Source organism: Bradyrhizobium sp. LTSPM299 (genome assembly GCF_000938235.1).
Lineage (GTDB): Bacteria > Pseudomonadota > Alphaproteobacteria > Rhizobiales > Xanthobacteraceae > Bradyrhizobium.
This window is the reverse complement of record NZ_JYMU01000013.1, coordinates 455593-506952: the sequence shown is the minus strand read 5'-3', so window position 1 is coordinate 506952 and position 51360 is coordinate 455593. Positions and strand designations below refer to the sequence as shown.

Genomic DNA, 51360 nt, shown 5'->3' with positions numbered 1-51360 from the left:
GAGCCAGATCGTGCGCGCGAAGCGTTTGATAGTCATTTGGCCCGCGCCAAATGGATGACCGAACATGGATATCACCAGCTGTTACGTGGCGGCGCCCTAAGCTAGGGCCGCAACGATCACGTACGGCTCCCGGCATTGATAATTGGGTGGATCGGTGATCGTCTCGCGTTTATGAGCCCGATCCATCGTTGGGTAGTCCGTGTATCCCTCGGCACCAAGACCAGCGGCGCTTTGAATATTTCCGGAAACCAAGGGCGGCGAGGAAATTTTTCGCGAATGCGCCAGCCACGGTGAGGCATCGCGCCGGGGCTACTCTGCTAATGTCGGCAGCAAATTCCTCAAGCGTTCGCCGCTGTTCACCAGCGTCTTTTTCAAGCATTATTCAACGAACACGGCTGATGGCTACCTAAGTGCCTGAGTTTGCTGGCGCTCCCTAGGGGAATCGAACCCCTGTTTCAGCCTTGAGAGGGCCAGGTCGATCCGCTCGATGATCATCCTGAAAGAGTTCGGCGATCGAGACCTATAGATGTCAATCCCAACTCGTCTGCACTGGCAGGCGTGACCGCACCAGTTTCGCACCAGAAACGACCCAACCGAACCGCAACGAACGCGATCGGATTGAGACAAAAAGACAGCGACATCAACGAAGCCGATCGTTATCCCGCCGCTCATAACGGTCTAGTTCGAGGATGGCTCTCACAGAGGCAGAAACAGCCTAACCGCAAAAGTTTCCGCCCTCGGCTCCGTGTCTAAGAACGAGCATCGCTGTGGCAGTGGCTCAGTCAGCAACGTCCCAGCCGCTTCGCCGACCGCTAAATCACGCTCCAAGCTAGCCGAATGCCGCACCCGGCCTTTGGGCTCATTTCCGCACTCGCTCTTTTCTGCTTACCTTCAATTCCGCTTCAACCAACATGTAGATGCACGGAGACATTCATGACGCAGCGTTGCCTAGTAAACTCAACAGTAGCGAAACTGGATAACTACATTCTGATTGACGCTTGAGCGGTCCAAGGAAGTGCCATGTCGCCACGTTCGCCCCTTCCCGCCCGCTATCCTCCGACTGCCGCCTGGCCTGCGGTTATGAGCGCTGACTTAGCTGCTGCATACCTTGATTATCGCGACACAAATGAGTTAGCGCGCGGCGTGAACCGAGGTGAAGCGCCCCCACCAGTGGGCTATCACGGCATTGGACGCACGAGAGAGCCAATCTGGTTGAAGGCAGCCATTGACAACTTCCTCGAGCCGGATTCGGCTGGTCCAGCGAAACAAGATTTGGCGTCCCTCGTATGAAACCGCCTTGCACCGCATTGAAGCTCCCGCGCTATTGCCGGCGAAAGCCGCTGAAGAATGGTCGATGGGCATACTTCTTTGAGCCGCCGACCTGGGCGCGCGCGCAGGGTTGCCAAATTGAAGCTGAAGCGTTGGGGCAAGATTATGCCGCAGCCGTCGATCGGTTGGAGAACGTCCTCTTGCCGGCCTTCGATAGCTGGCGGTCTCGCGGCCTAACCGACATGGTCCCGGCAGCTGTACAGCCAGGTTCGTTTGACTGGCTAGCGGGCGTGTTCAAGGCGCATCACAAATGGAGAGAGATCGACCACAAGACACAGCGTCTTTATGAGCAAGGCTTGTCCCTGTTCGCCAACCACAGGCTCAAGGATGGCATGCGAGCTGGCTCGAAGCAGATCTCGGATTTCACGAAAGTTTTCGTGGACGCGATCTATGCGAAGTTGCTGGTCGTCGAGGAAAGGGACGCAGACGGCAACATCGTAAGGCGAGAGCGCCGCCGCTTCGCGAACGCCGCGATGGTCGCTTGCCGGCGGGCGTGGTTCGTCGGTCAGCGTGCGGAAGAGAAGAAGGTGCCAGCTATCAATCCGTTCTCGCGCATGGGGCTTATGGCACGGGCGCCTGGTCAAGCTGTGCGCGACACGCCGACGGCGACCTGGGAAGAACTCGTCGCTTTCCGTGCGGCTGCGAAAGACCTTGGATATCAATCGGTCGCGACTGCCGCTCTTGTGACGTGGGAATGGCTGCAACGAGAAGAGCACGTCTTCGGCGCTTTCGAAATCACTCACTATCGACCGAAGGAGCGCCCGAACAGCGTCAGGATCGTGCACCCCAAGAACGGCGAGGAAGCTTGGTGGCCGCTGTTTGATGAGGCCGGTGAAGCGCTTTTCCCTGAGCTGATGGCCGAACTCGACGAAATCAAGAAGATGGCGGTCTCAGGCCTCGTTTTCCGGCGGGATCATGCGCACCGCAGATCTCGCACGCCGCTGCCCTGGATCACCGAAAAGAAGGATCTCCGCTATCTCCGCGGCGTGGTGAAGGAAATCATCCGGGCCGCCGGTCTCCGAGAAGAGCTGTCGTTCACCTCATTTCGCCACGGTGGCTTCACAGAGGGAGCCGACAGCGATCTCACGGATGCTGAATTGCGCGCAGCCGGGCGGCACCGATCCTCGAGGCAAATCCCGACATATGCGAAGCGCACGCGTAAACAGCTCATTTCAGGCACAAAGAAGCGTCGCGAAGAACGAACAAAGGCAGCCGGTTTGTCGGAATAGCCGCTGACCGCTTGTCGGAATGGCTCTCTCGAGGGGTCGTCAAGCCTTTGAAAAGCTTGGTGGGCGCACCAGGGCTCGAACCTGGGACCCGCTGATTAAGAGTCAGCTGCTCTACCAACTGAGCTATGCGCCCGGAACTGGTCCGGAAGTCACCCTCGCGAGAGGGCGTCGTTTAGCAAAGCGATCCCGGGATGTCCAGCAAACCGGAGCAAGTTTTCCCGTCTTTCGGCAGCGTCGCCGATAAATCAAAAGCCGCCGGATTCCGGCGGCTTTTCCGAGGCTTAGCGAGGGCACGATAACCGGCTCTCAGAGCCGGCCCGATCGCTCCTGATCCGGCCCGCGATCGCGGTCGAAACGATCGCGTCCACGGCCGCCGTCACGATCCCCGTCGCGCTCGCCGCGGTGGTGCTGCCAGCCTTCACCACCGAAACGGTGCTCCATATGGGTCAGCATGGTCAGCCGCCGCTTCTGGTTGTCGTCGAGCGTCTTGTAGAGCGGATCGGCGGCATCGGCGATCTTCTTCAGCGCGGCCGCGGTCGCGCCCATGTTGTCGGCACGCTCGCGCAAGCGCGCGACCGGATCATCCGCCTTCTGCGGCTTGTCCGCATCGGCCTTCTCTGCGGCCATCCGCGCATTGGCGCGGTCGAGGCGCATCTTGGCGAAGTCGCGCACCGCGGCTTCGATCGGCGGCCACAGCTTCTCCTGATCCGCCGTTAGCTTCAGCCCGGCGTGGACGGCGGCGATCCGCGCGTCGAGGAAGGCGGCCCTGTCCTCCGGGTTCATCCGGACGTGATCATGCGACCACTGACGATGCTGGGCATAGACCGCGGTCGAACCGGCGATGGCGAGCGCCGCAACGCCGGCGAGTAGAACTTTCTTCATACGAACCTCCTTTGAAGGTTGCTTGAAGATGAGGCCGCCGCCCCGCGGCTTCAACTTACGGATTGGACAGAGAGACCTCTCTTACAAAGATGTAATCCCGCTTCGTTGCCCGTCAGAAATGTTCCGGAACTCACTGAACCATTCCCAACAATCGCGGCAGCCACAGCGAGATTTCCGGCACGTAGGTGATCAGGCCGAGGAACACCAGCATCGCACACAGCCACGGCAGCACCGCGATCGTGATCTCGCTGATGCCCATCTTGGCGATACTGCTCGCGATGTACAGATTGAGCCCGACCGGCGGATGGCACAATCCGACCTCGGTGTTGACGATCATCAGGATGCCAAGATGCACCGGATGAATGCCAAGCTTGGTCGCTAGCGGAAACAGGATCGGCGCCATGATCAGCAGGATCGAGGACGGATCCATCACGTTGCCGGCGAGCAGCAGGATGACGTTGACGACCAGAAGGAACATCCACACCGAGAAGTTCTTGTCGACGATCCAGGCCGCCATCTCCTGCGGGATCTGCTCGTGCGTCATCAGGAACGAGAACAGCACCGCGTTGGTAATGATGTAGAGCAGCATCGAACTCATGGACGCCGCCTGCAACAGCACCCGCGGCACCTCGGAGAGCTTGAGCTCCTTGTAGACGAACACGGTGATGAAGAAGGCATAGGTCGCGGCGACCGCGGCCGCTTCGGTCGGCGTGAAGATGCCGCCATAGATGCCGCCGAGCACGATGACGATCAGCGACAGTCCCCAGATGCTCTCGCGGAACGCCTTGAACTGCTGGCCGATCGTCGCCCGCTTCATCTTGGGATAGCCGTTGCGCTGTGCGACGAAGAAGGTCACCGCGGCCAGCATCAGCGCGAGCAGCACGCCGGGCACGATCCCGGCCATGAACAGCGCGCCGATCGAGGTGTTGGTGGAGACGCCGTAGAGCACCAGGATGATCGAGGGCGGCACCAGAATGCCGAGTGCGCCCGAGGTCGAGATCACGCCGACGCCGAAACGCTTCGGATAGCCGTGCTCGACCATCGCCGGCATCATGATCGAGCCGATCGCCACGACAGTGGCGACGCTCGAGCCGGAGATCGCCGCGAACATCGCGCAGGCCGCGACGCCGGCAAGCCCGAGTCCTCCTGGCAGATGGCCGACCAGCGAGGTCGTGAAATCGATCATCCGCCGCGCAACACCGCCGCGAGTCAGGAAGGTGCCGGCCAGGATGAAGAACGGAATCGCCATGATGCCGAAATTGTCCAGGCCTGAGAACAATTTCAGGCCGACGCTCTCGATCGGCACCTCCGTCATGGTGAACAGGAAGGTGAGCACCGACAGGCCAAGCGAAATCGAGATCGGCATGCCCGTCAGCATCAGGGCAAACAGCAGTCCGAAAATAAGGGCGGCGCTCATCACGCTTCTCCAAGCGCGATCGGCGCAGTCTTGCTGGTCTCGACGCCGTCAACATGGGAGGCGTCGTGGTGCGGCAGCTCGTTCGTCCACCAGTAGTTCCAGCACACCTGCAGGAAACGGAAGCACATCAGATAGGAGCCGAGCGGAATGCAGCCATAGACAATCCAGCTCGGGATCTCGAGATCCGGCGAGACCTGGTCGGTGTGCATCAGCTCGAAGACGAACTTGGCGCCCATGGTGCCGACGATCGCGGTGAACGTCGCGCCGCCGAGCAGGCCGAACATGACGACGATCTTGCGCCAGCGATCGTTGAGGCGGTTGATCAGGACGTCGACCCCGACATGAATGCCGGTGCGCACGCCATAGGCGGCGCCAAACTTCGCCATCCAGATGAACATGTAGATGCAGAGTTCCTGCGACCAGGCGAGGTTGATGCCGAACAGATACGGATAGAGCACGGGAACATCGACCAGGAAGCGGTGCACCACGGTGATGAAGGTCAGCAGCGTCGCCGCGCCCATCAGGCTCGCGATGATGATTTCCTCAAGCCGGTCCAGAATCTTCAGCAGCATTCATTCCCCCGTCATGGCCGCCCCTCCGGCCAGAGCAATTTCTGCCTTTCCCCGTGCTTACGGGGAGAGGCACAGGCGGCCGTCGGCCGCCGCCCTTAAGGACGCCGATGCGAAGCATCGGCTATGGTGAAGGGCTCCATCCGCGCGCACGGTGACAGTTGCGCTCGCGGAGACTCCCCCTCACCCAAAATTCAAGCTGTGCTTGAATTTCGACCTCTCCCCGCACGCGGGGCGAGGTGACTCCCAACCCTAGTTCATCGGGCCGCGGCCGGTTTCCTTGAGGAAGTCGTCGATCAAGGGCTGACCGACGCGTGAGGCGACGTCCTTGTAGACCGGCATCATTGCCTTGCGCATCGCCTCGTCCTGCTCCGGCGTCAGCGTGACGATCTCGGTCTTGCCGGCCTTCTGAATCGCGGCCAGCGCGTCCTCGTTGTCCTTGGCCGACTGGCCGTTGCCGAACTCGGTCGCTTCCTTCATGGCCTTGGTCAGTTCGTCGCGAATATCGCCCGGCAGACCGTCCCAGAACTTCTTGTTCACGATCACGACGTAGCCGATATAGCCGTGATTGGTCACGGTGGCGTATTTCTGCACCTCATTCATTTTCTGGGTGTAGATGTTCGACCAGGTGTTCTCCTGGCCGTCCACGACGCCGGTCTGCAGCGCCTGGTAAACGTCCGAGAACGCCATCACCTGTGGGATCGAGCCGAGCGCGCGGAACTGGGCTTCCAGCACCTTCGACGACTGGATGCGGAATTTGAGGCCCTTGTAGTCAGAGGGCGCGAGGAGCTTCTTGTTCGCGCTCATCTGCTTGAAGCCGTTGTCCCAGTAGGCGAGACCGGTCATGCCCTTGGAGTCCAGCAGCTTGAGCAACTTGGCGCCGAGCGGGCCGTCGGTGACCTTGCGCAGCGACTTCAGGTCGGGGAGGATGTAGGGCAGATCGAAGACCTCGAATTCCCTGATGCCGATCGGGCCGAACTTCGAGTTCGACGGCGCCAGCATTTGCACCGCGCCGAGTTGCAACGCCTCGAGCTCTTCCTTGTCCTTGTAGAGCGTCGAGTTCGGATAGATCTCAACCTTCACCTTGCCGGCGGTGTACTTCTCGGCGAGCTCCTTGAACTTGTCGGCCGCCTTACCCTTCGGGGTATCCGCGGCCACGACGTGGCTGAACTTGAGGACGATCGGCGATTGCGCCGACGCCGGCCCGACAAAAGCCGCTCCGGCAAGAGTCAGCGCCGCGATCGACGCCGCGGCCAAAATGAACTTACGCATGTTTCCTCCCGCGTAATTGCGGAGCACGAACCACCGGCCCCGGGACATCCGGTCGCACCAATACAGAGAAGCGGCTGCGAACGCCATTGCCCCTTTAGCAGGGTCCGTTTGCGTGATTGCTGCACTGCAAAAAGCGTGCGGCGATACCTTGCAGGGCCACATCGTCGGTGTCATCGCCTGGCATGTGCGCAATTGCGCACAGGCCGGGCGATGACAATTGTGAATGGGAACGTAGGTCCGCATTCTCGCGACATGAATCGCCCGAGCTTTGCATTTCGTTTGCCCTCTTCTTAAGCAAGGGCGCAGGGAATGCCGGGTGCACGCTGCACCCGCGGTCTCGTGTGCAAGAGTAGAAAAGATAACGCACACGAGCATACAGGTTCAGCGGAGGCACTCCGGCATTCCCTGCGCGATGGCTTTACGGCTTATACTTGCTCTCCCCGGCGAGACCGGGCTTGTTTGTCACCGTCGTCCGCAAGACGCGCATGCGCCTTACGAACTTTTGCCTGCCACTGGGGCGTCGGGACCACACGATTTCACCGTCCGCCTTAGGCGTGCTCGTCAGTTACACGCCCGGCGTCCACCGTATCCCACCGCGCGTTCGTGACGTGCGCTCGCCCCTCATCGGGTGAGACGGGATATCTATACACTGAGTTGCCCTTCCGACAAACCGAAATATTTTTGCGCGAGGGGCTTGCCACGTCGGGCAACTCAGTGCTTGGCGCGTGAAGGACGCACCGGCGGAAGGGTTCCCCCCTAGTGGGGTAGGGCTATCGCATATGGAAAAAGGCCGCTCGAACTCACGCCGGCTCTGATAGCTTGGCAGGATTTGTCTTTATCTCCTTGGGCCCTGCCGAGCTTACGAAATGACGAAGTCGGTCCTTCAGGTCAAAAAGCTCGTCCAAAGGGATATTCAGAAAGCAGTAGAACTCGCCCAACATCTGTTCAGTTCGCTTTCGAAGCGACACGCCCTTCGGCGTCAGATCGACAAGTACGCGACGTTCGTCTGTTGCCTGCCGTTGTCGTGTCACCAATTCCTTGCCCTCGAGGCGCTTTAGCATCGGCGAAAGCGTGCCCAGGTCCATTTGCAGCGCCGAGGCAAGATCTCCGACGCCCTGCGGCCCGCGCTCCCAAAGCACGACCAGAACCAGATACTGGGGATAGGTCACGCCCAGCTTGTGGAGAAAGGGCACGAACAGGCGCGTCATGTGATTGCTGGCAGCGTAGAGCGCAAAGCACAGATGATTGTCGAGCCCGGGCATCTCGACTGGCGCGACAGGGCTCCGGCCGTTTCGATTCCTTCTATCGCGTCGCATGTTCATTGTTCGTGTCTTCATTCTCGTTAGGCCGCCGCTGGCAAAGACGCACCGTTCATCGAACCAAATCGTATCGTTAGCCGTCGCACCAGCCAAACCGACCGGCCCGACTTGCCATTGTTACATTATATCAGATCATATCAATATGGTATCGCATATGATTGACTCCAATTATATCGTGTGCAAACTATATGCACCTCAGATAATAGCCAATAGCGGTCTGAGGGGCCTGGGCGGCGCGCGCTAGCGGCTGACTTGCAAATGAAAATGAACAGAGAGGGGAGGAATTGCCATGTCGGAAATGGATCGCCGTGCTTTTGTGGGAGCTGCCGCCGTTGGTTGCGTGGCGGCCACGGTTCTCGTTGCTTCTTCGGCCGAGGCCACGGGACAGAGCGGCTACTTCGTGATCGCGGAAATCGTGTCAACGAAGGACAAGGCGGATGAGCTGCGCGCGCTGCTCGTTCCCTTCGCGGAAACGTCCGCCAAGGAGCCCGGGTGTCTGGTCTACACGCTGATGGAAGTCATCGGCGAGCCGGGCCGCTTCCTGACCTTCGAACGGTGGAAGGACAAAGCTGCGCTCGATGCCCACATGGTCACCCCAGATATCAAGGCGATCGTGCCGAAGCTGGAGCCCGTGCTGGCAAAGCCGTTCACGCAGCTTTTCCTGGATGCGCGCACCGGAGGTTAGACCGGAGTCCGCCGCGGCCTATCGGCGGATCGCTATTTGATAGCGGCCAGGTGCAGCTTTCGATTCGCGACCAAAACCAGAAGAGACCAACAGGGAGGTAAGGGATGCGTACTCTCATTTGTGCGACGGCGTCGCTCATGGCGATTGCCGCGACTGCTCCGGCATGCGCCGGCGAAGTCTACGTCATCGAGAACGGTCAGGGAAAAAAACCGGTCGCCGTGAAGACGGAAACCTCTCAGCTCGCCGCTGTACCGGCCATGCCCAACGGCGAGCGGAACCAGGGATTCAACTATGGAGCACTCTACGAATTGCCTGGTTCGGGTACCCACGTGATGCGCGGACATGTCGACCCCAAAGGGTCGATCGCAATTCACGAGGGAGCGCTGCCGTACATTCTCTACGTCGTCAGCGGAACCGGGAAGCTGTCCTTGAACGACAAGGGCGGCGAGCAGATTGATGTGATCAACTACAAGCCGGACGACGTGATCGTTTTTCAGCCAAATACGCCGCATGGTTGGACGAATGGCGACACGGCATTCGAGTTTCTCGGTGTGGAGCTGCCCGCGTCGCAAAAGTGAAGCTGTGCCGCTCGTTTCAACGTGTCCGAACGAATTCGCAACGAGCGAGCGGCCCGCAAAGGGCTCAACGAAGCCTGATTGCTTCCGCAACATAGGGAAAGAAATGCATGTCACAGGTCATTCTGCATCACTACCAGCTTTCGCCATACTCGGAAAAGATACGCCTGGCGCTGGGCCTCAAGGCCTTGAATTGGCACTCGGTCGAGATCCCGGTATGGACGCCGCGTCCCAAGCTGACGCCGATGACGGGAGGCTACCGGCGGACTCCTATTCTCCAAGTCGGAGCAGAGTTCTATTGCGACACCCTGCTCATTCTTCACGTCATCGACAAATGGGGTGCTTCAGGCGCGCTTTATCCAAAAGGTCAGGAAGGCCTCGCCAAGGCTTTCGGCTGGTGGATCGAGAAGGGCTCGTTCATGAACGCCGTGTGCCTCACGATCGGCAACATGGGCGGAAAAATCCCTCAGGAACTTGTCGACGAACGCCGTCCCCTGTTCCGAGTCAATCTGGATCCCGAAGCATTGCTTCCCAAGCGGGCGATGTACCTGCAAAGACTCAATGCACATCTCGCCTGGCTCGCTGAAGTTCTCGCCGATGATCGCAAGTTCATCCTCGGCAAGGACCTTTCTGCGGCCGATCTGTCAGCATATCACCCGATCTGGTTTGCACGGCAGAATGGCGGCCCGGAGATCGCCGAGCTCATGTCGTTCCCATCAGTCGTTGACCCCTGGTATCAGCGGGTCGCAGCGCTTGGGCACGGCGATCACGATGACATGACGCCCGAACAAGCGATCGAGGTCGCCAGGGTCAATCAACCGAATGAACCTGACGGTTGGTCGCCGGAAGCACATGATGTGGGACTTCAGCGCGGCGACTGGGTCAGCGTGACTCCCGACGATTATGGCAATCCCGTGCATGGCACCATCCTCGCCTGGACGGCCGATGAAATTGTCATCCGGCATGAAGATCCCTCGGTCGGCAAAGTGAACCTGCACTTTCCGCGGGTCGGCTTTGACGTGGCTCCTGCGCAGAGATAGGCCGCCTGAGAACAAACCGCTTCTATGAGCACATGCTTGCTCGTAGGGGTGGCCAAAGGCGCGCGCGCCACGCCCACCATCCCGCACTCTGCTCGCGATGGCGGGAACGCGCAGCCTGTCATCGGGGGGCGCGTTCCCGCCGCCATTGGCACTATGGGAAATCGTTCCGTGCCTGGTTCACCAGGATCGGAATGTCGTTGCCGCCGCCGGCCAGGTTGGTCGACGAGTTCTGGGCGCTTTGCACGCCGGTCACACGCGGCCAGGGCTCGCCGGACCACCAGCCGAAGAACGGACCGCCGGACTGCCCGGGCCAGACGTCGGCCTGTTGCAGCAGGCTCTCGTCGGTCGGGTCGTCGCTGCCGGCCGTGCTGTTGATCGGGATGTTGCCCTGGAACGTCGGACGCGCGGCGCCGGTGAGATCGCCGGGGTAGCCGATGTGGCTCCAGGCCGTCTGTCCATTCCATGAATCGGAGTAGCCGCGCGTTCCCATCCAGCCGCAGGTGTCGCCGAGACGGTTGTTCAGCACCAGCACCACATAATCCTGCTGGCAGTCGTCGCCGCTCAGGATCGGACCCACCACCTTGCGGAAGGCATACCAGTGGATGATGCCGGAGTTTCCGAACGGCGCGTTGCCGTCGAAATAGGAGGGCGTGAACGTCACTTGATTGACGGTGTTGTCCGCGTTCCAGGTCATCATGTGCGAGGCGCACAACAAATGGCGCGGACCGACCAGGGCGCCGCTTCCGGTGCCGCCTGTGACATCGACCCGCCCCACCGTGCACCAGGGAAACGAGGTGTCGGAGAACACCCGGCGCTGATCCGGCGGAAAGATCGTCGTCGCCATGAACTGCCCCTTCTTCAGCGCCGCCGCGGGATCGAAGAACGCCTTGCGCTGAAATCGCTCCTCGAGCGCGGGCGTGTGCGGGTTGAAGGCCAGATGATCGGGCACGAAGCCCTCGAGCTTCTTGTCGAGGTCGGCGGCAACGGCACTGGATTTGGCGGGGCGATCCACAAGCGTGCCCTTGATCGGATCCGGAAACAACCGGACGCCAGGCTTCGGCGACACGAGCTGCCGTTCAAAGGTGATCTTGACGTCGGCCGGTTTCAAGGCCGGGCGCGGCTTGAGCGCGGACCTGATCTGCTGCGAGCTGAGAGGATTTTCCATGACGCATTCTCCCGTGAAAGGACACTCGCCGGCGGCGAGCATCAGGGCTGAAAATGACTCGATGCAAAAGTGGTTGCGCCTCTCATCAACCTGAGATTATTTCATAACGTTGCACAACCGCTACTGCTTATAGTCTCCACGCGCCGGGACCGGTGTGAACAGGCTCACATCACACAGCGAGGTCACACGCGGTGCGGATCACATGCGCGAGACTGGCGGAGGATGGTTGCGGTTTCGGTCGATTGAGGTGATTTGCGATGAGTGTTGCAGCGTGTGTTTTGAGCAGGCTATCAACCACCTCGTCATTCCGGGGCACGCGTAGCGAGAGCCCGGAATCCATTTCACCTCAGCGCTAGCGGCCCGATGGATTCCGGGCTCGATGCTTCGCATCGCCCCGGAATGACGAAGGTTGTGTGCCAAATCCGCCCGACAAACAAAAAACGCGGCGCCGAGGCGCCGCGTTTCTGAGTGCATCGATCAAAACAATCGGTCAGCCCGCGGCCTTGGCCGGAGCGGCGTCGCGCTGGTGTTTCATCACGATCTTGTTGAGTGCGCCGAGATAGGCCTTTGCCGACGCCACCAGCGTGTCCGGATCTGACGCCTTTGACGTCATCGAGCGGCCCTCATGGGCGAGCCGCACCGAGACTTCGGCCTGCGCGTCGGTACCCTCGGTGACGGCGTGGACCTGATAGAGTTCCAGCTTGGCCTCGTGCGGCACCAGCGCCTTGATGCAGTTGAAGACGGCATCGACCGGGCCGTTGCCCTCGGCTTCCTCGATCCTGATTTGTCCCTCCACGTCGAGCTTCATGGTGGCGCGCTGCGGGCCATGGGTGCCGGCGATCACGGTCAGTGAGGTCAGCTTGATGCGGTCATGCGAGGCCGCGATCTCCTGGTCAACCAGCGCCTCGATGTCCTCGTCGTAGATGTCCTTCTTGCGGTCGGCCAGCGCCTTCATCCGCACGAACGCGTCTTCCAGCTGGTTGGCGCCGAGCTTGTAGCCCATCTCCTCCAGCTTGTGCACGAAGGCATGGCGGCCGGAATGCTTGCCGAGCACCAGCGACGATTTCTTCAGGCCGATCATTTCGGGCCGCATGATCTCGTAGGTCGAGGCGTCCTTCAGCACGCCGTCCTGATGGATGCCGCTCTCATGCGCAAACGCATTACGGCCGACGATCGCCTTGTTGTACTGCACCGGGAACGAGGTCGCGCCAGACACCATCTTCGAGGCGTGCGTCAGCTGTGTGGTGTCGATCTTGTTCCACCACGGAAACACATCGTTGCGGACGTTCATCGCCATCACGACTTCCTCGAGCGCCGCGTTGCCTGCCCGCTCGCCGATGCCGTTGACGGTGCACTCGATCTGCCGCGCACCGCCGGCGATGCCGGCCAGCGAATTCGCCACGGCCATGCCGAGGTCGTTATGACAATGAACGGAGAACACCGCCTTGTCGGAATTCGGCACCCGCTCGATGATGGTGCGCATGAAGCGGGTATATTCGTCGGGCGTGGTGTATCCGACGGTGTCGGGGAGATTGACCGTGGTGGCGCCGGCCTTGATCACGGCCTCGACGATGCGGCAGAGATAATCCATCTCGCTGCGGGTGGCGTCTTCGGCCGACCATTCGACGTCGTCGACCTGGTTGCGCGCGCGGGTGACGTTGGCGACCGAGAGCTCGATCACCTGCTCCGGCGTCATGTTCAACTTGACGCGCATGTGCAGCGGCGAGGTCGCGATCACGGTGTGGACGCGGCCGCGTTTTGCGAACTTCACCGCTTCGGCGCAACGGTCGATGTCCTTTGGATTGGCGCGCGACAGACCCGCGATCACCGAATTCTTCGAGCGGCGGGCGATCTCGCTGACGGCCTGGAAGTCGCCTTCCGAGGTGATCGGAAAACCGGCCTCGATGACGTCGACGCCCATGTCGTCGAGCATCTCGGCGATCTCGATCTTTTCCTCGAACGTCATGGTGGCGCCGGGGCACTGCTCGCCGTCGCGCAGCGTGGTGTCGAATATGATGACGCGGTCCTTATCGGACTTGTTAGCGGTGGTCATTTCAGGAATTCCTTTGAGCTTTTGCGCCCGTCATATGGTCAGGGCGATATCAGGGTCCGGTGATCTCCAACAACCCCCTGAGTGCCCAGGCGCAAACGCCCAGCCGGCCCTCAGGGGCAGATAAGGAGAAGGCCGCCAATAAGCAGGGTGGGCAGCGCGGCCGGGATCGCGGCGGCGGCCAAGGCCACCTCCCTCGAAATCCCATCAATTTGGCCGCGAATCAGCATTGCCAGACCCTTTTGAGCGCAAATCCTGGGGCAAAACCGTTGACGGATGGTTGCCGGAGGCGCGCGCTGGGGTGTTTCTAGACGAATATGGCGGCCGGCTGCAATGGGGAAAGATGGTCAGGAGGATTGACCTAACGCGGCTGACGTCGTGCGATTTGACCCGGGCGACCCAGTATCGGAAACCCGGCTCTGGTGCCAAAACGGGCAGATGCTGGCCTTGCCGCATCGGGTCAATCCAGATTACCATCGGTCACTTACAATTTTTAGTTGTTTTAATTCTAAGAGGTGCCAAGCGCGGCTTCGGCATCACAATATTTATTGGGGCGTAAGCATGAAAGCCCACACAGAAGACAAGGCATCAACAGAATCGCCCGAACCATCGAAGGTGCTGGAAGCATTCTCATTTGTGCTGTTGGCTGCTGTCGGTGTTGCGTTAGTTGCATTTTTTGGCATCAAGATCGGCGACATTGGCGTGTTGGCCTCCAAACTTGCTTTGGTCGTGGCTTTCGCGGCCGCCTGGATAGCAAAGGCGGTGCGAATTACGCTGACACGCATCCTCTTGCCCTTCAGCATGCTGTTTGTCGTCGTTCGAGACGATAAGATTGTCGGAGTGCAGTTCTGGGCAGTCGGCGCGCTCATCGCTGTCTTTGCGGCGCTATTCGTGTTGGAGTAGAACGGCAGGGCTGTCGAAGCGTAGCGCACTCCACCATTTTCGTTCGGTATTCAGCGCCTATGGTAGTCACGCGCAAGAGCGGCCTTGCCCATCTACTCCGCTTTCTTCCCCGCCACCGCCTTCGCCGCCTCGCCCTTCTCCGCCTCCAGCGCCTCGCGGATGAGCTTGAATTTGTCGAGCTCTGCCTTGTCGACTTCGGGGAATTTCAGGTCGAGCTTGTCCAGCGCGCTCACGATTGCAGATCCGATCACGACGCGGGCGAACCATTTGTGGTCGGCGGGCACAATGTGCCACGGCGCTTCCTTCGTTGAGGTGTGGTGGATCAAGTCCTGGTAGGCGGCCTGGTATTTCGGCCAGAGTGCGCGCTCGGAGATGTCGGCCATCGAGAACTTCCAGTTCTTGGCGGGTTCGTCGAGGCGATTGAGGAAGCGCTGGCGCTGCTCGTCCCTGGAGACGTTGAGGAAGAACTTCAGGATCACGGTGCCGTTGCGCGAAAGATAGCGCTCGATCGCGGCGATATCCTCGAAGCGCTCGTGCCAGATGTTTTTCGTCACCAGGCGTTTCGGCATCCGCTGTTTCTCGAGCACCTCCGGGTGCACGCGCACGATCAGGCATTCCTCGTAATAGGAGCGGTTGAAGATGCCGATGCGGCCGCGCTCCGGCAGCGCGGTCATGGCGCGCCACATGTAATCGTGATCGAGTTCTTTGGTCGACGGCTGCTTGAAGGAGGCGACCTCGCAGCCCTGTGGATTGATGCCATCGAACACACTCTTGATCGCAGAATCCTTGCCGGCGGCGTCCATGCCCTGGAAAATCAGCAGCAGCGACCAGCGGTCCTGGGCGTAGAGCTTCTCCTGGAAATCGGACAGCCGCTTGCGGTTGGCCTCGATGACCTTCGTCCCGGCGTCCTTGTCGATGCCGCCCTTCTCTGCGGTCGGGTAGGACTTCAGGCGGAATTCACTGGAGCCGTCGAAGCGGAACGGCGCGACGAAGGGGTTCAGCTCATAGGCGAGCGATTGGGACGGTTTCTTGCTCATGATTTCTCGGCGGCTTGTCTGCGGGTGTCTTATCTATAGGTGTCTTGCGGGGCGATGTGATCCGGTCGATTACGCTACCAAGAATGCCCTTCGGCAGGAAGATGATGAAGAGCACCAGCAGCACGCCATAGACCAGATTGTCCCAGCCGACCGCGCTGGTCCCAAAGCCGATGCGCAAGCTCTCCGCCAGTACGATGGTGATGATGGCGCCGACAGTCGGTCCCAGCGCGACATAGACGCCGCCGACGATGGCGGCGAACACCATCTGCAGGGAGACGGCGATGCCGCTGACCGTGTCGGGCGAGATGAACATCTGGTACTGGCAATAAAGCGCGCCTGCGAGTGCGGTCATCATTGCGCTGATCAGGGTGACCTTGAGCTTTTCGGCCGTGACGTTGACGCCGACGGCAGCGGCCGCGTCCTCGTCCTCCGAGATCGCCTCCATGGCTTGGCTGATCATGCCGCGGTCGATCCAGCGCCAGATCACGAGGCCCGCCAGCCAAACTGCGAGCGCGATCATGTACCAGGTCGTCTTGTCGTCGAATTGCAGCGCTGCGATGCTGCTGCCGCCGGCGCGACGCGGCGTGTAGCCGAGCGAGCCGCCGGTATAGTCGCGGGTTGCGGTGATGACCTGCAGCACGATGCCCGAAAGCGCCAAGGTCACCAGCACGAAATAATGCCCGGTGATGCGGAAGCGGAAGCAGGGATAGGCGACGATCAACGCCAGCACACCCGCGGTCACCATGCTCAGGGGAATGCCGATCCAGGGCGAGACGCCGAGGTGATTCCACAGCAGCGCGGTGACATAGGCGCCGATGCCCATGAAGCCGCCATGACCGAGCGAGACCAGCCCGAAGCGGCCCATGATCGACCACGACGTGTAGGCGAACGACCAGATCAGGATCAGCACCAGCAAATGCAGATGATAGGGATCGCGGTGCACGAACGGCAGCGCGACGAGTGCGATCAGCGCAATGATCCAGCCGGCGAGCTTGCTGGTCACGAGCGTCGCCTCGCGAGCAGGCCCGCGGGCCGGATGAACATCATCACGATGAAGAAGGCGAAGGCCAGCACGTAGCCCCATTCCAGATCCGAGAACAGGCCGCCGAGCGAGATGATCTCGGCGAACAGGAACGCGGCGATGAAGCCGCCGATGAAATTGCCGAGCCCGCCGAGCACGCAGATCAGGAAGGTGATCGGCCCGAACGACAGGCCGACATAGGGATGCACGTCGTATTGCAGCACCAGCAGGCATGCGGCGAGGCCGGCGAGACCACCGCCGATCGCCGAGGTGATGAGATAGAGGCGTTTCGCATCGACGCCCATCAGCGGCATGATCTGACGGTCCTGCGCGATGGCGCGGATCGCGGTGCCGGTGAAGGTGCGGGTCAGGAACAGATAGACGCCGACCATGCCGATCAGCGCGGCGGCAAACGAAAGCAGCCGGGCGTAGCTGAAGTTCATCTCGCCGAGCGCCAGCACCGGCAGGCGGATGCCGAGATTCTTGAAGTCGATGCCGAAGGCGACGGTGGCGAAGCTCTGCAGGATGAACAGCACGCCGCCGGTGGCGAGTAGCTGGTTGATCGGCGGCGCAGTCAACAGGGGCGCGATGACGAGGAAATGTAGCGCAGCCCCGAGCAGCGCGACCAGCAGGATGACGAGCGGCGCCGCGGCCCAGTACGGCAGATGGAACACCTGCACCAGATAGTACATCCCGTACATACCGATCATGACGAGCTCGGCATAGCAGATCCAGGTGACGTCGATGACGCCGAAGATCAGGTTCAGCCCGAGCGCAAGCAACGCAAGCACGCCGCCAAGCAGGATGCCGTTGATGACGGCCTCCAGCAGGTAGATATCGAAGATGTCGAGGAAGGATTGCATGCTCACACCCCGAGATACGCTTGCTTGATGGTGTCGCTGGCCGCAAGCTCCGCCGAAGTGCCGGCGGCGCGGATGGTGCCGGCTTCCAGCAGATAGGCGCGGTCGACCACCTTCAGCACCTGCTGCACATTCTGCTCGACAATCAACACCGTGAGCCCGCTGGCGCGGATGCGCTTGACGAGCTCGAACACCTGCTGCACCACGACCGGCGCGAGCCCGGCCGAGGGCTCGTCGAGCAGTAGCAATTTCGGGTTCGACATCAGCGCGCGGCCGATCGCGCACATCTGCTGCTCGCCGCCCGACATCGTTCCGGCCATCTGGTGACGGCGCTCCTTCATCCGCGGGAACAGATCGAACACGAATTCGAGCCGTTCGGAATAGTGAGCGCGTGCACCCGGCATGAAAGCGCCCATCTTCAGATTGTCGTCGACGGTGAGCCGCGGAAACAGTCGCCGGTTCTCCGGCACATGCGCAATGCCAAGGCTGACGATGCGGTGCGCCGGCGTCGCCACGACGTCGGTGCCCTCCATCGCGATGGTCCCGCGGATGGGCCGGATCAGGCCGGAGATCACGCGCATCAAGGTGGTCTTGCCCGCGCCGTTCGGCCCGATCACGCCGACCGCCTCGCCCGCTTTGACGTCGAGGCTGACATCGAACAGCGCCTGGAAGCTGCCATAGCCCGCATCGATCGACCTGAGCTCGAGCATGCCGGTCACGCCCCGATCCGGCGGCGCGCCTGCTCGGCGACGGCGGCAGCCAGGCTCGCATCGGCATCGGTGCCGAGATAGACCTCGATCACCTTGGCGTCGCCGGCGACATCGGCCGCCAGGCCTTCGGCGATTTTCTCGCCGTGATCGAGCACCATCACGCGATCGACCACGCGCATCAACACGCCCATGATGTGCTCGACCCAGATGATGGTGATGCCGAGCTCGTCGCGGATCCGGCGCAGCATGTCGGCGGCCTGGTCCATCTCGGTCTCGTCGAGTCCGCCCAGGCTTTCGTCGGCGAGCAGAAGTTTGGGCCCGGTGGCGAGCGCCTTGGCGAGCTCGAGCTTCTTCAGGCCGGCGGCACCCAAGCCTTCGACGCTGGCGTGGCGATCGGTCGGCAACCCGACCATCGCCAGCGCGCGTTCGGCCGCCTCCTCGGCTTTGGCGCGGCTGTGGCGGCCCTGGCCGTAGAAGCCGGCGAGCGTCACATTCTCGAAAATGCTGAGGCGATGGAAGGGACGCGGGATCTGGAAGGTGCGACCGATGCCGCTGACGATGATCCGGTGCGGCGCGAGCCCTGCGATCTCGCGGCCGTCGAACAGGATCGAGCCTGAGGTGGGCGGCAGCGTGCCGGAGAGCATGTTGAAGATCGTGCTCTTGCCGGAGCCGTTCGGGCCGATCAAGCCGAGGATCTCGCCCTGCTCGACGCGGAACGACAAATTGTTGACGGCGCGAAAGCCGCCAAACCGCTTGGTCAGGCCTTCGACAGCGAGCACGGCGGTCCCCTACGCTCACGCCCCAAATCCGCGGCCGATACGGCTGCAGGCCGACGCGCAGCCTTCGTGACCGGCATACATCCCTCCCCGGAGATTGTGCACTGCGTTTTTGTTTTCTTGGTGCCTATCACAGGGGGAGCGGCCAATGATGTCAAGCGCCATGGCTGCGTCGGCGCGGCGCAGGCCTGCTCAAAGCTTCCGCATGGCCGCAAGGACGCGGTTACAGCTGCGTTTCGATAAACGCCGTGACGAAGCGCGGCATCGCGGCGTTGAGATCGGCCCGGCTGCGCACCAGATGGATCGCGGCGAGCTCGGGATCGTCCTGCCGCGCGAGATTGGCCTCGAGCCGCGCCCGCAGCGCCTCGCCCGGCATATCGACGTGCAGGATCTGCATCATAGCAAGCGCAGGCCCGGTATAGACGCAATGCCAGTCCGCATCCGCGCGGCAATCGGCCGGCTTAAGGCCAGTCTCCTCCTCCAGCTCGCGCAGCACGCTGCCGACGATATCGACGGTGTCGCCCCTGATGTCGTCGAGATCGGGTGTGCCTGACGGAAAGTAGATCCGTCCGGGATTGGAGGTGTGCTGGCCCATCTCGCCGAGCACGAAGGCGCCGTCGCTGGTCAGCAGCGCGCCCATGCCGAAGCCGTTGAAGATCTCCTTGTCGGGAAAGCCCCAGTCGCGCCAGGCGAGGAAGCTTGCGAAATCGGTCTCGAAATAATTGGCGCTCAATCGTTCGCCCGCGAACACCGGATCGCGCCCGAGCAGCACGCGGCCATTCCACAGGCTCGGCTTCGCCTGCTGCTGGGCGGCGAAATGCGCGTCGATGTCCGCACGCCGCTCGTCCGCAAACGGCCAGGGCCGCTTTTGCAACGCCAAGTCAAGCGCGGTGACGCGATGAATAACCGGAGATTGCATGCTCTGCTTACTTGGCATTCCCCGTCGTCTTCTTGACCTGCTCGACATATTTGTTGGTGTAGGTCTTGGTCACGTCGATGTTGGCTTTCGCCACTTCCGGCGAACCTTCGCTGAACACCGCGAGCACCGCGTCGGCGCCCTTCGGGTCCATCTTGCCGGTTTCCGAAAACATCGGAATCGTGTTCTTCAGCGCGGCGAGGTAGAGGTCCTTGTTCTTGCCGACGATCTCGTCCGGCATCTTCGCCATGATCTCCTCGGCCGAATGCGAATGGATCCAGGACAGCGTCGCCATGATCGCATTGGTCAGTGCCTGCACCTCTTTTTCGTGCCCGTTGACCCAGGCCGTGGTCGAATAGAGCGCGCCGCCCGGATATTCGCCGCTGAACACCGCGAGCGTATCGTGCTGGGTGCGGGTGTCGCTCAGGATCTTGAGGTCGGCGTAGCTGCCTTGCAGCACCGTAACGGAGGGATCGAGCATCACGGCGGCATCGATCTGGCCCTGCTCCATCGCGGCGACCGCGGTCGCGCCGAGCCCGACACCGATCACCGAGGTGCCCATCGGATCGAGGCCGTTCTTCTTCAACATGTATTTCAGGAAGAAATCGGTCGACGAGCCGGGCGCGCTGACGCCGACCTTCTTGCCTGCGAGGTCCTTGACCGAGTTGATCTCGCCGGTGTGTTTCGGCGAAACCACCAGCACAAGGCCGGGATAGCGGTCATAGACCACGAAGGCCTGCAGCTCCTGTTTCTTGGCCGCGAGATTGACGCAATGGTCGAAATAGCCGGAGACGACGTCGGCGCTGCCGCCGAGCACGGCCCTCAGCGCGTCCGAGCCGCCCTTGAGGTCGACCAGCTCGACCGCGAGCCCGGCCTTGTCGTATTCGCCGAGCTGCTTGGCCAGCACTGTCGGCAGATAGCACAGGCAGGCGCCGCCACCGACCGCGACGGTGATCTTGGTTTGCGCCGCGGCGAGGCCCGTGCCCATCACGAGCGCCAACAATGCACCCGCCACCTTGCCAAACATCGTCCTCATGACGTCCTCCACTTCCAGATTTGGCGGCACGATAGTGCAGCGCGACAGGCTTGAGAAGGCGACTTTCGCGGCATAGCATCCACCCCACAAGAAACGCCAGAGAAACACCAAGGGACTCCCCTCATGAATCGCATTGCCACGACGTTGTCGCTTGTCGCAGCCTTCGCTGCCGGCTGCGGCGTCACTCATTTGCTGCGCCCGGCGCTTGCCGCCGATGCTATCGCCGCGCAGGTAATCCACACCGGCGAGATCGAGGGCGACAAGCTCGGCGCCGCCAATGCCGGCGGCCTCCGCTCAAAGACGTTCGTCTCTGCCGATGGCGCGACCGTCTCGATTCAGGACGGCAATGTGCCCAAGCACATGCATCCCAACACCAACGAGATGCAATACATCTTGGAAGGCACCGGCACGGTCTGGCTCGGCGACAAGGAGATCACGGTGAAACCGGGCGATCTCATTGTAATCCCGAAGGGCACCCCGCATGGCGGCACCAAGCCGAACGGCCGCCCGCTGAAAGCAATCGCGATCAAGACCCCGCCGCAGGCGCCTGACGATACGAAGCTGCTGGATTGAGCTAGCCCTCTCAGCCGTCATTGCGAGCCATCGGGGCGCGCGAACGCGCGCCCGATGACAGGCTCCGCGAAGCAATCCACCTCTCCGCGTGTACAGCACGATGGATTGCTTCGTCGCTTCGCTTCTCGCAATGACGGCGGTACTGACCGATTAGCGCTATATTATTTCATATATATCGTGCACGACAAGTTGCACGGGAGACTCAACAAAGTGGCAGCTACGACAGTGCTCGCGCGACCGCGTAGGGTGGGCAAAGGCGCGCAGCGCCGTGCCCACCATTCACGTCGAGTTCGCGATGGTGGGCACGCTTACGCTTTGCCCACCCTACGACAACATCATCGCGAGGATCGCTTCGTTCCTCGCAATGACGGTCAATTGCTACTGCGCAAAATAAGCGGGATGATCGATATCGGCGATCAGCCCAGGCTGTTGCGGCTGCCAGTCGAGCCGCGACCTGGTGCGCGCGCTGGAGGTTGGGACATCGAAGCTCACGAACCTGCCGAAGAAGCCGAAATGTTCCATCGCTTCGTCAGGCGATTTCGACACCAGGGGAATGTTGAGGCGGCGGGCAATCACCTCGGCGATTGCCTTGAACGGCACGCCCTCGTCGGCCACGGCATGGAACGGACCTCCTTCGACGCCGCGCTCAAGCGCAAGGCGATAGACGCGCGCCGCATCGAGGCGATGCACCCCGGGCCAGCGGTTGAGCCCCTCGCCGATATAGACCGAGACGCCCTTCTCGCGCGCGAAGCTGACGAGACGTGGCACGAAACCATGGTCGCCATGACCATGTACCGACGGCGGAAGCCGGACCACGGCGGCGCGCACGCCGCGCACCGCGACCGCGCTCGTCGTCGCTTCGGATGCGCGCGGATAGGCGGACGAGACCGGAATCGGCGGATCGTCTTCGGTCGCGACGCGGCCCAGCGCCACCCGCGCGACGCCTGACGTGGTGATCAGCGGGCGCTTCGAGCCTTCGAGCACAGCACCGAGCGCCTCGATGGCGCGGCGGTCATCCTCGCAGTTCTGCGCGAACCTGGAAAAGTCGTGATTGAAGGCGCAATGAATCACCGCGTCCGACTTCGCCGCACCGCTTCGCAAGCTATCCAGATCTTCCAGCGTTCCGTAGTGGACCTCGGCGCCATCGGCGGCCAGCGCCTCCGCCCCCTTGTCCGAGCGGGTCATGCCGAGCACCTGATGGCCGGCAGCGATCAGATCCCTGGTGACGGCCGAGCCGACCCAGCCGTTGGCTCCAGTGACAAATATGCGCATGAGCAAGTCTCCAAGTTTCGTTGGAGACACATCTCGGCTGCTAGGCTATTCTGGTAAAGTAGTGACCTTATCATGGTATAATAGCTAACCGGATGAACGAATACGTCGCTGAAAACCTGCTCGGGACCTATCTGAAGGGCCGCCGCGCCAAGCTTGATCCGGCTGCGCTTGGCTTTCCCGCCAGCCGCCGGCGCACGCCCGGCCTGCGCCGCGAGGAAGTGGCGCAGCGCGCCAACATCAGCCCGACCTGGTACACATGGCTCGAACAGGGCCGCGGCGGCGCACCGTCAGCCGACGTGCTCGACAGGATTGCGCGCGCGCTGATGCTGACGGATGTCGAGCGTGAGCATCTGTTCCTGCTCGGCCTCGGCCGCTCACCCGAGGTGCGCTACCAGAAGAACGAAGGTGTCACGCCGCGGCTGCAACGCGTGCTCGACGCATTGCTGCCGAGCCCAGCCATCATTAGGACCGCGACATGGGACATCGTGGCCTGGAACAGGGCCGCGACCATCATGCTGACCGACTATGGCGCGTTGCCGCCGCACCAGCGCAACGTGCTGCGCTTCATCTTTCTCGATCCGCGCGTCCGCGCCGCGCAAGCTGACTGGGAGAGCGTGGCGCGCTTCGTGGTGGGTGCGTTCAGGGTCGATGCCGCGCGCGCCGGCGCCGCGGCGGAGGTGCAACCACTCGTCGACGAGCTGTGCCGGCTGAGCCCCGAATTTGCAGCGATGTGGCGCGACAACGACGTTCGCAGCCATGGCGAGGGCATCAAGCACCTCAGGCATCCCGTCCTCGGTCCGGTCGCCTTCGAATATTCCGCGTTCGCGATCGATGGCCGGCCGGATCTCAGCATGATCGTCTACAATCCGACGGATCCTGATGTGATGGACAAGATTCGCGGGCTGATGGACTCGACGCCCGCGGTTGAACCCGCGTGATCGTCGCGCTCGGCGAGATGCCTTGACGCGCCGTATCCCACGCCGCGGTCACGGCACCGGCTATCGCAGCGCCATCAACCGGGTGCGCGCTCCACGGCGTGGCGCAGCCAGACCATGCCGCCTTCGAGCGTCTCGCAGTGGGTCAGCCGCAGCGCCTGCCCGGCGCCTGGACGATCATCGTCCGGGCCGTGATAGTCGACGATGCTTTGCGTCCCAGCCACGCCGTCGACGGCCGGATGGATCAACGTGCTGAATTCGTCGATCAGCCTGTGCTTGAGGAACGCGCCATTGATCCCGCCGCCGCCTTCAAGAAGCATCTTCTTGACGCCGAACACCGAGCCAAGCTGCTCCATGGCGCGGGGCAGATCATCGCCCTTTGGACCAGCAAAGATATACGACACGCCGTCCTCGCGCAGTTCCGCGAGATAGACGTCGGAGACGTGCTCGCCCAGCACCGCAACGGCGTGGTCGCCGCCGACATTGTCCTTGCCATAATGGACGCGGCCCGAAGGGTCGATACCGACCGCGAGCTTGCGGCCGTGGCGCCTGGCGACGTGGGTCTCGCGTGGAACCCTTAGCGCATTGGCGATGTGTCGCTCGGTTCCTTTGGCCATTTCGCTCATGGTTTTGCGGCCGATGATCCATCCATCCGCGTCGAAGCCGTCGTGGATCCTCTCATAATGCCCGCGCAGGACACTGGCAGAGATGCCCGCCGCCACCGCGGTAAAGCGGCTGGGATGAAGGCGGCCGTCGATCGACGTGCCCATGTGGCAGATGATGTGAGGGCGCATAAGCGAGTACTCTTCGGGTTGAATGGTGCGATGATAGGAACCGCTGTGGTGGTCGAGTCGGGCACAGCTTCATCTATGTCGCCGCACGTGGAGATCAACTCGCGGCGGGCCCGTCCTAATCGCGCGGCGCCACCGTCGGCCGCCAGACAAGCAGCCGCTTCTCCACCACAGTTACGGCCATGTCGATCAGGATGACGAACGCCGACAGCACGAACATGCCGGCGAACACGCCGCCGACGTCGAACGTTCCTTCGGCCTGCTGGATCAGATAGCCGAGGCCGGCGGCGGCGCCGAGATATTCGCCGACGACGGCGCCGACCACCGCGAAGCCGACCGAGGTGTGCAGCGAGGAGAACATCCATGACAATGCCGACGGCCAGTAGACGTGGCGCATCAACTGCCGCTCGCTCATGCCGAGCATGCGGCCGTTGTCGAGCACCGTGGTCGGGACTTCCTTGACGCCCTGGTAGACGTTGAAGAACACGATGAAGAATACCAGCGTGACGCCGAGCGCGACCTTGGACCAGACGCCGAGCCCGAACCACAGCGCGAAGATCGGCGCCAGCACCACCCGCGGCAGCGCGTTGGCCATCTTCACATAGGGATCGAACACCGCGGCGACGCGCGGCTGCCGCGCGAACCAGAAGCCGACCAGAATGCCGGCAGCCGAGCCGATCACGAAGGCAAGGATCGATTCCCACAGCGTGATCGCGAGATGCTTCCAGATCACGCCGGTGTAGAACCAGTTGACGATCTGGCTGAACACGTCGACCGGATTGGAGAAGAAGAACGGCGGCAGCAGTATCTTGCCGAACACCGGCACCGACGTGAGGAATTGCCACAGCGCGAGCGCTATCACGGCGACCAGGATTTGCAGCGACAACAGCGTCACGCGTGACATCAGGCCGCTCCCGCCTGCGAGGACTGGACGTAACCTTTCATCACTTCATCCTTCAGCACGCTCCAGATCTCCCGATGCAGGGCGTGGAAGTCCTTCTCCATGCGGATCTCGGAAATATCGCGCGGCCGCGGCAGCGCGATGCGCCAATCGCCGATGATGCGGGCGCCGGGGCCGGCCGACATGATCACGACGCGGTCGGCGAGCGCGATCGCCTCCTCGAGGTCATGGGTGACGAACAGCACCGCCTTGCGGTCGGCGGTCCACAATTCCAGCAGCAGATTGCCCATGATCTGCCGGGTCTGCGCGTCGAGCGGACCGAACGGCTCGTCCATCAGCAGGATTTTCGGATCGCGGATCAACACTTGCGCGAGGGCGACGCGCTTGCGCTGGCCGCCCGACAGCATGTGCGGATAGCGGTTGGCGAAGGCGCCGAGCCCGACCGAAGCGAGCCATTTCTGCGCACTCGCCAGCGCCTCGGCACGCGGCGTACCCCTGATCTCGAGCCCGATTGCGACATTGTCGATCGCGGTCTTCCACGGGAACAGGGCGTCGGCCTGAAACAAATAGCCGGCATCGCGATTCAGGCCCGTGAGCTGCTTGTCGAAGATCCGCGCCGTCCCCGCCGCCGGCTTCAAGAGCCCGGCCGCGACGTTCAGCAGCGTCGATTTTCCGCAACCGGTCGGCCCGACAATGGCGACGAACTCGCCATGCGCGACGACCAGATTTGCCTGCTCGACCGCGGTATAGACGCGCCCATCCGCCAACCGAAACGCCACCGTCGCGTTGTCAAGCGCGACCGCCGTCGGCCCTGTCATCTCCACCGCGTTTGCCTCCCGAGCTTTCGGGGATGGCTTAGCGAGTCGGGCGGGCAAGTTCAACGCAGGAAGTTGGCGCAGGCGCCCTCTGCGGGATAGCGGGTTGAGAATTGGCCCGACATCGTTAAGGCTGCCGCCATCAATGCGACAAAGCGCCCGGCCCCCGAGCCGGAGCCAGGAGACAGATCATGCGGATTGCAGTCGTTGGCGCCGGAGGCGTAGGGGGTGGTTTTGGTGCCGCGCTGGCGTATGCCGGAGCCGACGTCACGTTCATCGCGCGTGGCGCCCATCTGGCGGCGATGCGGAACGAAGGGCTCAGGATTCAGGGCGGCCGCGGCGACACGCATCTGGTGCCGACCCAGGCGACCGACGATCCGGCAAGCGTCGGCCCGGTCGATGTCGTGCTGTTCTGCGTCAAGCTGTGGGACGTCGAGAGCGCCGGGGCGCACATCAAGCCGATGGTCGGGCCCGACACCGCCGTGATCCCGCTGCAGAACGGGATCGACGCGCCCGAACGGCTGATCCCGATCCTCGGACCAAACGCGGTGATGGGCGGCGTCGCACAGATCAGCGCGTCGATCGTCAAGCCCGGCGTGATCAACCAGGTCGGCACCTTCATGCGCATGATCTTCGGCGAGCTCGACGGCCGCATCACGCCGCGCGGCAAGGCGCTGCTCGAACTCTGCCTGAAGGCCGGCTTCGATGCGACGCTGAGCGAGGCGATCATCACCGATCTCTGGATGAAGTTCGTCGGGCTCGCCACCAACGCCGGCATGACCGCCGTGACCCGGCAACCGATGGGCAGACTGCGCGACGATCCTGACCTGCGCCCGTTCTTTATCTCGGCCTGCGAGGAAACCATCGCCGTCGCCCACGCCAGCGGCATCAAGCTGCCGCCGGATGCACTGGCAAAAGTGCTGGATTTCATCGGACACGCGCCGCCTGCCATGAAGGCCTCGATGGCGCTCGATCTCGAGCGCGGCAACCGGCTCGAACTGCCGTGGCTCAGCGGCAAGGTGGTCGAGCTCGGCCGCAAGCTCGGCGTCGCGACGCCGACGCACAGCATGCTCTACGCGGTGCTGAAGCCCTATGTGATGGGCGCCCCGGCGTAGAGCGCGTACGCAAGCGACACCAGGCCTCCGTTTTGAGGCTGGAGCCGATCTGTGCCGGGACGCGCTGGAACTGCGCGACCGGGAGCGATCGCCGACGCCTCGCCGGCCACAATCGCTACACAAAGTTGCGTGTTGCAATCCGGATGCAATCTGAGGCAAACTCACTCATAAATTGCGCGGCCTGACCACGCGGCAGCCAATGGGCCCAACGTTGAACAACTACGCATTCGCTAGCGCCATAGGACTTTTCCTCGGGATTGCGATGGTTTGGTGGGTTCGGCCCGACACCAGCGCCGGAACCGTGTTTATCGTGGTCGCAAGTACCGTCTTCTGTTTCATTGCCAGCGTCGTGATAGCATTTGTGGGCAAGTTGTTTCTCAAAGCCCCCGCAGCAGGTGGCCACGATGACACGAGCTAGATTTTTATTCCTGTTACCGATTGCGCTTATTTTTTCTTGCAGCGCTCACGCCGAATGTCGACTTGATCCCGCCGCATGCAGAGCGCTGGAAATCAAGGCGCTGGAAGAGGCGGCCAGGGCTGCGAAAGCCCACCAGGATGCCGGCCATGAGGTCGGGCATACGATCGAGAGAGCCGGCCACGAGGCCGTGCCTCCTATCGAGAGCAGCCCCCACAACACTGGGCCTGCTGTCGAGAGTGCCCCCCACAACACCGGACCTGCTGTCGAAAGCGCCCCCCACAACCCTGGGCCTGCTGTCGAGAGGGCCGGCCACGACACCGGACCTGCCATCGAAAGCCCCGCCGGAGGCGGCGCGCCCCCCCCGCGCAGAGCCGCCATTCGCCCCAGCAGTGCTGCGACCACCACCAGTGAAAGCGACTCCGCAACGACACCCCTCGAGCCGGTCCGCGCGTATCTGCGCGCAAGGGAGATTCCTCCTGCTGGTGCCGGCGCCTACGGCCTCGTCGTTTTCCATTCCAAAGCCACCTCAGCCAATCAAGCCAAACTGACGATGGTCTGCAATTCCTTCGTCGCGTTCTTTCCCCGTCAGGAGACCGCCAGTGCCCCGCTGAAAGATCAGATGGTAACGATCTGGCCGCTCGATAATCCGGACGCCAAGCAAGCCAGGAACGACGACTGCGAGTTCGCCGTCGCTCACTATGATCTCAACGCCTCGGAGGCCGCCATCAGCGATGCGCAGCATCAACACGCCAACTTCGATGGCGAAGGGCCCTATCTGGTTGGCTGGTCACCTTCCAATACCAGGGGGGAGCCGGACAAGCTGGTTCTCGTCATCGACATGTCGGCCGATAACAGCCAGGCGCTGATCGATCAGAAATTCCTGTTCTGGAAAAAACAGATCGTTGAAGATCCGTCGCGCTGGCGACACGGATTTTCGATCGAAAGCGTACGGGCAGCGATCCGGATTTTCGCCGATCAATATGGTCAGGCGATGCTCGACGCCATCAAGCTGGTCGGGGACAACAAGCCCTGAGCAGGTCGAGCCGGGCTATGCCGGGTCACCCTGAATTTCGCATTATGACGCCAAACAGACGTGGGCATTCATCCGAGAACGGTGTAGCTTCCTCACGCGGTCAAGATTTTTGCTTGCCGAGAGCTGCAGATAAAGCGGGAACACGCCGAATTCTCCGCTTCCGATAGTTGGCAGCCTATTCCATCGGCGACCATTGTTCCGACTCCAAATTTCCAGCGAACGCGTGCGCTCATCTGGGGCGCACATTCACATAAAGCAAAGTTCATAGGGAGACTCATCGTGAAAACACAATACACCGTTGCCTTCTCCATGCTTGCCGGCATCGCGGTTGGCGCCGTCGCTATCCAGGGACTGCACGCGCAGTCGTCACCAAAAGCCTATGTCGTTACGGAGATCGAGGTAATCAATCAGGAAGCGCAAAATGCATACATCCCGAAAGTCGTCGAGGTGATCAAGTCGACCGGCGGAGCATATCTGGCGCGCGGCGGAAAAACCGTCGCGCTCGAAGCCGACGCACCGAAGCGTGTGACCATTGTGGTCTATGACAGCCTCGAAAAGGCCCAGGCTTCGCGCAACTCGCCGGCCTGGGCCGCACTGAGCGCCGAGCGAAGCAAGGCGATCAAAACCAGGTCCTACGTCACCGAAGGCCTGGCGAACTAGCTTCGGAACGATCGACACCCGTTGCGAGGCCGCCGGTGTTGGCGGCCTCTTTGGTTTCAAGGCGAACCGCGTCAACGTTGCGGCATGCCTTCGGGGATCACCGTCGCGACGATCGAGGCATCCAGCGCTTCGTAGTCGTGCAGCCCGATGGTTGCATAGAGCTCGGCGCGGGTCTGCATCCTGTCGATCATCTTGTGGGTGCCGCCGTCGCGGGCGATCGCCGCGTAAAGCAACTCCTGCGCCTTGTTGGCGACCCGCAGCGACGAGACCGGCCAGATCACCATCGCATAGCCCATCGCCGCGAACTCGGCGGCCGTGAAGAACGGCGTCTTGCCGAACTCGGTCATGTTGGCGAGCAACGGCGTGCCGGGCATCCGCTCGGCGAAGGCGCGGAACATCTCGGTCGTGTTGAGCGCTTCGGGAAAGATCGCGTCGGCACCGGCTTCCATGTAGAGCCTGGCCCGCGCCACCGCGCCGTCGAGGCCCTCGGTTGCGGCGGCGTCGGTGCGCGCGATCACGACGAGATCGCGCCGCGCCTTCGCTGCGGCGTGGACCTTGGCGGCCATGTCACCGGCATCAGCGAGCTTCTTGTCGTTCAGATGGCCGCACTTCTTGGGGAGAAGCTGATCCTCCAGATGCACCGCGCCGGCGCCGGCTTCCTCGAAGACGCGGACCATGTGCATCACGTTCAGCGCCTCGCCGTAACCGGTGTCGCCGTCGACCAGCAGCGGCAAACCGGATGCACGCGCAATCTGACGCACGAAAAATGCGACTTCATCGACGGTGATCACCCCGAGATCGGGCAGGCCCATCGATGCCGTCATGGCCGCACCCGACAGATACAACCCCTTGAAGCCCGCCGCCTTGGCCTGCAGCGCCGCCATGCCGTTGTGCGCGCCCGGCAGTTGCAGGATGCCGGGTTGACGCAGCAGGGCGCGAAACCTGCGGCCTGCGCTCTCGGAGGGAAGATCGGCGGCGACGAGATACGGCATGACGGCTCCTAAGCGGCCCGCACCGGCGACGGCAGCTTGCCGCGCTCGCCGAGCGGGATGAAAGTCAGGTTCTCCGGCCCGACATAGTTCGCCGAGGGGCGGATGATCTTGTTGTCGACCCGCTGCTCGATGATGTGAGCGGCCCAGCCCGACGTCCTGGAGATCACGAACAGCGGCGTGAACATCGCGGTCGGCACCCCCATGGCATGATAGGACACCGCACTGAACCAGTCGAGGTTCGCAAACATCTTCCTCGCCTCTCCCATCACCCTCTCGATACGGTCGGCGATCTCGAACATCTTCATCGAACTGTTCTCGCGCGACAGCTTGCGCGCGACTTCCTTGATTACCTTGTTGCGTGGATCCGAGATCGTGTAGACGGGATGGCCGAAGCCGATCACGACCTCCTTGGCTTCGAGGCGCCGGCGGATATCGGCTTCCGCCTCATCCGGATCGGCATAGCGCTTCTGGATCTCGAAGGCGACCTCGTTGGCACCGCCATGCTTGGGACCCCGCAGTGCGCCAATCCCGCCCGCGATCGCGGAATAGATGTCCGAGCCGGTGCCGGCAATGGACCGCGCGGCGAAGGTCGAGGCGTTGAACTCGTGCTCGGCGTACAGAATCAGCGAGGTGTGCATCGCCCGCTCGTGCGAGGCCGACGGCGCCTTGCCGTGCAGCAAATGCAGGAAATGGCTGCCGATGGAGTCGTCATCGGTTTCCACCTCGATGCGGCGGCCGTGATGGGCGAAGTGGTACCAGTAGAGCAGCATCGATCCCAGCGACGCCATCAACTTGTCGGCAATGTCGCGTGCGCCCGGATGGTTGTGGTCGTGAGCCTCCGGCAGCACGCAGCCGAGCGTCGAGACGCCGCTGCGCATCACGTCCATCGGATGGGCTGCGGCTGGCAGCGCCTCGAGCGAGGCACGGACCGCGCCCGGCAGGCCGCGGAGCCCTTTCAGCTTCGCCTTGTAGGCGGCAAGCTCCGCCGGAGTCGGCAGCGTGCCGTGCACGAGGAGATGCGCGATCTCCTCGAATTCGCAACTCTCGGCGACATCGAGAATGTCGTAGCCGCGATAGTGCAGATCGTTGCCGGTTCGCCCGACCGTACAGAGCGCGGTGTTGCCGGCGACAATGCCGGACAGCGCGACGGATTTCTTCGGCGCCGGTTTCGCGGCCGTTTTGGTGTCGTCAGCCATGATATTCTCCTTTGCTCGGCCACTGCGGTGCGGCTGCTACTTTTTCCAATCGAAGATGCCGGACGGTTGCACGCCGCCGAGCCGGTCAGGCGCAACGCTGAAGGTCAACCCGTTCAGTTCGCCTGCCCTAAGCGACGGCAGGCGTTCGACGGCGGCCAGGAAGCGATCCTGCTCGGCCGCTGCGATGACGCCTTCGGCGAGGGTGCGGAACTTGGCGACGTATTGCGGCCGCGCGAATGGCCGCGCGCCGAGGGGATGCGCATCCGCCACCGCGATCTCGTCTGATATGACCGAGCCGCCCTTGAACGTGACGACGACACGGCCGCCGAAGGCCTTCTGGCGCGGATCGCTGCTGTGATAGCGCCGGGTCCATTCAGCGTCCTCGACCGTCGAGATCTTGTGCCAGAGCGCGACGGTTTCAGGGCGTCCGGCGCGCTCCGGCGCGTAGGACGTCTGATGATGCCAGCCGCCGTCCTCGAGCGCGACGGCGAAGATGTACATGATGGAGTGGTCGAGCGTTTCGCGACTCGCCGTCGGGTCCATCTTCTGCGGATCGTTGGCGCCGGTGCCGATCACATAATGGGTGTGATGGCTGGTGTGGATCACGATGCTCTCGATCTTTGTGAGATCGCCGATCTTGGGCCCGAGCCTGCGCGCGAGATCGATCAGCGCCTGGCTCTGATACTCGGCGGAATGCTCCTTGGTATAGGTGTCGAGAATGGCGAGCTTGGCCTCGCCCTTTTCCGGCAGCGGCACAGTGTACTCGGCCTTCGGCCCGGACAGCAGCCAGGCGATGAAGCCGTCCTCGCCTTCCCATGCCGGTGACGGCGCGCCCTCGCCGCGCATCACGCGGTCGACGGCCTCGATCGCCATCTTCCCAGCGAAGGCGGGTGCATAGGCCTTCCAGCTCGAGATTTCACCCTTGCGCGATTGCCGCGTCGTCGTGGTGACGTGGAGCGCCTGCTGCACCGCCTGGTAGATCGTCTCGGTCGGCAGGCTGAGCAGCGTGCCGATGCCGGCCGCTGCCGATGGCCCGAGATGCGCGATGTGGTCGATCTTGTGCTCGTGCAGGCAGATGCCCTTCACGAGATCGACCTGGATCTCGTAGCCGGTCGCCAGCCCCCGGATCAGCGCCGCGCCGTCAAGGCCGCAATGCTGCGCGACCGCGAGGATCGGCGGGATATTGTCGCCGGGATGCGAATAGTCGGCGGCGAGAAAGGTGTCGTGGAAATCCAGTTCGCGGACCGCGACGCCATTGGCCCAGGCTGCCCATTCCGGCGAGATGCGCATCGACGGCGACAGGCCGAACACGGTTGCGCCGGGCTGGAACGGATGGGCCTGCGCCTGGGCGCGCGCGCTTCGCACCGGCCGGCGGGCGACCGAGGCCGCGGCGACGGCCGCATTGTCGATGATGCGGTTGCCGATCATCTCGACCACATCGGGCGCGACGGCGACCGGGTCGGCGGCCACTTCCGCGATCTTCCAGGCCAGTTGGTCGACCCGTGCGAGCTTCTCGGCGGATTTGTAGGTGCGAACGCTATGCTGCTTCACGAAAGCTTCCTTGTGCTCAAGTCAATTGAAAGGCCGGCGACGACGTATCGGCCGCCTCACCCATCGCAGTCGGACGGCCGGCATCGTCGACCGCCACCATCTCGAAACTACCGCGAACGACCGATCGCCGTCGCCCGCTGATTGGATTTTCCCGGATCAACTCGACGGCGACCGTCATCGAACTGCGGCCCTCGCGCTCCACCCGTGCAATCACCTCGACAAGTTCGCCGACCGCGACCGGTTCGGCAAACTCGATCTTGTTGGACGCTGCCATCACCACATTGCGGCGAGCCCGGCGCACGGCGGCGATGAAGGCAGCCCGGCCCATCAGGCTCAGCGCGTTGCCGCCGAACAGCGTCCCGTAATGGTTGGCACGATCCGGAAAGACGACATCCAGGAAGCGTGTCTCGCCGGCCGGGCCCGGCTCGTCGCGCACAGCGGATAAATTCATTCTGTTTAGCTCCGGCCTCTTGTCATTCGGCCATAACTTCGCAATATCCGCTAAGCCATCCGGTTGAAAATAGCTGATATGGTGGATTTTTGCGTAGCAACCCCACACCTTTTGCAAAGTTTGCAAAGTCGAGGACAAGCCGATGAAGAAGACATTCATGGGTGTCCGCCTGAGGCGGCTGAGGGAGGAGCGGCGCCTGACCCAGGCCGCGCTCGCGGCCAAGCTCAACATCTCGCTCAGCTACCTCAACCAGCTCGAGAACAACCAGCGGCCGCTGACGCTGCCGGTGTTGCTTGCGCTGAACAGCGCCTTCGGCCTCGACGTGCAATCGTTCTCCGAAGACGACGAAGCCCGGCTGATTGCCGATTTGCGTGACGTCCTCGCCGATCCCGCCCTGGGTGAGACGATCTCCACAGCCGAGTTGCGCGAACTCGCGGTCAACATGCCGGCGGTGGGACGCGCCTTGATCGGCCTGCATCGCCGCCAGCGCCAGGCGGCCGAACAGGCTGCGACGTTGGCCGCGCAACTGGGCGAAGACCGCCAGGCCGAAACGATCCTGCTGCCGTCGACGCCCTATGAGGAGGTCCGCGACTTCTTCTACGCGAACAACAACTACATCCCCCGGCTGGACGAGGCGGCGGAAGCGCTGGCGTCGGACCTCGCGCTCGTGCCGGGCGCGATGGCCGACAGCCTGACCGCCCGTCTCGCACGCGAGCACAAGGTGTCCGTCGTCATCGATCCCGGCGCCATCGGCACGCAGCGCCGGTTCGACCGCAGCACCAACATCCTGCACGTCTCGCAGCGGCTGCGGCCGGGACAATTCGCCTTCCAGCTTGCCACCCAGGTGGCGATGCTGGCCTTCGATCACGACGTGACCGAGCTGGTGAAGGCATCGCGGTTCAGCAGTCGGGAGGCGGAAGGGCTCGCTCGAATTGGCCTCGCCAATTATTTCGCCGGCGCCCTGGTCATGCCATATCGAAAGTTCCTGGCCTCTGCCGAACGGCTTCGCTACGACATCGAACTGCTGGGTGAGGAATATGGTGTCGGATTCGAGACCGCCTGCCACCGACTCAGCACGCTGCAGCGGCCGGCGGCGCGCGGCATTCCGTTCTTCTTCATTCGGGTCGATCGCGCCGGGAACATCTCCAAGCGCCAGTCGGCAACCGATTTCCACTTCTCGCGCGTCGGCGGCACCTGCCCGCTCTGGAATGTCTACGAGGCCTTTGCGAGCCCGGGCAAGATCCTGACCCAGATTGCCCGCATGCCCGACGACCGCACGTATCTGTGGATCGCACGAACCGTCACGCACAGTCCGGGCGGTTACGGCTCCTCAGGCAAGACATTCGCGGTGGCACTGGGCTGCGATCTCAGGCACGCCGATCAGATCGTCTATTCACGCGGCCTCGACCTTGCGAGCCCCGAAAACGCGACGCCGATCGGGGTGAGCTGCAAGGTCTGTCAGCGGCGGGAGTGCCCGCAACGCGCCTTCCCGCCGATCGGACGCCCGCTCAATGTCGACGAAACGGTGTCACGCTTCGCGCCCTACGCCGCCGCGCCTGATACGGCGCGTCGACAAAATTGAGCTGCGTCAGCGGTGATGACGCGCCCGGCGTTTCGGCGGCTGCCCTGCGTAATAGGGGTTGACGTAGCACTCCGCCGGACGGCCCGACGCCGTCGCCTGGCACTGCGGTAGCGAGGTGAAGCTGCAATCGATATAGTTCCCGCCGAACGCGCCGCCGTAATATTGCATGCACACCGGATAGTTCGGATCGTAGGTCTGTGCGGCCGCAGGCCCCGCGAAGGCGACCGCAAAAGCGGCGATCGCGTAGAGTCTCAAACGCATCGGATTCTCCTTGGTATCGGACGGTTTCGTCACAACGGGCAGAGTTAGTCAACCGCAGCGACGCGAACGCTGCCATGCGACGCGCCCGATTCCGAGAGATCAGTCGGCGTGATGGCGACGCGGGTGCACCCGGCTCCGCGGCGCCGGTTTCGGACCTGCATAGAACGGATTGACCGTGCAGGTCGCCGGTCGCCCGGAGGCAGAAGCCTGGCACTGCGGAAGCGACGTAAAACTGCAATCGATGTATTCCGGCGTCAGCGTGCCGCCATAAACCTGCATGCACACAGGATAGTTCGGATCATAGGCCTGCGCCGCGGCGGGCCCGGCGAAACACACGCCAAGAGCGGCAAGCGCGTAGAGTTTCGGGCGCATCGGGTTCTCCCTCGTTGTTCGGACCGTTTCCCCACAACGGCCGGGGTTAGTCAACAGGCGAGCCGTCACAACGGCGAGATGCGCACACTCTGCGTCGCGAGCGACCCCGTATCGACAATCAGGCCGACGGCACCGCCGGTCAGCGGCAGGCCCTCGGTATCGCTGACAGCGAAGATCTTCCGAGCCCCGACATAGGCCTCGATTTCGTTGCCGCGGAGCTGCAACGCGAGTTGATAGCGGCGATCGAGCTCCCAGTCGAAGCGATCGCTGGCAAGAATGGTCTCGTCGTGCAGCCGCTTGACGAGCCTGACACGGCCGCGACCGGCACGGTCGAACATCAGTGCGTAATAGCGCTCGCGCCCCTGAATGCGCGCGGCAAGCCCCCAGGCATCGGCAAGCAGCGGCGTCACCTCGGACGCGACACGATAATCCTTCCAGTCGCGCGTTCCCTGCGCGACGAAACCGATGCCTTCGCCGTTGCTGACGCGCAGGCCCTCCCAGCGGGTCTGGAACTGGCTGGCATTGTTGACCCAAGCCTGCTTCCACATCGTGCTCAGATTGTCGTCGGGCCGCTGCAGGACCGTATCGGGCGCGCCGTTCCAGGTCAGGGTGTCGAGATAGATCGTGCCGTCGACGCCGAGCGGATCGTCCGTCGCGATCTCGACGCCGATTTCAAAGATCGGATAGCCGCCGGTTTCCGGGATACGCCAGCTCAGCAGCGCATCGCTGCCGGCAGCAAGCTCCTGCTGATCGCAATGGATTTGCCTGAGCTCGTCGCGCACATCGTAGACGCTGGCGAACAGCCGGGCCGTAACCTTGCCGCTGCTGCGATCGGACTCGAGTCGGCATTCGACGGTCTGGCCGGAATAGAGCGTCGGACAGGCGATCAGCTGATAGGTCGGCATGGTGAAGACCTCCTTGTCGAAGAAGGTCGGGCTGGCGACGCGCGCCACGCGGCCGGGCGCTAGACGGCGCAGGTCGATCGCGAGGCTGCGCGATCCGCTCTTGCTGTGTCCGGCAACGTTCCGCAAGCTGGCCTCATGCAGCCGCGCCGGCGAACCGCCCAGCGCACGAAAACCCTGCAGGCTGCCGGGAAATTCGAAATTAAAGCGCGCACCGTTCTTCGCGGCAGCGGGCGCCGGCCGCCCTGCCAGCGCATGCCCTGCCCTGATCAGCGATTGCGCTTCGATCACGGCATCTGATATCGCGCCGCCGCCATCCGCCGTCGAGATGTACATCCGATCGGCGACCGGCGTGCGGAAGTCCGGACCGGCGTCGATGCCGGCAAGGCCCGTCCTGATGCCGAACAGGCAACCGACATTGCCGGCATTGCAGTCGGTGTCCCAGCCTGCGGTGTTGGCGATGCGCATCGCGTCCTGAAAGCTGGTCTCGCCGTAGAGCGTTGCCAGAATGATCAGCGCATGGTTGGGAACGACGTGGCAATTGCCGGCGAACTTGTCATAGCCGTAACGCCCGGCGATCAGCGCGCGGGTCCGCTCCCAGTCGCGGCCGTTGTCGCCGGCATGCCATTCGCGGACGTCTTCGACGACGCGGCGGATCAACGCGTCCTTCGGCACGAATGAAAGTCCGACATCCAGCAGCTTCTGGACGTCGCGCTCGACAAAGGCCTGCGCCTCCATCGCAGCCAGCAGCTTGGCAGCGTGAACGGACTCACCGTCGTGGCTGACGCGCCCGGCCTGTTCGGCCAGATAGGCTGCCTGCTCCGGATTGCCCGGGCTGACCATCGCCCAGCCGTCGATGAAGATCTGCGCGCCGATCTGTTCAGCCACCGTCTTGCCGTTGAGGGCAATCGAGCCGCTTTGCGGGGCGGGAATGCCTGCCTTGAGCCTGAGATAGGCGGTATGCTCGGTGGAATTGCCGATGCCGCCCCACCACAGGATCGCGCGCTCCTCAACAATGTAGTTCAACCAGGCGTGGCCGATCTGCTCGGAGGTGAGATGTTTCGGGAAGCCGTTGTCTTCAAGCGCGCGCGGGAACGCAAACGTGCCTGACACGTCATCGTCGGTCACGACCAGATGGTGCGAGCGCAGCGCGACGTCGCGGCGCTCATTGACGTAATAATTGATCGGTCCGAGCTCCTGCATGATCCGCTCATAGGTCCAGCCCTCGAAGGGACGGCCGAGATAGACGCCGATCAGCTTGCCCAGAACGCCTGCATAGACGCGTTCCGCATAGTCGTGAGGAATGGCCGGCACGATGTGTTTTCTCCCTCAGCACGTCGGTCAGACCGACGAGCGTTTCATGATTTCGAATTTCAGCTCAAAGCTCCTGCCGGGCGCCTTCAGGCCGCCCGGTTGCAGCCGCTCGATCAGCGTCCGTGCGGCGAGCGCGCCGAGATCGAGTTCGGGCTGGCGCACCGTCGTGAGGCCCAAGAGCTTGGCGACCGGAATATCGTCGAACCCGGCAATCGCGATGTCGCCGGGAATCGACAGTCCGGCATTGCGCGCCTCCTCCATCGCGCCCAGCGCCAGCACGTCGCTGGCGCCGAACACGGCGGTGGGCCGGTTGCGCTTTCCGGCCAGCAGCCGCTTCATCGCGCGTGCGCCCGACTCTTCGGAGTACGCGCTATCCGTCACGAATTCCGGCGACAATCCAGCTTCGCGCATCACCGAACTATAGCCGAGCGCCCGCCGCTTGCTCGGACCGAACTCGGCCTGGATCATCGCGATGCGCCGGTGACCGCGTACGATCAGGAAGCGCGTCATCGCGGCCGCCGCCTCCACATTATCGATGTAGACGCTGTCGATCGCGAGCGGCCCGTCCGGCTTGTGCTGGCTTTCGAGGCGAACTAGCGGAATTCCATTGCGTGCGAGCACCGCAAGCTCGGGGACGCGGAGGTGAAAGAACGTGGCGACCACGCCGTCGGCGCGGCCCTGCAACAGCCAGTCGATGGCGCGCGCCTCGCCTTCCGGGCGGCCGTCGGTATCGTAGATCAGAACGTCATAGCCGGCCGGCGCCGCAACCGTCTGCAGGCCGCGGACGAGACCGGGATAGAACGGGTTGGTGATGTCAGGGATCACGCAGGCGAATGTCATGGTCCGCGCGCTGCGCAGCATCCGCGCCGGGTGGTTCGGCTGATAGCCAAGCTCGCCGGCCACTTTCAGGATGCGGGCCCGCGTCGCCGCCGGAACCGACGGTGTTTCCGCCTTGTTCAGCACCAGCGACACCGCGGCCTGCGAGACGCCGGCCGCCAGCGCAATATCCTTCTGGGTCGGGCGGGCGGGTGCACGCGCGTCGCGCCAGTTGCGCCCTCTTGTGGTTGTTGACGGCTTCATTAGGCACAGTTATACGTATTACTAAAGCAAAAGCAACATATCAGCGCATCGTGCGCAGGAGCGAGGTACGCCATGCCATTGACCCGACGCCAGATCGTTGCCGCGATTCCTGCAGTCGCGCTCGCGAGCCAGCTGCCCCGCGGCGCACGCGCCGAGGACGGACGCAAGGTCGTGACGTTCTGGTTCGGACAGGCGAATTCGGACGGCCAGGCCACCCTGCGCAGCGATCTGGTCGAGGCATTCAACGCCTCGCAGGACAAGTACCTGCTGCAGATCGAAGTGAAGGGCGCCGCCGTCAACAATCTGCTCAAGGTCGCGCTGGTTGCCGGCAACGGTCCCGATATCGTTCAGACCGCTGGCCCCGCCTATCTCACTGCGATCGCAAACGCCGGCCAGGTGCTGGCGCTTGACGACTATGCCGACAAGTACAAATGGAAGGAGCGCTTCCTGGCGCCGCTGCTCAACACCAGCGTCTATGGCGGCAAGCTCTATGCGCTGCCGCGCGACTACGAGTCGATCCATTTGTTCTACAACAAGGAGCTGTTCAAGCAGAACGGCTGGAAGCTGCCGACCAATCGCGCCGAGATGGAACAGGTAGCCGACGCCGCCCTCGCCAAGGGCATTATCCCGTTCGGGGCCGGCAACGCCGACTGGAAGGGCGTCAATGAGTGGCTGATGACGGTGTTCCTCAACAACGTCGCCGGCCCCGACAATGTCCGCAAGGCGCTTTCGGGCGAGTTGCCCTGGACGTCGCAGCCCTTCGTCGAGGCGGTCGAATTATCGAAGGCCTGGTTCAACAAGGGCTATTTCGGCAAGAACTATTTCTCGCTGACCATCGAGCAGAGTTTTCTGCAGGTGGTGGCGGGCAAGGCCGCGATGGCGCTGGGCGGCACATGGTCGTTCGGCACCAAATCCTACGGCATGTCGAAGCCGGACACCGTGATGGACGTAACCTCCGTTCCCACGCTCGGCTCGGCGTTCACGGAATCGCTGGTGCATCTGGCCTGCGGGGCGACGCTGTCGATCGCGAAAACCTCGCAGAACCCGGACGGCGCGGCGGCGGTGTTCGACTTCATGCTGACGCGAAAGTTCTACGAGAGCATGAACCGCGACTGGCCGGGCAAATGGGCGCTGCCGGTCAAGGATTTGCCGCCGGATATGCTGCAGGGCATCGGCTATCCGCTGTTCGAAAAGACCATCGCCACGCTGCATGAGGCCTTCAGCAAGGGCCAGTATGGCTTCACCACCTGGACGTTCTGGCCCGGCGCCACCAACAGCTATCTGATCGACGGCATCGAGCAGGTCTGGCTCAACAAGATCACGACGGAGGCCTATCTCGGCCGGATGCAGACGCTGTTCAGCCAGGAGGCCAAGGACGGCAAGGTGCCGCCGCTGCCGCCACGCACGGCCTGAGCAAAGCAGTGTGGCTGTTCGCGCTTCCGGCGCTGCTGATCAATGTCTGCATCATCCTGATCCCCGCCGTGCTCACCTTCACGGCCGCGTTCTTCATGTGGGATGGTGTCGGCACGCCGGTGTGGGCCGGGCTCGCCAACTTCCACAACATGTTCGACGATCCCGTATTCTGGTCGGCGTTGACTAACAATTTCATCTGGACCGCGATCTTCCTGACCGTCCCGGTCTGCATCGCGCTGTTGATGGCGGCTGCGCTCCTGATGGCGCCCGAGGCACGCATCGTGGTGCAGTCGATCATCTTCCTGCCGCGTATCATCGCGGTCGCGGTCACCGGCCGCATCTTCCAGGGCATGATCTTCAGCCCCGCCACCGGCGTCGTCGCCTGGCTGAATGAGCACGGGTTTTCGATCTCCGACCCGCTCGCCGATCCGGATCGCTCGCTGTATGCGGTCGCGGCCGTCGACATCTGGCACTGGTGGGGCTTTCTCGCGGTGGTGTTCCTCGCCGCGATGCGCCAGATCAGCATCGACCAGATCGAGGCGGCACGGCTCGACGGCGCGGGCTTCTTTGCCCTGTTCCGCTATGTCTTGTTGCCCGGCATCCGCCCGACACTCACGCTGATGCTGATCCTGACCGTGATCTGGTCGTTCCAGGTGTTCGAGTTCATCTTCATCGTCACCCGCGGCGGTCCGGCCTATGGCAGCGAGGTGCTCGCGACGCTGGCCTATCGGCACGCCTTCTTCGAAGGCGACGTCGGGCAGGCGGCGGCGGCCGCCTGCGTGATGAGCCTGTTCGGCCTGTGCGCAACGGCAGCCTATCTCTGGCTCCAGCGCGGCGACGACGCGCAATCGACATGAAGGAAGACCGCTGGACCAGAACCATCAGCTTCGCGCTGATCGGCGTCGCCTCGTTCAGCGCGCTGCTGCCGATCGTGCTCGCCGTGATGAACGCGCTGAAGACAACGGTCGAGATATCAACCAATCCGCTGGCGCCACCGACCCAGTTGCACTGGGAGAACTTCACCTCGGCCTGGCGCAACGCCGCGCTCGGCCCGAGCCTGCTGCACAGCGCCGAAGTCGCGGGTCTGACCATCCTGATGGTCTGCTTCACCGCGACGCCCTGCGCCTATGTTTTGGCGCGTCAGAAGGGCAAGGGCTGGCGCGTCCTGACCTTCTATTTCATGGCGTCGATCACCGTGCCGGTGCAGCTCTATCTGTATCCACTCTATTTCATCTTTGCCAAACTCGGGTTGGTCAATTCGATCCCTGCGGTAGCGCTGATCTACACGGCGATGTTTTCGCCGTTTGCGATCTTCCTGCTGCGGACCTATGCGCTCGCTATTCCGGTCGCGCTCGAAGAGGCCGCGCGGGTCGACGGCGCGCGGCCTTGGCAGGTGTTCCTCTACGTCATCCTGCCGATGATGCGGCCAGGGCTGCTGACGGTCGCGATCATCGTCGGGCTGAATGCGTGGAACGAGTTCGTAGTCGCCGTCACCTTCCTGCAGAACGACAGCAACGTCACGGCGATCGTGCGCTTCTACAATCTGACCGGCCAGTATTCGACCGACTGGGGCGAGATGCTGGCCGCGGCCATTATGATCGTGCTGCCGGTCGTGCTGGTGTTCGTGTTGCTGCAGCGCCGCTTCATCGACGGCATGACCGCAGGCGCGGTCAAATCATAGTCGCAGCTTTATTACTGGCCGTCCGCCGGCTTGCCGTCGTCCTCGCCCAGGCAGCGGATGATGAAGGCGGTGGTGTCCGGCGGCAGGACTTGCGCGGCGCGGGCCTTGAGTCGGCACTCGATCTGCGCGATCTGGCGGGCGAGCAACCGGTCGCTCGACAGCGACGCCTGCCGCAACCGACGCAGCGAGATGGGCGAGCCGTCCGACTCGAAGCTCAATTCGTATGTCTTGCCGTTCCGGTCGGTGGCGGCGCAGGTAACGCTGGAGACCTGCCGCGTCACGAAGCTTCCGATCTGGCGGCACGAGCCCGTCGACATCTCGACCTGCGGCACCGGCAGACCATCGACCCTCGGCCGGTCCCGCGACTTGAGCAGCATGCGGTCGATCGAAACCTCGAACAGATTGTCCTGGGTCCGCTCGGCACTCTCGCCGGAGAACGACACGATGTGGCTGCTGTCGGCGGGATCGTCGAGCACGACGGTGAATTCCGAACGACCGCGCAGATTGTGGAACTAGGCCACCGCCTTGCAGGTGTAGCTTCGTCCGGCGATGTTGACGTTGCGGCAAGTGGGTGACGCCGGTAATCTCAGCTCTGCAAATCTCAGCTCTGCGGACCCGATAGTCCGATCTCCCGTTCAGCGCGGAACACGTTGCCGTAAAGGTTGGCGATCCACTGCCGTCCCCGCGCCGTCATGTTGAGGTCACCGATCGCGCCCTGGATGTACGGCGCCACCATGTTCCAGTAGAACTGCGGATAGCGATCGACGATGTCGGCCGGCGAGTCATAGCCGAGCTGGCGGTTGATGCCGACCTCCTCGAATTCGTGATAGAGCGCGTTGGCCTTCCGGATGTAGTTGGGATCGCCGAGCTGCCCGATGAAATCCGCGGCGCGCACGATCGCCGCCTCGTCGTCATATTGCTGGCCTTCCGATGCCGGAAACCTCGTGCCCTCGATGTCGCGCGCGACCCGCTCGCGGTCGAGCGGAACCACGGCCTCGAGCCTATCAAGCACGTAGAGCTTGGAGCGGTCGACATGATAGAGCATCAGCCCTGCGTCCGACGAGCCGCGCGGCAACACCACCTTCTTGCCGGCGGCATCGATGACGTAGCCATCCGGACCGTCGCCCTTCAGGAGGCCACGTACATAGCCGATGTCGTGGGTCAGGCAGGCAATGATGGTGTGCGTGTAATCCTCAGCGGTGATATGGGTCCGCAGCGCACGGCCGCACATGATGTCATGCCCGGCGAGCGTAACCAGCAACGTATGTTCGACATTGTGGTAAAGCGCATCGCTGTTGCCGATGCATTCCAGGGCGATGCGGGCGGCAGCCGGGAGCAATTCGCCAAAACGCGCCTGTGACGCCCCGAAGGTGCGCTGCACATGCGCAGCGAGAAACTTTTCCAGGGCGCTTGCCGCCAATTCAGGTAACGTCATCATCGATGCAGCCCCGACAGCGCAACGTTCCTCGCTGGCCCCGATCTCACGTCGTAGTTGGGCACGGACTATAGCGCATCCGCAGGCGTGCGGCTACGCGCCGCCGGCAGCGATCATCCAGGCCAACCGTATTTTCCCGGAATTGCTCACCGCGACACGACGGGCGCTGATACTGGCATGAACCCTGCATGAGTCGAATTTGACCGGGATATTCACACCGACAAGGGCCGTCATGCTTGTTACGCTCGTCGCAATTCTCTGCAATTCCCAGCTCTGCATGGAGAAGGTTGTCACCACCAGTGATCAATCCGGCATCACCATGGGAGCCTGCGCAGTCAATGCACAAATCGGCATCGCCGACTGGCTCGCCAAGGGGCCGTATCATGAATGGCGAGTGCAGAGCTACAAATGCATCATGGGCAAATACGTGCCCAAGAACGATGTGTGACGTCTGGTGTAGCACCTCACACGCCGGGAAGTCCGGTTCGGTTAGGTGCACATCGACGTAAGCATCTTGTCCAAGAGCGCCTCTGCTTTCGCTCGCAGCGGTTTGGCATCGCACTCGGTCGCAAGCGCGATGCAGACCTGCAAGCCACGAACGAGCGTGGCCCGCTCGTCCTCATTGGTCGCAGGCGTGATCACGGCTTCGTAATACAGGGCTTCGGCCTCCAGCCCACGAAACCCCTGCTGCCGGGCCGTGTTGCGGGCGTCCCGGACCATTGTCAGTGCGTCGGCCAACTCACCCTTCCGGCTGAGAGCAAGCGCCAGGAAGGCCGAGCTACGTACAACGGTCGACGTATAGCCAACCGCCCGCGCGGTCTCGCGTGCTTCTGTCAGGATGGCGCACGCGTCATCGACCCGGTCCTGCTCGAGATAGGCCATACCACGCTGGCTGCCGATGACCGGCGCGAAAATCCGCACGCCGTGCTCCTGCGCCAGTGCAAACGCCTCATCGAGCAAGATCGCGGCAGCCGCCCCGTCGCCACGTGCCAGGATCAGGCTGCCGCCGCTATAGGCGGCCGCAACGCGATCGAACGGACGGCCGCTTTCGTCGGCGATTTCGTCCGCCCGCCGTTGAAACGAACCGGCCACATCGAATTCTCCAAGCGCCGTGTGCGAGATCGCCTTCATCATGCAGCACACCAGAAGCAGATATTTTGGTGTGGTGCCGATCGGCGCGCTGGGCTCCGGTCCCATCAACCGGGCGGCAGAGCGTCCGAGAGCCTGTTCGGCTTCGCGATAACGGCCGCCCAGATGGTACGCCTGTCCAAGGCCATATTCAGCGAGATTCAGCCAGCCAAGATTGCCCCATTCTTCCGCCAGATGAACAACCTGCTCACCGGTGGCGATGGCCTCGACCGCCGCACCGTAGAAATTCTGCGCCGCCGAGCGGACCGTCATCGCCGCGACTTTGCGACCGATGTCACTGATGGAATCAGAGCGCCGTTCAGCTTCCTTCCCAAGATCGAGCCATTCGGAAACCCTGCCGGACCCCATGAAGGCCATCCGCGCCTCGATGCGCAGATCAACGGCCTCGGCCTCACGCTCTCGGGAAATCGACGTTCGGTCGAGCGCATCCATCGCGATCTCGAAATGAGTGGCTGCATCGGCGAACGCGGAGCGTCCGACACATTTCCGCGCGACGGTTCGACCATAGGCAAAAGCCTTTGGCCAATCCTTCGCACGCGTCGCATGGTAACAGAGCTTGTCGGGCTCATCCCGCAGGCTGTCGTCGCGTTCCAAGACCGAAAGGATGCGCGTGTGGATCCGTTCGCGCGTGCGCTGGACCATCGTGTCGTAGGTGACCTGGCGCACCATGTCGTGGGGAAACTCGAAGGACTCCACTGAAACATCGCCAGCCCTGACGAACAGCTCGGCCCGATCAAGCGTGGCCAGACAGCCCTGCAACAGCGCATCGGGGAGTTCAGCAATCTCGCGCAGCGTGCCCAGCGTGGAACGCGGACCAAGCGCCGCTGCCGCCTGCATGAGCGCATGTTCTTCCCGCGATAACCGATCGAGACGCGACGCGATCACACCCTGGATGTTGGGAGGAATTCCCAGTTCGTCGATGGATCGCGCAAGGACCAGCGCGCCCCATTGCCCCTGGAGAACATCCGCCTCCTTGAGACCACGGCAGACTTCTTCGATGAACAACGGGACATTGGCCGTGTGGCGAAGGATCCGGCTCTTCAAATCGAGTGTCGTTGCTGAAATTCCGAGAATTGCGTCCAGCATGGCCAGCCCCGCCCTCTCCTCGAGGGGCCGCAGAACGAGGCGCTCGGCGGAGGCTCGGTCGATCCAATCGGGGAGGCCATTCGTCCGGCTGGTGACGATAATCAGCAGATTTCGGGCACGCAGCGAAGAGAGGGCGGCCATCGCGGCATCGCTGGCCCGGTCGACCCAGTGCAGGTCTTCGATCAGCAGCACCGTGGGCTTCCGGCACGCGAGTGTCTCGATCAGCGCGCAGGTGGCATCGCAGATCGCGCGGCCACGCAATTGCGGCTCCAACCGGTCCCAGTGGGCGTCTGATATCGGCAGGTCGAGAACGGCATCGATCGCCGTTCGCATGATCTGCGGCAAGCCCGATCGCGGATCCCCTCCATTACCCTGCTCATAGCTCCCCGTCGCCGAGCCGAGGACGGACAACAGCAGGCCCTTGAGCGCTGCGAACGGCGAACTTTGCAGGTTGGGGCTGCATTCGGCTTCGACGATCTTCCAGCCTTCCCCCTCGAGCTCCTGCACGAGCTCGTGCACCAGACGTGATTTCCCGATGCCAGGATCGCCGCTCAGGCAAACGGTTCGGCCATTGGTCCTCGCAGCCTCGGCAATGTTCCTGAGCAGCTCCGTTTCCGGCAAACGACCCACGAAGCGTGAAATACGGCGCGCCTTCCGAACGCGCCAACTCGATAGATCGTTTGCTCCGACAACCCGATAAACCGGGACCGGGTCCGCGAAGCCGCGGAGGATCTTCGATCCCAAAGATTCAAAGCGAACGTGTCCTTCGGAAAGCTTCCGACAGGCCTCCGATGCAAAGATCTGACCGGGTTCCGCAATCGACTCCAGCCTGGCGGCCAGATGCTGCGCCGCGCCCCCAATCTCATAGACTTTGGAGAACTCGCTGGCGACCACATAGGTCACGACGAGACCGGAATGAAGCCCGACCCGCACCTGCAGACCCGGATCGCTGAGGCTGTCCACCCGTTGGACAAGCTCGATCGCAGCGTGGCAGGCCAGCGGCGCGTGGTTGTCGTCGGCGATCGGTGCGCCAAAGACGGCCGAGAGGCCATCACCCAGTTCCTTGCTGACGATGCCCCCGAACTGACGCACGGCGGCGCGCATCGCAGCCAATGCGGGTTCAAGGCGCGACACAGCCTGTTCAGGTTCGAGCTCGGCAACGAGACCCGTCGACTGAACCACATCCGCGCGGAGAATTGTCACGAACTTTCGTTCGCTATCGGGGTCCACGGTCGAACCTGTTTTTGCGGTCACGTCGGCAGAGGCAAGCAGATGCCCAGCGTCCCTCCTGACAGAGGGTGTGGAGCGATTGTGACGTAGCCGGACCGGTCGGACAAGCCCCCCGCAGAGTCGTGCCCGGGTCAGGATACCCGTTCTTCGTGTTGTAATCACAACGCGGTCTTGCCAATCACGCAACCTAGCGTAGACTTCCTCTCCATAGTTCCATCACCGCTTACTTTTGAAAGGATGTCTAATTATGCCCGTGAAATTTGGCGGAGCCATCTTCAACAATCAGCAGTTTAAGGATCACATGAATAAGCTTTACAACCCGATCGATGCCATGAGGGCGAGCGTGGCCACACTCAAGGCCTCGGACCAGATCCACATGGCGACGATGGAGTACGGGCAGTACCAGCCGGTATTGGCGCCACTGAAGGGCTGGCCAGCCGGGGCCGGCCAATTCTGGATGAAGGAGATGGGTCAGGCCCGTATCGATCTCAACAACACACCGAACACGACGCCGCTCTCGAAAGACGAGCCCGACGTCATCCCTTTGACACGGTGCGCGCTGCTGGACGCCTGCCTGCGCAAGTGCTTCAACTCGCAACCCGACCCGATCTGCATCATTGTCGACGTCGAGGACCTGCCGGCGGGCAGCAAGGTGCATGAGGTCAAGCTGGATTGGGAATATGCTGACGGCAGCGACCGCCCGACCCTGCTTCGATTCACGATGTGCTGTCCGCCCAAGACGTCCTGATTGGCGACGTCCTGATTGGCGACGTCCTGATTGGCGACGTCCTGATTGGCGGCTACCTGACCGATGACGTCCTAATTGATCGGTGGCGCCGCCTCAGACCTGCCGCATTCGGGCAGCCCGCCGCTCGAATGCGGCACAGTCAAGTCGTGTGAGGGCCTGAGCCTCGGCGGGAGCGAGATTGAGTTCCCGCGCGATTGACCCTGGATCGGCCAACAGCCGCGCGCGCAGTTCCTCGTCCAGCAGCGCCCTGCTCAGCAACTCTTTCAACTGCCGGCTTGGTGTGGGCAGCGTGTCGGCTTCCAATTGCTTTCCCTTCTCGCTCGCCCGCTAACCATGATCTCCGGCGCGCGCCACCAGCGACGCACCGAAACGGACCGCCTCGACCGCGTCGAGCGATTTCACGCTTGGAATAGCGCCGTCCGAGAAGGCGAGCAGCGCCTCAAGCAACTCGGTACCGACGGCGCGACGCAGCGCGTCCATCAGCCGGTCCGAAGTTCGATCGGCAAAAAAGATGCCCCTCGCCGCCTTGAGCAGACGCCCTCCGTCCCTGCGCGGAACCAGGCCCGCGCGCGTTGCGCCTTCCATCCAGAATTCGAGATCGACCATCGGCACCGTGATCGGCTTCATGTCGAACGGCGAATAGACCAGGGCGACGTCGCCGTCACGGCGTACCGCGCTCCGCCGGAAGTAATCGTAGACCCAACCGACGCCGATCATTCCGCAGCGGTCGAGCTCGGATGCACGCAGTGCCCCCATGCTCGACGCGCCAATGACGGTCTTTCCCTGCTCGATAAGGCCAAGGATCTCCTTGGGCGACACCGACATGCTCTGGCCGAACTCGCCATCGACGATCACGATGATATCGTAACCCTGGACCGAAGCGAGATCACCACGCCGGACCGGGGGCGCATAGGTGGCGACGGCATGCTTGCGCATGTCGATCTCGGCGGTCGATGGGCCGGCAAATACGATCATCCTCGGCGATGTCTGCGGATCGACGATCGGCTCAGCGGCGTCGGTTCGCGTCATATGATCTGCCGCAATGCCCGAGGTCCCAGACTCGCCCGGCCGCCATGCTCGATGAAGAGCGTCCACGATTCGGCGCGCGGCACGACGACCCGCACCACTGGAATTCCGACCTCGGCCCGCGTGAGATCGAATGTGACGGCCTGATCGAACCCGGCGTCGCGCATCCGGTCAACGATGAATTCGACGTCTTCATTCACCGATGCATGTTCGCGGGATGGAATATCGCTGAAGCTGATGGTTGGGTGACCGGGCTCGGGCAGCGGGTGCGCAACGGCAGGCGCGTAATCCGGGATGTCCTCCCGGCCGCCATGGATTCCGGTCAACCGCGATTGGGCAGCCTCGGTCAGCGCGCGGGTCAGTGCGATGCGCGCATCGGGATGGGTGCCGGCCCCGCCATAGGCGATCGCGACGCCGGCGGGACCATCACGTTCGGTGACGATGCAGTCGATTGTCGGGATCCCGACCGCGGATGTCAGATTCCGAAGCTCGACCTCGAGACCGGCACGCTGCATCTTGCGGACCAGCGCTGCGGCCTGGCGGGGCAGGCCCCGAAGCGAGATCAGAGGCGCGCCCACCGGTTCTGACGAATGCCCACCGTCAAAGCCGATCTCGGACAGGGTTGCGGCCACCGCCGGCCCGACCAGTGATCCCGCCATCGCCAGCGCGGTCGTGTCACGCTCGATCACCTCGCAGAGTGCGTGGCAGAGCGCATCGATCCTGGTGTTGCCGGACGCAAGACCATTGGTGCTGGAATAGAAGAGCAGCGCCGCCAGGAAGGGACGATATGGCGCCAACAGGCAGTTCACCGGCACATAGGCGGGACAGCGCCCGATCAGGTCGAACCCCTGCGCCCACTCCAGGCGCAAATTCTCGCTATAGCCGCGGACCATCGGCACATGAATGTCGAACGGGTCCACGCAAGCACTTTGATGGCGCAGGTTGGCATGTGATGCAGCGGTGATCGGACCGTCATACCATTCGGCCGCGTGCCGCTCGACAGCTTCCATCAGCGCGCCCGCGTGAGCCTGGTCCCGCGTAATGCCCTTGCCGTTGTAATAGGAGATACCAGACTCGGCATCGTACGGCCGCACCGCCGTGAAATTCGGAATGCCGATCCGGTCGAGATCGGTCACGTCGGCGACCTTGGTGACGCCGATGATGTCGAGGACGGCGCGTGCCCGGCGGATCGTCGCGGCCGGCTTGACGGAACGCTCGACGCCCGCGGCGCTGTACTTGAGTTCCGTGGCGCCGAGCCAATAGTCGTAACTGCACTGATCGGCGCTCATTGCCGCCCTTCCGTCGACGCTGCCGACAGCATAATAGATCAGATGCGTATCTCACAACCGATCCGGTGATCGGCCGGCCCCCTGGGAGGGACAAGACCTGATGCCCGCAACGCCGCTGATCATCTACGCGCATGTTGGCAAGAGCTTTGACGGCGGCCGCGTGGTGGCGGTCGACGATGTCTCGCTGGAGGTCGCCGAGGGCGAATTCCTGGCGATCGTCGGCGGCTCGGGCTCGGGCAAGACCACGCTGCTCAGGCTTGCCAACCGGCTGATCGAGACCGACCGCGGCCGGATCTCAGTCGAGGGTGAGGATGTCAGCGAGGTCGACCCGATCCAGCTACGCCGCCGCATCGGCTATGTCTTCCAGAGCGGCGGGCTGTTTCCGCACCTGTCGGTCGCCGGCAATATCGGCGTCACACCAAGGCTGTTGGGCTGGCCGCAGGCCGAGATCACAGCACGGGTCGACGAGTTGTTGGACCTGGTGCGGCTTGACCGCGCGCAATATCGCGACCGCCTGCCGCATGAGCTCTCCGGCGGCCAGCGCCAGCGCGTCGGCGTGGCGCGCGCGCTGGCGGCCAAACCGCGGATCGTGCTGATGGACGAGCCGTTCGGCGCCCTCGACCCCCTCACCCGCGACGCACTGGGCGACGACTATCGCGCGCTGCATCACAAGCTTGGCCTGACCACCGTGATGATCACCCACGACATGACGGAGGCGATCCTGCTTGCAGATCGTGTCGCGGTCATGCGCGGCGGCAGGCTGTTGGCGCAGGGCACGCCGGCGGAGCTTTCGGCCAGCACCGAGCCTTACGTCGGCGAGCTGATGCGCACGCCGCGGCGGCAGGCGCAACGGCTGAGCGCGCTGCTGCCGCGGGATGACGCGGCATGAGCCTATCAGCCGATCCCCGCTGGAGCGAGGCGCTGGCGCATTTGCCTGACTACCTCGGCAATCACGTGCGCGTCAGCCTCGCCGCGCTGGCGCTCGGGCTCGCCGTCAGCCTGCCGCTGGCGATCGTCGCCCGCAACCGGCCGCTGCTGCGCGGCGCGCTGCTTGGGCTCGCCAGCGTCGTGCAGACGGTGCCGGGCCTCGCGCTGCTGGCGCTGTTCTATCCGCTGCTGCTGGCGCTCGCGGCGCTCTCAGCCACGTGGTTCGGCTTCAGCTTTTCGGCATTCGGTTTCCTGCCGGCGGTGCTGGCGCTGGCGCTTTATTCGATGCTGCCGGTGTTGCGCAACACCATCACCGGGCTGTTGGGCGTCGATCCGGCAATCCTGGAGGCAGCCCAAGGCGTCGGCATGAC

General features: G+C 63.0%; 50 protein-coding genes, 2 tRNA genes and 1 pseudogene (1 of these 53 only partly in view). 19 read left to right on the top strand and 34 right to left on the bottom strand.

Translation table 11 applies throughout. From position 1 onward, the window contains the following. Positions 1–105 (top strand): annotated as a pseudogene (locus UP10_RS45735) (DUF2285 domain-containing protein); the annotation flags it as partial. 319 nt (positions 106–424) lie between these two features. On the opposite strand, the gene UP10_RS44050 reads toward UP10_RS45735, so the two are convergent. After that, a tRNA-Glu gene (locus UP10_RS44050) sits at positions 425–489 on the bottom strand. A gap of 797 nt (positions 490–1286) precedes the next feature. Between UP10_RS44050 and UP10_RS10375 the strand changes: the two genes are divergently transcribed. Next, on the top strand, positions 1287–2558 hold the full coding sequence (locus UP10_RS10375) for a site-specific integrase (RefSeq protein WP_156179739.1): 1272 nt from the start codon (positions 1287–1289) through the stop codon (positions 2556–2558). 57 nt (positions 2559–2615) lie between these two features. Here the strand turns inward: UP10_RS10375 and UP10_RS10370 are convergent. The 6 genes from UP10_RS10370 to UP10_RS10345 all read right to left on the bottom strand — a co-directional run bounded on the left by UP10_RS10370 (position 2616) and on the right by UP10_RS10345 (position 7960). Further along, positions 2616–2691: transfer RNA gene (locus UP10_RS10370), tRNA-Lys, on the bottom strand. Between the two features lie 173 nt (positions 2692–2864). Continuing rightward, complete coding sequence (locus UP10_RS10365; RefSeq protein WP_044587260.1) at positions 2865–3440, bottom strand: Spy/CpxP family protein refolding chaperone; 576 nt, start codon at positions 3438–3440, stop codon at positions 2865–2867. A 130-nt stretch (positions 3441–3570) separates the two neighbouring features. Further along, the gene (locus UP10_RS10360) at positions 3571–4857 is read right to left on the bottom strand and encodes a TRAP transporter large permease (protein ID WP_044587183.1); all 1287 of its coding nucleotides are present in this window, start codon (positions 4855–4857) and stop codon (positions 3571–3573) included. After that, positions 4857–5429, bottom strand: a complete 573-nt coding sequence (locus UP10_RS10355) for a TRAP transporter small permease (protein WP_044587182.1) — start codon at positions 5427–5429, stop codon at positions 4857–4859. The genes UP10_RS10360 and UP10_RS10355 overlap by 1 nt, the downstream gene beginning before the upstream one ends. 249 nt (positions 5430–5678) lie before the next feature. Beyond that, positions 5679–6698 (bottom strand): TRAP transporter substrate-binding protein, encoded by a 1020-nt coding sequence (locus tag UP10_RS10350; RefSeq protein ID WP_044587181.1) that lies wholly within the window; start codon positions 6696–6698, stop codon positions 5679–5681. Between the two features lie 800 nt (positions 6699–7498). After that, positions 7499–7960, bottom strand: a complete 462-nt coding sequence (locus tag UP10_RS10345) for a MarR family winged helix-turn-helix transcriptional regulator (RefSeq protein ID WP_044587180.1) — start codon at positions 7958–7960, stop codon at positions 7499–7501. Between the two features lie 346 nt (positions 7961–8306). Between UP10_RS10345 and UP10_RS10340 the strand changes: the two genes are divergently transcribed. From UP10_RS10340 to UP10_RS10330, 3 genes are all read left to right on the top strand, one after another. Continuing rightward, positions 8307–8702 (top strand): putative quinol monooxygenase, encoded by a 396-nt coding sequence (locus UP10_RS10340; protein WP_082077039.1) that lies wholly within the window; start codon positions 8307–8309, stop codon positions 8700–8702. A gap of 104 nt (positions 8703–8806) precedes the next feature. Beyond that, positions 8807–9280, top strand: coding sequence for a cupin domain-containing protein (locus UP10_RS10335; protein WP_156179738.1), 474 nt, complete (start codon positions 8807–8809; stop codon positions 9278–9280). Positions 9281–9387: 107 nt separating this feature from the next. Then, positions 9388–10317, top strand: a complete 930-nt coding sequence (locus tag UP10_RS10330; protein WP_044587178.1) for a glutathione S-transferase family protein — start codon at positions 9388–9390, stop codon at positions 10315–10317. A gap of 151 nt (positions 10318–10468) precedes the next feature. Here the strand turns inward: UP10_RS10330 and UP10_RS10325 are convergent, their stop codons facing one another. Both UP10_RS10325 and UP10_RS10320 read right to left on the bottom strand, forming a co-directional pair. Then, positions 10469–11482: a trypsin-like serine peptidase gene (locus tag UP10_RS10325; RefSeq protein WP_156179737.1), complete on the bottom strand. Its 1014-nt coding sequence runs from the start codon at positions 11480–11482 to the stop codon at positions 10469–10471. Positions 11483–11972: 490 nt separating this feature from the next. Next, entirely contained in the window at positions 11973–13535 is a 1563-nt protein-coding gene (locus UP10_RS10320; RefSeq protein ID WP_044587176.1) for a 2-isopropylmalate synthase, read from the bottom strand. A gap of 558 nt (positions 13536–14093) precedes the next feature. Between UP10_RS10320 and UP10_RS10310 the strand changes: the two genes are divergently transcribed. Then, positions 14094–14435 carry a hypothetical protein gene (locus tag UP10_RS10310; protein ID WP_044587174.1) on the top strand — a complete coding sequence of 114 codons (342 nt, stop codon included), beginning with the start codon at positions 14094–14096 and terminating at the stop codon, positions 14433–14435. Between the two features lie 92 nt (positions 14436–14527). Here UP10_RS10310 and UP10_RS10305 read toward each other — a convergent pair whose 3' ends face one another. From UP10_RS10305 to UP10_RS10275, 7 genes are all read right to left on the bottom strand, one after another. Beyond that, on the bottom strand, positions 14528–15472 hold the full coding sequence (locus UP10_RS10305) for a polyphosphate kinase 2 family protein (RefSeq protein ID WP_044587173.1): 945 nt from the start codon (positions 15470–15472) through the stop codon (positions 14528–14530). After that, positions 15438–16475, bottom strand: a complete 1038-nt coding sequence (locus tag UP10_RS10300) for a branched-chain amino acid ABC transporter permease (protein ID WP_044587172.1) — start codon at positions 16473–16475, stop codon at positions 15438–15440. Before UP10_RS10300 ends, UP10_RS10305 begins: the two co-directional genes overlap by 35 nt. Continuing rightward, positions 16472–17356 carry a branched-chain amino acid ABC transporter permease gene (locus UP10_RS10295; RefSeq protein ID WP_044536161.1) on the bottom strand — a complete coding sequence of 295 codons (885 nt, stop codon included), beginning with the start codon at positions 17354–17356 and terminating at the stop codon, positions 16472–16474. The genes UP10_RS10300 and UP10_RS10295 overlap by 4 nt, the downstream gene beginning before the upstream one ends. Before the next feature lie 2 nt (positions 17357–17358). Next, positions 17359–18063, bottom strand: a complete 705-nt coding sequence (locus UP10_RS10290) for an ABC transporter ATP-binding protein (RefSeq protein WP_044587258.1) — start codon at positions 18061–18063, stop codon at positions 17359–17361. A 5-nt stretch (positions 18064–18068) separates the two neighbouring features. Then, on the bottom strand, positions 18069–18842 hold the full coding sequence (locus tag UP10_RS10285) for an ABC transporter ATP-binding protein (protein ID WP_044587171.1): 774 nt from the start codon (positions 18840–18842) through the stop codon (positions 18069–18071). A 220-nt stretch (positions 18843–19062) separates the two neighbouring features. Further along, positions 19063–19758 (bottom strand): NUDIX hydrolase, encoded by a 696-nt coding sequence (locus tag UP10_RS10280; RefSeq protein WP_044587170.1) that lies wholly within the window; start codon positions 19756–19758, stop codon positions 19063–19065. 7 nt (positions 19759–19765) lie between these two features. Continuing rightward, positions 19766–20791, bottom strand: coding sequence for an ABC transporter substrate-binding protein (locus tag UP10_RS10275; protein ID WP_044587257.1), 1026 nt, complete (start codon positions 20789–20791; stop codon positions 19766–19768). Between the two features lie 123 nt (positions 20792–20914). Between UP10_RS10275 and UP10_RS10270 the strand changes: the two genes are divergently transcribed. Then, positions 20915–21364, top strand: coding sequence for a cupin domain-containing protein (locus UP10_RS10270; RefSeq protein WP_044587169.1), 450 nt, complete (start codon positions 20915–20917; stop codon positions 21362–21364). A gap of 378 nt (positions 21365–21742) precedes the next feature. On the opposite strand, the gene UP10_RS10265 is transcribed toward UP10_RS10270, so the two are convergent. Then, a complete protein-coding gene (locus tag UP10_RS10265) occupies positions 21743–22636 on the bottom strand; it encodes an SDR family oxidoreductase (RefSeq protein ID WP_044587168.1) in 894 nt (297 codons plus the stop codon). Positions 22637–22728: 92 nt separating this feature from the next. Between UP10_RS10265 and UP10_RS10260 the strand changes: the two genes are divergently transcribed. Then, positions 22729–23574 carry a helix-turn-helix transcriptional regulator gene (locus tag UP10_RS10260; RefSeq protein WP_044587167.1) on the top strand — a complete coding sequence of 282 codons (846 nt, stop codon included), beginning with the start codon at positions 22729–22731 and terminating at the stop codon, positions 23572–23574. Between the two features lie 74 nt (positions 23575–23648). Here the strand turns inward: UP10_RS10260 and UP10_RS10255 are convergent, their stop codons facing one another. From UP10_RS10255 to UP10_RS10245, 3 genes are all read right to left on the bottom strand, one after another. After that, positions 23649–24365 (bottom strand): dihydrofolate reductase family protein, encoded by a 717-nt coding sequence (locus UP10_RS10255; RefSeq protein ID WP_082077038.1) that lies wholly within the window; start codon positions 24363–24365, stop codon positions 23649–23651. A gap of 115 nt (positions 24366–24480) precedes the next feature. Continuing rightward, positions 24481–25266 carry an ABC transporter permease gene (locus tag UP10_RS10250; protein WP_044587165.1) on the bottom strand — a complete coding sequence of 262 codons (786 nt, stop codon included), beginning with the start codon at positions 25264–25266 and terminating at the stop codon, positions 24481–24483. Further along, positions 25266–26081 carry an ABC transporter ATP-binding protein gene (locus UP10_RS10245; RefSeq protein WP_044587164.1) on the bottom strand — a complete coding sequence of 272 codons (816 nt, stop codon included), beginning with the start codon at positions 26079–26081 and terminating at the stop codon, positions 25266–25268. Before UP10_RS10245 ends, UP10_RS10250 begins: the two co-directional genes overlap by 1 nt. 188 nt (positions 26082–26269) lie before the next feature. Here UP10_RS10245 and UP10_RS10240 point away from each other — a divergent pair, with 188 nt between their 5' ends. From UP10_RS10240 to UP10_RS10220, 3 genes are all read left to right on the top strand, one after another. Next, a complete protein-coding gene (locus UP10_RS10240; RefSeq protein WP_044587163.1) occupies positions 26270–27193 on the top strand; it encodes a ketopantoate reductase family protein in 924 nt (307 codons plus the stop codon). A gap of 404 nt (positions 27194–27597) precedes the next feature. Continuing rightward, positions 27598–28644: a hypothetical protein gene (locus tag UP10_RS44045; protein WP_156179735.1), complete on the top strand. Its 1047-nt coding sequence runs from the start codon at positions 27598–27600 to the stop codon at positions 28642–28644. A gap of 279 nt (positions 28645–28923) precedes the next feature. Continuing rightward, complete coding sequence (locus tag UP10_RS10220; protein ID WP_156179734.1) at positions 28924–29304, top strand: DUF1330 domain-containing protein; 381 nt, start codon at positions 28924–28926, stop codon at positions 29302–29304. Positions 29305–29375: 71 nt separating this feature from the next. Here UP10_RS10220 and prpB read toward each other — a convergent pair whose 3' ends face one another. The 4 genes from prpB to UP10_RS10200 are packed head-to-tail and all read right to left on the bottom strand — an operon-like array spanning position 29376 to position 33494. Continuing rightward, a complete protein-coding gene (gene prpB / locus UP10_RS10215; protein ID WP_044587159.1) occupies positions 29376–30296 on the bottom strand; it encodes a methylisocitrate lyase in 921 nt (306 codons plus the stop codon). 8 nt (positions 30297–30304) lie between these two features. After that, on the bottom strand, positions 30305–31492 hold the full coding sequence (prpC, locus tag UP10_RS10210) for a bifunctional 2-methylcitrate synthase/citrate synthase (RefSeq protein WP_044587158.1): 1188 nt from the start codon (positions 31490–31492) through the stop codon (positions 30305–30307). 36 nt (positions 31493–31528) lie between these two features. Beyond that, positions 31529–33043 (bottom strand): MmgE/PrpD family protein, encoded by a 1515-nt coding sequence (locus UP10_RS10205; RefSeq protein WP_044587157.1) that lies wholly within the window; start codon positions 33041–33043, stop codon positions 31529–31531. Positions 33044–33059: 16 nt separating this feature from the next. After that, positions 33060–33494 carry an acyl-CoA thioesterase gene (locus UP10_RS10200; protein WP_044587156.1) on the bottom strand — a complete coding sequence of 145 codons (435 nt, stop codon included), beginning with the start codon at positions 33492–33494 and terminating at the stop codon, positions 33060–33062. A 142-nt stretch (positions 33495–33636) separates the two neighbouring features. Between UP10_RS10200 and UP10_RS10195 the strand changes: the two genes are divergently transcribed. Then, positions 33637–35076, top strand: coding sequence for a short-chain fatty acyl-CoA regulator family protein (locus UP10_RS10195; protein ID WP_044587155.1), 1440 nt, complete (start codon positions 33637–33639; stop codon positions 35074–35076). Positions 35077–35082: 6 nt separating this feature from the next. On the opposite strand, the gene UP10_RS10190 is transcribed toward UP10_RS10195, so the two are convergent. The 4 genes from UP10_RS10190 to UP10_RS10175 all read right to left on the bottom strand — a co-directional run bounded on the left by UP10_RS10190 (position 35083) and on the right by UP10_RS10175 (position 39005). Then, positions 35083–35337: a DUF3551 domain-containing protein gene (locus UP10_RS10190; RefSeq protein WP_044587256.1), complete on the bottom strand. Its 255-nt coding sequence runs from the start codon at positions 35335–35337 to the stop codon at positions 35083–35085. A 99-nt stretch (positions 35338–35436) separates the two neighbouring features. Next, positions 35437–35709: a DUF3551 domain-containing protein gene (locus UP10_RS10185; protein WP_044587154.1), complete on the bottom strand. Its 273-nt coding sequence runs from the start codon at positions 35707–35709 to the stop codon at positions 35437–35439. Positions 35710–35774: 65 nt separating this feature from the next. Then, positions 35775–37925: an ADP-ribosylglycohydrolase family protein gene (locus tag UP10_RS10180; protein WP_044587153.1), complete on the bottom strand. Its 2151-nt coding sequence runs from the start codon at positions 37923–37925 to the stop codon at positions 35775–35777. 27 nt (positions 37926–37952) lie between these two features. After that, positions 37953–39005, bottom strand: coding sequence for a LacI family DNA-binding transcriptional regulator (locus UP10_RS10175; RefSeq protein WP_044587152.1), 1053 nt, complete (start codon positions 39003–39005; stop codon positions 37953–37955). Positions 39006–39077: 72 nt separating this feature from the next. Here UP10_RS10175 and UP10_RS10170 point away from each other — a divergent pair, with 72 nt between their 5' ends. The 3 genes from UP10_RS10170 to UP10_RS10160 are packed head-to-tail and all read left to right on the top strand — an operon-like array spanning position 39078 to position 42099. Continuing rightward, the gene (locus UP10_RS10170) at positions 39078–40418 is read left to right on the top strand and encodes an ABC transporter substrate-binding protein (protein WP_044587151.1); all 1341 of its coding nucleotides are present in this window, start codon (positions 39078–39080) and stop codon (positions 40416–40418) included. Positions 40419–40426: 8 nt separating this feature from the next. Next, positions 40427–41275, top strand: coding sequence for a carbohydrate ABC transporter permease (locus UP10_RS10165; protein WP_050043618.1), 849 nt, complete (start codon positions 40427–40429; stop codon positions 41273–41275). Then, entirely contained in the window at positions 41272–42099 is an 828-nt protein-coding gene (locus UP10_RS10160) for a carbohydrate ABC transporter permease (protein ID WP_156179733.1), read from the top strand. Before UP10_RS10165 ends, UP10_RS10160 begins: the two co-directional genes overlap by 4 nt. 11 nt (positions 42100–42110) lie before the next feature. Here UP10_RS10160 and UP10_RS10155 read toward each other — a convergent pair whose 3' ends face one another. Together UP10_RS10155 and UP10_RS10150 are read right to left on the bottom strand one after the other, a co-directional pair. Further along, positions 42111–42575, bottom strand: a complete 465-nt coding sequence (locus UP10_RS10155) for a hypothetical protein (RefSeq protein ID WP_245321707.1) — start codon at positions 42573–42575, stop codon at positions 42111–42113. Between the two features lie 125 nt (positions 42576–42700). Then, complete coding sequence (locus tag UP10_RS10150; protein ID WP_044587149.1) at positions 42701–43537, bottom strand: hypothetical protein; 837 nt, start codon at positions 43535–43537, stop codon at positions 42701–42703. 229 nt (positions 43538–43766) lie between these two features. Between UP10_RS10150 and UP10_RS10145 the strand changes: the two genes are divergently transcribed. Further along, positions 43767–43982, top strand: a complete 216-nt coding sequence (locus UP10_RS10145; protein ID WP_044536135.1) for a hypothetical protein — start codon at positions 43767–43769, stop codon at positions 43980–43982. A gap of 41 nt (positions 43983–44023) precedes the next feature. Here UP10_RS10145 and UP10_RS10140 read toward each other — a convergent pair whose 3' ends face one another. Beyond that, complete coding sequence (locus UP10_RS10140; protein ID WP_245321706.1) at positions 44024–46972, bottom strand: ATP-binding protein; 2949 nt, start codon at positions 46970–46972, stop codon at positions 44024–44026. Between the two features lie 328 nt (positions 46973–47300). On the opposite strand from UP10_RS10140, the gene UP10_RS10135 reads away from it, so the two are divergent. After that, positions 47301–47747: a hypothetical protein gene (locus tag UP10_RS10135; RefSeq protein ID WP_245321705.1), complete on the top strand. Its 447-nt coding sequence runs from the start codon at positions 47301–47303 to the stop codon at positions 47745–47747. 93 nt (positions 47748–47840) lie between these two features. On the opposite strand, the gene UP10_RS44040 is transcribed toward UP10_RS10135, so the two are convergent. From UP10_RS44040 to UP10_RS10125, 3 genes are read right to left on the bottom strand one after another with little or no spacing between them, the layout of a single operon-like run. Beyond that, on the bottom strand, positions 47841–48050 hold the full coding sequence (locus UP10_RS44040; protein ID WP_156179732.1) for a hypothetical protein: 210 nt from the start codon (positions 48048–48050) through the stop codon (positions 47841–47843). Positions 48051–48074: 24 nt separating this feature from the next. Continuing rightward, a complete protein-coding gene (locus UP10_RS10130; RefSeq protein ID WP_050043617.1) occupies positions 48075–48776 on the bottom strand; it encodes a TfuA-like protein in 702 nt (233 codons plus the stop codon). Next, positions 48773–50062 (bottom strand): YcaO-like family protein, encoded by a 1290-nt coding sequence (locus tag UP10_RS10125; RefSeq protein WP_044587147.1) that lies wholly within the window; start codon positions 50060–50062, stop codon positions 48773–48775. The genes UP10_RS10130 and UP10_RS10125 overlap by 4 nt, the downstream gene beginning before the upstream one ends. 100 nt (positions 50063–50162) lie before the next feature. Between UP10_RS10125 and UP10_RS10120 the strand changes: the two genes are divergently transcribed. Together UP10_RS10120 and UP10_RS10115 are read left to right on the top strand one after the other, a co-directional pair. Continuing rightward, complete coding sequence (locus tag UP10_RS10120; protein ID WP_044587146.1) at positions 50163–50951, top strand: ATP-binding cassette domain-containing protein; 789 nt, start codon at positions 50163–50165, stop codon at positions 50949–50951. Next, a protein-coding gene (locus UP10_RS10115; RefSeq protein WP_044587145.1) for a glycine betaine ABC transporter substrate-binding protein crosses the window boundary here: on the top strand, positions 50948–51360 show its 5' portion. It continues 1147 nt past the right edge of the window; only the first 413 of its 1560 coding nucleotides appear in the window; the start codon lies at positions 50948–50950; the stop codon falls past the right edge of the window. Before UP10_RS10120 ends, UP10_RS10115 begins: the two co-directional genes overlap by 4 nt.

Bases quoted from the DNA above. Each gene is read 5' to 3' on its own strand.
- UP10_RS10245 (WP_044587164.1), bottom strand. From the start codon at position 26,081: ATGACAGGGCCGACGGCGGTCGCGCTTGACAACGCGACGGTGGCGTTT.
- UP10_RS10135 (WP_245321705.1), top strand. From the start codon at position 47,301: ATGAATAAGCTTTACAACCCGATCGATGCCATGAGGGCGAGCGTGGCC.
- UP10_RS10310 (WP_044587174.1), top strand. From the start codon at position 14,094: ATGAAAGCCCACACAGAAGACAAGGCATCAACAGAATCGCCCGAACCA.
- UP10_RS10270 (WP_044587169.1), top strand. From the start codon at position 20,915: ATGAATCGCATTGCCACGACGTTGTCGCTTGTCGCAGCCTTCGCTGCC.
- prpC (WP_044587158.1), bottom strand. From the start codon at position 31,492: ATGGCTGACGACACCAAAACGGCCGCGAAACCGGCGCCGAAGAAATCC.
- UP10_RS10320 (WP_044587176.1), bottom strand. From the start codon at position 13,535: ATGACCACCGCTAACAAGTCCGATAAGGACCGCGTCATCATATTCGAC.
- UP10_RS10195 (WP_044587155.1), top strand. From the start codon at position 33,637: ATGAAGAAGACATTCATGGGTGTCCGCCTGAGGCGGCTGAGGGAGGAG.
- UP10_RS10335 (WP_156179738.1), top strand. From the start codon at position 8,807: ATGCGTACTCTCATTTGTGCGACGGCGTCGCTCATGGCGATTGCCGCG.
- UP10_RS10240 (WP_044587163.1), top strand. From the start codon at position 26,270: ATGCGGATTGCAGTCGTTGGCGCCGGAGGCGTAGGGGGTGGTTTTGGT.
- UP10_RS10275 (WP_044587257.1), bottom strand. From the start codon at position 20,791: ATGAGGACGATGTTTGGCAAGGTGGCGGGTGCATTGTTGGCGCTCGTG.
- UP10_RS10250 (WP_044587165.1), bottom strand. From the start codon at position 25,266: ATGTCACGCGTGACGCTGTTGTCGCTGCAAATCCTGGTCGCCGTGATA.
- UP10_RS10330 (WP_044587178.1), top strand. From the start codon at position 9,388: ATGTCACAGGTCATTCTGCATCACTACCAGCTTTCGCCATACTCGGAA.
- UP10_RS10185 (WP_044587154.1), bottom strand. From the start codon at position 35,709: ATGCGCCCGAAACTCTACGCGCTTGCCGCTCTTGGCGTGTGTTTCGCC.
- UP10_RS10290 (WP_044587258.1), bottom strand. From the start codon at position 18,063: ATGCTCGAGCTCAGGTCGATCGATGCGGGCTATGGCAGCTTCCAGGCG.
- UP10_RS10325 (WP_156179737.1), bottom strand. From the start codon at position 11,482: ATGGAAAATCCTCTCAGCTCGCAGCAGATCAGGTCCGCGCTCAAGCCG.
- UP10_RS10365 (WP_044587260.1), bottom strand. From the start codon at position 3,440: ATGAAGAAAGTTCTACTCGCCGGCGTTGCGGCGCTCGCCATCGCCGGT.
- UP10_RS10125 (WP_044587147.1), bottom strand. From the start codon at position 50,062: ATGAGCGCCGATCAGTGCAGTTACGACTATTGGCTCGGCGCCACGGAA.
- UP10_RS10340 (WP_082077039.1), top strand. From the start codon at position 8,307: ATGTCGGAAATGGATCGCCGTGCTTTTGTGGGAGCTGCCGCCGTTGGT.
- UP10_RS10345 (WP_044587180.1), bottom strand. From the start codon at position 7,960: ATGCCCGGGCTCGACAATCATCTGTGCTTTGCGCTCTACGCTGCCAGC.
- UP10_RS10200 (WP_044587156.1), bottom strand. From the start codon at position 33,494: ATGAATTTATCCGCTGTGCGCGACGAGCCGGGCCCGGCCGGCGAGACA.
- UP10_RS10360 (WP_044587183.1), bottom strand. From the start codon at position 4,857: ATGAGCGCCGCCCTTATTTTCGGACTGCTGTTTGCCCTGATGCTGACG.
- UP10_RS10175 (WP_044587152.1), bottom strand. From the start codon at position 39,005: ATGAAGCCGTCAACAACCACAAGAGGGCGCAACTGGCGCGACGCGCGT.
- UP10_RS10375 (WP_156179739.1), top strand. From the start codon at position 1,287: ATGAAACCGCCTTGCACCGCATTGAAGCTCCCGCGCTATTGCCGGCGA.
- UP10_RS10190 (WP_044587256.1), bottom strand. From the start codon at position 35,337: ATGCGTTTGAGACTCTACGCGATCGCCGCTTTTGCGGTCGCCTTCGCG.
- UP10_RS10280 (WP_044587170.1), bottom strand. From the start codon at position 19,758: ATGCAATCTCCGGTTATTCATCGCGTCACCGCGCTTGACTTGGCGTTG.
- UP10_RS10170 (WP_044587151.1), top strand. From the start codon at position 39,078: ATGCCATTGACCCGACGCCAGATCGTTGCCGCGATTCCTGCAGTCGCG.
- UP10_RS10305 (WP_044587173.1), bottom strand. From the start codon at position 15,472: ATGAGCAAGAAACCGTCCCAATCGCTCGCCTATGAGCTGAACCCCTTC.
- UP10_RS10265 (WP_044587168.1), bottom strand. From the start codon at position 22,636: ATGCGCATATTTGTCACTGGAGCCAACGGCTGGGTCGGCTCGGCCGTC.
- UP10_RS10130 (WP_050043617.1), bottom strand. From the start codon at position 48,776: ATGACGCGAACCGACGCCGCTGAGCCGATCGTCGATCCGCAGACATCG.
- UP10_RS44045 (WP_156179735.1), top strand. From the start codon at position 27,598: ATGACACGAGCTAGATTTTTATTCCTGTTACCGATTGCGCTTATTTTT.
- UP10_RS10160 (WP_156179733.1), top strand. From the start codon at position 41,272: ATGAAGGAAGACCGCTGGACCAGAACCATCAGCTTCGCGCTGATCGGC.
- prpB (WP_044587159.1), bottom strand. From the start codon at position 30,296: ATGCCGTATCTCGTCGCCGCCGATCTTCCCTCCGAGAGCGCAGGCCGC.
- UP10_RS10350 (WP_044587181.1), bottom strand. From the start codon at position 6,698: ATGCGTAAGTTCATTTTGGCCGCGGCGTCGATCGCGGCGCTGACTCTT.
- UP10_RS10150 (WP_044587149.1), bottom strand. From the start codon at position 43,537: ATGATGACGTTACCTGAATTGGCGGCAAGCGCCCTGGAAAAGTTTCTC.
- UP10_RS10255 (WP_082077038.1), bottom strand. From the start codon at position 24,365: ATGCGCCCTCACATCATCTGCCACATGGGCACGTCGATCGACGGCCGC.
- UP10_RS10295 (WP_044536161.1), bottom strand. From the start codon at position 17,356: ATGCAATCCTTCCTCGACATCTTCGATATCTACCTGCTGGAGGCCGTC.
- UP10_RS10355 (WP_044587182.1), bottom strand. From the start codon at position 5,429: ATGCTGCTGAAGATTCTGGACCGGCTTGAGGAAATCATCATCGCGAGC.
- UP10_RS10120 (WP_044587146.1), top strand. From the start codon at position 50,163: ATGCCCGCAACGCCGCTGATCATCTACGCGCATGTTGGCAAGAGCTTT.
- UP10_RS10145 (WP_044536135.1), top strand. From the start codon at position 43,767: ATGCTTGTTACGCTCGTCGCAATTCTCTGCAATTCCCAGCTCTGCATG.
- UP10_RS10260 (WP_044587167.1), top strand. From the start codon at position 22,729: ATGAACGAATACGTCGCTGAAAACCTGCTCGGGACCTATCTGAAGGGC.